The 57671-nt window shown below is 58.3% G+C and carries 41 protein-coding genes, 1 other RNA gene and 1 pseudogene (2 of these 43 running past the window's edge); 20 read left to right on the plus strand and 23 right to left on the minus strand.

What is annotated here, in order from left to right:
• Both AC3IX4_RS08345 and aqpZ read left to right on the plus strand, forming a co-directional pair.
• Positions 1-6: the end of a GntR family transcriptional regulator gene (locus tag AC3IX4_RS08345; protein ID WP_489260088.1), read on the plus strand. Its footprint begins 747 nt before the window's first position; the window shows 6 of its 753 coding nt (coding positions 748-753); the start codon falls outside the window, past its left edge; the stop codon is at positions 4-6.
• 160 nt (positions 7-166) lie between these two features.
• Positions 167-865 (plus strand): aquaporin Z, encoded by a 699-nt coding sequence (gene aqpZ / locus AC3IX4_RS08350; protein ID WP_489260089.1) that lies wholly within the window; start codon positions 167-169, stop codon positions 863-865.
• Between the two features lie 2 nt (positions 866-867).
• On the opposite strand, the gene guaD is transcribed toward aqpZ, so the two are convergent.
• The 4 genes from guaD to xdhA are packed head-to-tail and all read right to left on the minus strand — an operon-like array spanning position 868 to position 6879.
• Positions 868-2172, minus strand: a complete 1305-nt coding sequence (gene guaD / locus AC3IX4_RS08355; RefSeq protein ID WP_489260090.1) for a guanine deaminase — start codon at positions 2170-2172, stop codon at positions 868-870.
• Positions 2173-2179: 7 nt separating this feature from the next.
• Positions 2180-3025 (minus strand): xanthine dehydrogenase accessory protein XdhC, encoded by an 846-nt coding sequence (xdhC, locus tag AC3IX4_RS08360; RefSeq protein WP_489260091.1) that lies wholly within the window; start codon positions 3023-3025, stop codon positions 2180-2182.
• Between the two features lie 10 nt (positions 3026-3035).
• Positions 3036-5432: a xanthine dehydrogenase molybdopterin binding subunit gene (xdhB, locus tag AC3IX4_RS08365; protein ID WP_489260092.1), complete on the minus strand. Its 2397-nt coding sequence runs from the start codon at positions 5430-5432 to the stop codon at positions 3036-3038.
• Positions 5425-6879 carry a xanthine dehydrogenase small subunit gene (gene xdhA / locus AC3IX4_RS08370; protein WP_489260093.1) on the minus strand — a complete coding sequence of 485 codons (1455 nt, stop codon included), beginning with the start codon at positions 6877-6879 and terminating at the stop codon, positions 5425-5427. Before xdhA ends, xdhB begins: the two co-directional genes overlap by 8 nt.
• 288 nt (positions 6880-7167) lie before the next feature.
• Between xdhA and AC3IX4_RS08375 the strand changes: the two genes are divergently transcribed.
• The 7 genes from AC3IX4_RS08375 to ffs all read left to right on the plus strand — a co-directional run bounded on the left by AC3IX4_RS08375 (position 7168) and on the right by ffs (position 21084).
• A complete protein-coding gene (locus AC3IX4_RS08375) occupies positions 7168-7821 on the plus strand; it encodes a GntR family transcriptional regulator (RefSeq protein WP_489260094.1) in 654 nt (217 codons plus the stop codon).
• Positions 7822-7823: 2 nt separating this feature from the next.
• Positions 7824-11312, plus strand: coding sequence for a chromosome segregation protein SMC (smc, locus tag AC3IX4_RS08380; protein ID WP_489260095.1), 3489 nt, complete (start codon positions 7824-7826; stop codon positions 11310-11312).
• 202 nt (positions 11313-11514) lie between these two features.
• Positions 11515-12369: a cell division protein ZipA gene (gene zipA / locus AC3IX4_RS08385; protein ID WP_489260096.1), complete on the plus strand. Its 855-nt coding sequence runs from the start codon at positions 11515-11517 to the stop codon at positions 12367-12369.
• A 263-nt stretch (positions 12370-12632) separates the two neighbouring features.
• Complete coding sequence (gene ligA, locus AC3IX4_RS08390) at positions 12633-14987, plus strand: NAD-dependent DNA ligase LigA (protein ID WP_489260097.1); 2355 nt, start codon at positions 12633-12635, stop codon at positions 14985-14987.
• Between the two features lie 95 nt (positions 14988-15082).
• Positions 15083-16207 (plus strand): zinc-binding metallopeptidase family protein, encoded by a 1125-nt coding sequence (locus tag AC3IX4_RS08395; protein ID WP_489260098.1) that lies wholly within the window; start codon positions 15083-15085, stop codon positions 16205-16207.
• 58 nt (positions 16208-16265) lie between these two features.
• Positions 16266-20873 carry an NEL-type E3 ubiquitin ligase domain-containing protein gene (locus tag AC3IX4_RS08400; RefSeq protein WP_489260099.1) on the plus strand — a complete coding sequence of 1536 codons (4608 nt, stop codon included), beginning with the start codon at positions 16266-16268 and terminating at the stop codon, positions 20871-20873.
• Positions 20874-20987: 114 nt separating this feature from the next.
• Positions 20988-21084, plus strand: an RNA gene (ffs, locus tag AC3IX4_RS08405) — signal recognition particle sRNA small type.
• 164 nt (positions 21085-21248) lie between these two features.
• Here the strand turns inward: ffs and AC3IX4_RS08410 are convergent.
• Entirely contained in the window at positions 21249-21452 is a 204-nt protein-coding gene (locus AC3IX4_RS08410; protein WP_489260100.1) for a hypothetical protein, read from the minus strand.
• 158 nt (positions 21453-21610) lie between these two features.
• The gene (locus AC3IX4_RS08415; protein WP_489260101.1) at positions 21611-22162 is read right to left on the minus strand and encodes a hypothetical protein; all 552 of its coding nucleotides are present in this window, start codon (positions 22160-22162) and stop codon (positions 21611-21613) included.
• 339 nt (positions 22163-22501) lie between these two features.
• Between AC3IX4_RS08415 and AC3IX4_RS08420 the strand changes: the two genes are divergently transcribed.
• Together AC3IX4_RS08420 and AC3IX4_RS08425 are read left to right on the plus strand one after the other, a co-directional pair.
• Positions 22502-23536 carry a hypothetical protein gene (locus tag AC3IX4_RS08420; protein WP_489260102.1) on the plus strand — a complete coding sequence of 345 codons (1035 nt, stop codon included), beginning with the start codon at positions 22502-22504 and terminating at the stop codon, positions 23534-23536.
• 247 nt (positions 23537-23783) lie between these two features.
• The gene (locus AC3IX4_RS08425) at positions 23784-24716 is read left to right on the plus strand and encodes a hypothetical protein (protein ID WP_489260103.1); all 933 of its coding nucleotides are present in this window, start codon (positions 23784-23786) and stop codon (positions 24714-24716) included.
• A gap of 131 nt (positions 24717-24847) precedes the next feature.
• Here AC3IX4_RS08425 and AC3IX4_RS08430 read toward each other — a convergent pair whose 3' ends face one another.
• The 4 genes and pseudogenes from AC3IX4_RS08430 to AC3IX4_RS08445 form a co-directional block, all read right to left on the minus strand.
• A complete protein-coding gene (locus AC3IX4_RS08430; RefSeq protein WP_489260104.1) occupies positions 24848-25063 on the minus strand; it encodes a hypothetical protein in 216 nt (71 codons plus the stop codon).
• A 294-nt stretch (positions 25064-25357) separates the two neighbouring features.
• On the minus strand, positions 25358-25981 hold the full coding sequence (locus tag AC3IX4_RS08435) for a pentapeptide repeat-containing protein (RefSeq protein WP_489260105.1): 624 nt from the start codon (positions 25979-25981) through the stop codon (positions 25358-25360).
• Positions 25962-26714, minus strand: a complete 753-nt coding sequence (locus AC3IX4_RS08440) for a hypothetical protein (RefSeq protein WP_489260106.1) — start codon at positions 26712-26714, stop codon at positions 25962-25964. Before AC3IX4_RS08440 ends, AC3IX4_RS08435 begins: the two co-directional genes overlap by 20 nt.
• Positions 26715-27163: 449 nt before the next feature.
• Positions 27164-28236: pseudogene (locus AC3IX4_RS08445) on the minus strand (IS630 family transposase).
• Positions 28237-28928: 692 nt separating this feature from the next.
• On the opposite strand from AC3IX4_RS08445, the gene AC3IX4_RS08450 reads away from it, so the two are divergent.
• From AC3IX4_RS08450 to recR, 6 genes are all read left to right on the plus strand, one after another.
• Positions 28929-29366 carry a hypothetical protein gene (locus AC3IX4_RS08450; protein WP_489260107.1) on the plus strand — a complete coding sequence of 146 codons (438 nt, stop codon included), beginning with the start codon at positions 28929-28931 and terminating at the stop codon, positions 29364-29366.
• A 35-nt stretch (positions 29367-29401) separates the two neighbouring features.
• Entirely contained in the window at positions 29402-31366 is a 1965-nt protein-coding gene (locus tag AC3IX4_RS08455; RefSeq protein ID WP_489260108.1) for a hypothetical protein, read from the plus strand.
• 99 nt (positions 31367-31465) lie between these two features.
• Positions 31466-33484 carry a DNA polymerase III subunit gamma/tau gene (dnaX, locus tag AC3IX4_RS08460; protein ID WP_489260109.1) on the plus strand — a complete coding sequence of 673 codons (2019 nt, stop codon included), beginning with the start codon at positions 31466-31468 and terminating at the stop codon, positions 33482-33484.
• Positions 33485-33556: 72 nt separating this feature from the next.
• Positions 33557-33883, plus strand: coding sequence for a YbaB/EbfC family nucleoid-associated protein (locus AC3IX4_RS08465; RefSeq protein WP_010226011.1), 327 nt, complete (start codon positions 33557-33559; stop codon positions 33881-33883).
• Between the two features lie 145 nt (positions 33884-34028).
• Positions 34029-35057 (plus strand): NADP-dependent oxidoreductase, encoded by a 1029-nt coding sequence (locus AC3IX4_RS08470; protein WP_489260110.1) that lies wholly within the window; start codon positions 34029-34031, stop codon positions 35055-35057.
• A 76-nt stretch (positions 35058-35133) separates the two neighbouring features.
• Complete coding sequence (recR, locus tag AC3IX4_RS08475) at positions 35134-35739, plus strand: recombination mediator RecR (RefSeq protein ID WP_489260111.1); 606 nt, start codon at positions 35134-35136, stop codon at positions 35737-35739.
• A 234-nt stretch (positions 35740-35973) separates the two neighbouring features.
• On the opposite strand, the gene fnr is transcribed toward recR, so the two are convergent.
• From fnr to ccoN, 10 genes are all read right to left on the minus strand, one after another.
• On the minus strand, positions 35974-36708 hold the full coding sequence (gene fnr / locus AC3IX4_RS08480; protein WP_489260112.1) for a fumarate/nitrate reduction transcriptional regulator Fnr: 735 nt from the start codon (positions 36706-36708) through the stop codon (positions 35974-35976).
• Between the two features lie 77 nt (positions 36709-36785).
• Complete coding sequence (locus tag AC3IX4_RS08485; protein WP_489260113.1) at positions 36786-37469, minus strand: sulfite exporter TauE/SafE family protein; 684 nt, start codon at positions 37467-37469, stop codon at positions 36786-36788.
• Positions 37462-37674 (minus strand): cbb3-type cytochrome oxidase assembly protein CcoS, encoded by a 213-nt coding sequence (gene ccoS, locus AC3IX4_RS08490; protein ID WP_489260114.1) that lies wholly within the window; start codon positions 37672-37674, stop codon positions 37462-37464. Before ccoS ends, AC3IX4_RS08485 begins: the two co-directional genes overlap by 8 nt.
• A gap of 12 nt (positions 37675-37686) precedes the next feature.
• A complete protein-coding gene (locus AC3IX4_RS08495) occupies positions 37687-40140 on the minus strand; it encodes a heavy metal translocating P-type ATPase (protein WP_489261249.1) in 2454 nt (817 codons plus the stop codon).
• 25 nt (positions 40141-40165) lie between these two features.
• Positions 40166-40705, minus strand: coding sequence for a FixH family protein (locus AC3IX4_RS08500; RefSeq protein ID WP_489260115.1), 540 nt, complete (start codon positions 40703-40705; stop codon positions 40166-40168).
• A gap of 11 nt (positions 40706-40716) precedes the next feature.
• Complete coding sequence (ccoG, locus tag AC3IX4_RS08505) at positions 40717-42132, minus strand: cytochrome c oxidase accessory protein CcoG (protein WP_489260116.1); 1416 nt, start codon at positions 42130-42132, stop codon at positions 40717-40719.
• A gap of 169 nt (positions 42133-42301) precedes the next feature.
• The gene (gene ccoP, locus AC3IX4_RS08510) at positions 42302-43273 is read right to left on the minus strand and encodes a cytochrome-c oxidase, cbb3-type subunit III (RefSeq protein WP_489260117.1); all 972 of its coding nucleotides are present in this window, start codon (positions 43271-43273) and stop codon (positions 42302-42304) included.
• The gene (locus tag AC3IX4_RS08515) at positions 43270-43473 is read right to left on the minus strand and encodes a cbb3-type cytochrome oxidase subunit 3 (protein ID WP_489260118.1); all 204 of its coding nucleotides are present in this window, start codon (positions 43471-43473) and stop codon (positions 43270-43272) included. The genes ccoP and AC3IX4_RS08515 overlap by 4 nt, the downstream gene beginning before the upstream one ends.
• A 5-nt stretch (positions 43474-43478) precedes the next feature.
• A complete protein-coding gene (gene ccoO / locus AC3IX4_RS08520; RefSeq protein WP_489260119.1) occupies positions 43479-44087 on the minus strand; it encodes a cytochrome-c oxidase, cbb3-type subunit II in 609 nt (202 codons plus the stop codon).
• Positions 44087-45526: a cytochrome-c oxidase, cbb3-type subunit I gene (gene ccoN / locus AC3IX4_RS08525; protein WP_489260120.1), complete on the minus strand. Its 1440-nt coding sequence runs from the start codon at positions 45524-45526 to the stop codon at positions 44087-44089. Before ccoN ends, ccoO begins: the two co-directional genes overlap by 1 nt.
• Positions 45527-45979: 453 nt before the next feature.
• On the opposite strand from ccoN, the gene AC3IX4_RS08530 reads away from it, so the two are divergent.
• Positions 45980-46675, plus strand: a complete 696-nt coding sequence (locus AC3IX4_RS08530) for an alpha/beta family hydrolase (RefSeq protein WP_489260121.1) — start codon at positions 45980-45982, stop codon at positions 46673-46675.
• A gap of 157 nt (positions 46676-46832) precedes the next feature.
• Here the strand turns inward: AC3IX4_RS08530 and AC3IX4_RS08535 are convergent, their stop codons facing one another.
• The gene (locus AC3IX4_RS08535) at positions 46833-48398 is read right to left on the minus strand and encodes a methyl-accepting chemotaxis protein (RefSeq protein ID WP_489260122.1); all 1566 of its coding nucleotides are present in this window, start codon (positions 48396-48398) and stop codon (positions 46833-46835) included.
• Positions 48399-49792: 1394 nt separating this feature from the next.
• Here AC3IX4_RS08535 and AC3IX4_RS08540 point away from each other — a divergent pair.
• Positions 49793-51345, plus strand: a protein-coding gene (locus AC3IX4_RS08540; protein WP_489256458.1) for an IS3 family transposase whose coding sequence is annotated in 2 segments (ribosomal slippage) — positions 49793-50255 and positions 50255-51345 — 1554 coding nt in all. Because the reading frame shifts where the segments join, the coding sequence is not laid out codon by codon here.
• 614 nt (positions 51346-51959) lie between these two features.
• Positions 51960-53606, plus strand: coding sequence for a group II intron reverse transcriptase/maturase (gene ltrA / locus AC3IX4_RS08545; protein WP_489256427.1), 1647 nt, complete (start codon positions 51960-51962; stop codon positions 53604-53606).
• A gap of 2513 nt (positions 53607-56119) precedes the next feature.
• Here ltrA and AC3IX4_RS08550 read toward each other — a convergent pair.
• Both AC3IX4_RS08550 and gspL read right to left on the minus strand, forming a co-directional pair.
• On the minus strand, positions 56120-56590 hold the full coding sequence (locus AC3IX4_RS08550; RefSeq protein WP_489260123.1) for a type II secretion system protein M: 471 nt from the start codon (positions 56588-56590) through the stop codon (positions 56120-56122).
• Positions 56591-56592: 2 nt separating this feature from the next.
• Positions 56593-57671: the 3' portion of a type II secretion system protein GspL gene (gene gspL, locus AC3IX4_RS08555; protein ID WP_489260124.1), read on the minus strand. 16 nt of this gene lie beyond the right edge of the window; the window shows 1079 of its 1095 coding nt (coding positions 17-1095); its start codon lies beyond the right edge, outside the window; the stop codon is at positions 56593-56595.

Below are 57671 nucleotides of genomic sequence, written 5' to 3' on the forward strand. Positions count from 1 at the left end.
GCCTGATGTTTGATCTGCCCGATTCACCCCACTATGGGCGTGAATATCCCCGTACTGGCGGGAAATCCAGCCTCTGCTAGATTGCACAGTGCAGTACAGCAAACCTTCATCAAGCAGTTGGGCTTGCGCTTCGGTCGTCGGCATCCAACTACTTGAGGACAGGTTCATGTCTATGCCACTGAACAAGCGTATGGCGGCAGAATTGATCGGCACCTTCTGGCTGGTTCTGGGTGGGTGTGGCAGTGCGGTCATCGCGGCTTCGTCCCCCATTGGCATTGGTCTGGTCGGCGTTTCTTTCGCCTTCGGCCTGACAGTGCTGACCATGGCGTTCGCCATTGGGCATATCTCCGGTTGCCATTTGAACCCCGCCATTTCGGTGGGCCTGGTGGCGGGTGGGCGTTTCCCGGCCAAGGAGTTACCGGCGTACATCGTGGCGCAGGTGATTGGCGCCATTCTGGCGGCGGGCGTGATCTATTTCATTGCCAGCGGCAAGGCCGGTTTTGAGTTGTCGGCGGGGCTGGCGTCCAATGGTTATGGCGAGCATTCCCCCGGTCAGTATTCGCTGGCGGCAGGCTTTGCCAGTGAGGTGGTCATGACGGGCATGTTTGTGCTGATCATCATGGGTGCGACCGACAGCCGTGTGCCCGCAGGTTTTGCGCCGATCGCCATCGGCCTGGGATTGACCTTGATTCATCTCGTCTCGATTCCTGTCACCAATACGTCGGTGAACCCGGCCCGCAGCACCGGGCCGGCTCTGTTTGTCGGCGGCTGGGCGTTGCAGCAGTTGTGGCTGTTTTGGGTGGCGCCGATGATCGGTGCAATCATCGGCGGTGGCCTGTACCGCTGGCTGGGCCGGGAAAACTGACCTCAGCGCTGGTGAACCCGGTTGCCGGCTGCGTAGGTTTCTTGCACCGTGCGGTCATCACCCAGGGTCATGAGTACGAACAGGGTTTCTTCAATGCTGCGCGACTGCTCGATGCGATACGACAGCAGTGGCGTGGCGTTGTAGTCCAGGACCACGAAGTCGGCATCGGTATCCGGCTGCAGGGTGCCGATACGATCCTCCAGGCGCAGGGCTCGTGCACCACCCAGGGTCGCCAGGTACAGCGACTTGAAGGGGCTTAGGCGTGCGCCCTGCAGTTGCATGACCTTGTAGGCTTCGTTGAGTGTCTGCAGCAGCGAGAAGCTGGTGCCGCCGCCAACATCCGTGCCAAGACCGACATTGACTTTGTACTTCTCGGCCTGCGGCAGATTGAACAGGCCGCTGCCCAGGAACAGGTTGGAGGTCGGGCAGAAGGCGATCGCCGACCCGGTTTCGGCCAGGCGTTTGCACTCGTCATCGCACAGGTGCACGCCGTGGGCGAACACCGAGCGCTCTCCGAGCAGTTGGAAGTGATCGTAGACGTCCAGATACCCCGATTGCTGCGGGAACAGCTCCTTGACCCATTCGATTTCCTTGAGGTTTTCGCTCAGGTGGGTCTGCATGTACAGGTCTGGGTATTCGCTCAGCAATTGGCCCGCCAGGGTCAATTGTTCCGGTGTGCTGGTGGGGGCAAAGCGCGGCGTGACGGCGTAGTGCAGGCGGCCCTTGCCGTGCCAGCGTTCGATCAGCGCCTTGCTGTCGACATAACTGGATTCGGCGGTGTCGGTCAGGTAGTCCGGGGCGTTGCGGTCCATCATCACCTTGCCGGCGATCATGCGCAGGTCCAGGCGCTCGGCTTCCTCGAAGAAGGCATTGACCGACTCAGGGTGCACACTGCCAAACACCAGTGCAGTGGTCGTGCCATTGCGCAGCAGTTCCTCGACAAAAATCTTCGCCACTTGGCGGGCGTGGGCTTTGTCCTTGAACTGGCGCTCGCACGGGAAGGTGTAGGTATTCAACCAGTCCAGCAGTTGCTCGCCATAGGAGCCGACCATGCCGGTCTGCGGCAGGTGGATATGGGTATCGATGAAGCCTGGGGTGATCAGCGCATCTTGGTAATGCACGATCTCGATGTCGGCAGCCAAGGTCGGCAGCAACTGCGAGGCTTCACCGACCGCTTCGATACGGCCACCATCGACCACCAGCAAGCCGTCGGCGAAATACTCATAGGAAGCCTCCACGCCCACTTCGGCGGGGTCGGCAAGGCTGTGCAGGATGGCAGCGCGATAGGCTTTACGTGTCAGGCTCATAACAGTCTCATTGAGTGGCTTGGCTACGCCGTGAGGACGGCAGCAGTTGGGCAATGGGGCCGGTTCCGGCTTTGACTTGCTGGCCGAAGGTGGCGTTGTAGGTGGCGATGATTTCTGCGGCGATCGATACCGCGATCTCAATGGGCAGCTTGCCTTTGACTTCGGCCAGACCCATCGGGCACCGCATGCGTTGCAGGCTCTGTTCTTCGAAGCCGCGTTCGCGCAGGCGGTTTTCGAACTTGGCCCGCTTGGTTTTAGAGCCGATCAGGCCGAACCAGGTGAAGTCGTTGCGCTTGAGGATCGCGGCGCTCAACTCCAGGTCCAGCGGGTGATTGTGGGTCATGACAATGCAGTAGGTGCCGGGCAGCAATTCATCGACTTCATCCACCGGCTCTTCGTTGACGATTTTGCTGACGCCCGCGGGAATGACTTCTGGAAACTCCTGCTCGCGCGAATCGATCCAGCGAATGCGGCAGGGCAGGGCGGCCAGCAAGGGCACCAGTGCGCGGCCGACATGGCCGGCACCGAACACCGCGATCTGTGCCTGGACCTGCACCATCGGCTCGAACAGCAGCACGGTCGCGCCACCGCAGCACTGGCCCAGGCTCGCGCCCAGGCTGAAGCGCTCAAGATGGGTGTCATGACGCCGGCTGGCGATCATTTCGCGGGCGATGCGCATGGCCTTGAATTCCAGGTGCCCGCCACCGATGGTGTCGTACAGATGGTCGGCGCTGACCACCATCTTCGAGCCGGCATTGCGCGGCGTCGAGCCGCGCTCCTCGATGATGGTGACCAGCACGCAAGGTTCGCCACGTTCCTGCAGTTCGGCCAGGGCGCTGATCCAGTTATTCATGACAGGCTCCTTATGCTTCCACTTCCGCGACCTGTTGCCTGGCCTGCTCGGCCACCGCCTTGCGCATCTGCTCGCAACCCCACAGCACGCGTTCCGGGGTGGCCGGGGCGTCGATGCTGGGCTGCTGGCGATAGTCAGCCAGGCTCGCCACCGCATCCTTGATCGCACACCAAGGCGCTATTCCGAGCATGAACGGCGGTTCGCCGACGGCCTTGGAATGGAACACGGTGTCTTCCGGGTTCTTGCGGTTTTCCACCAGGTGCACGCGCAGATCGATCGGCATGTCGGCCACGGCCGGGATCTTGTAGCTGGCCGGGCCATTGGTCATCAGCTTGCCCTTGGCGTTCCACACCAACTCTTCGGTGGTCAACCAGCCCATGCCCTGGATAAAGCCACCTTCGACCTGCCCGATGTCGATAGCTGGGTTCAGCGAGGCGCCGACGTCGTGGAGAATGTCGGTACGCAGCATCTTGTATTCGCCCGTCAGGGTATCGACGATCACCTCGGCACAGGCGGCGCCAAAGGCGAAGTAGTAGAACGGCCGGCCGCGTGCCTGGGCGCGGTCGTAAAAGATTTTCGGCGTTTTGTAGAAGCCGGTGCTCGACAGCGACACCTGGGCGAAATAGGCCTGTTGGATCAGCGCCTCGAAAGTGATGATCTGGTCACGGATCCGCACATGGCTGTTGCGAAACTCCACGTCTTCTTCGCTGACCTTGTATTGGCGCGCGGCGAACTCCACCAGCCGTTGCTTGAGGATTTCAGCGGCATTTTGTGCCGCCTTGCCGTTCAGGTCGGCGCCGCTGGACGCTGCAGTCGGCGAAGTGTTGGGCACTTTGTCGGTGTTGGTGGCGGTGATCTGGATGCGGCTGAATTCAACCTGGAACACTTCGGCCACCACTTGCGCGACCTTGGTGTTCAGGCCCTGGCCCATCTCAGTGCCGCCGTGGTTCAGGTGAATACTGCCGTCGGTGTAGATGTGCACCAGTGCGCCGGCCTGGTTTAGGAAGGTGGCGGTAAACGAAATCCCGAACTTGACCGGTGTCAGTGCCAAGCCCTTTTTCAGGATCGGGCTGTGGGCGTTGAACAGGCGAATGGATTCGCGCCGCTCTTTGTAGTCGCAGCTGGCTTCCAGTTGCGCGGTGATTTCCTCGAGCATGTTGTGCTCGACGGTCTGGTAGTAGTGGGTGACGTTGCGCTCTGTCTTGCCGTAGTAGTTGGCTTTGCGCACGGCCAGCGGGTCGAGGGCCAGATGGCGGGCGATGCGATCCATCACTTCTTCAATGGCGACCATCCCCTGCGGGCCGCCGAAGCCACGGTAAGCGGTGTTGGAGGCGGTGTTGGTCTTGCAGCGATGGCCATTGACCGTGGCGTCGCCCAAGTAATAGGCGTTGTCGGAGTGGAACATGGCGCGGTCGACAATCGAGGCCGACAGGTCAGGCGAACAACCGCAGTTGCCGGCCAGGTCCAGATTGATGCCATGCAGGCGGCCGGTGTCGTCAAAGCCGACGTCGTATTCCACGTAGAAGGGGTGACGCTTGCCAGTCATCAGCATGTCTTCAACGCGAGGCAGGCGCATTTTGGTCGGCTGCCCGGTCAGGCGCGCCACCACGGCGCACAAGCAGGCAGGGCTGGCGGCCTGGGTTTCCTTGCCACCGAAGCCACCGCCCATGCGGCGCATATCGACGACAATCTTGTTCATCGGCACATCGAGCACTTCGGCGACCAGCTTTTGCACTTCGGTCGGGTTTTGGGTGGAGCAGAACACGATCATGCCGCCATCTTCGGTCGGCATCACCGAGGAGATTTGGGTCTCCAGGTAGAAATGCTCCTGGCCGCCGATGTGCAGGGTGCCCTGGACACGATGGGGGGCGGTGGCAAGCGCAGTGTCCGAGTCGCCGCGCTTGTGGGTGTGGCTGTCGAGGACGAAGTGACGTTTGCGCAGGGCCTCGACCACGTCCAGCACAGGTTCCAGGTCTTCGTATTCGATGATCGCGGCCATGGCGGCCTGGCGGGCGGTCTCCAGGTCGCGTGCAGCCACGGCGATGACGGGCTGGCCAACGAACTCGACGATATCAATGGCCAGCAGCGGGTCGCCCGGCAGTAGCGGGCCGATGTCCTTGAGGCCTGGAATGTCTTCATGGGTAATGGCAATGCGCACCCCTTCGAAGGCATAGCAGGGGCTGGTGTCGATTTTCAGGATGCGGGCATGGGCACGGTCAGACAAGCGTGCGTACACATGCAGCTGATTAGGGAACTCCAGGCGGTCATCGATATACACCGCCTCACCCGACACATGCTTCTCGGCGCTGTCGTGCTTGACGCTGCGGCCGACGCCGGTGGTCAGGTCCTGGGTGAACAAATCGGCCAGTTCTGCCTGGGTCTTGGGCGCGTTGTGATGGTTAGACATAAGCGGTCACCCGAGTTTCGATGTGCGGTGTTTGCAGTTCGATGAAGTATTTACGCAGCAGGTTCTGCGCACTGAGCAGGCGGTATTCCTTGCTTGCCCGGAAATCCGACAGGGGCGTGAAGTCCTCGGCCAGTGCGGCGACCGCGCGATCGATCGTGGCCTGGTTCCAGGCGTTGCCCAGCAGTGCGTTTTCGCATGCCTTGGCACGTTTTGGAATGGCCGCCATGCCGCCGAAGGCGACCCGTGCATCCGTGATGACGCCGGCTTCGAGGCGAACATTGAACGCGGCGCATACCGCGGAAATATCATCGTCCAGGCGTTTGGAGACCTTGTAGGCGCGAAAGCGTGTATTGGTCTCGGGCAATGGCACGATGACCTTTTCGATGAACTCGCTTTCCTGGCGCGCGGTGATGCGGTAATCGATGAAGTAGTCTTCCACCGCCAAAGTGCGTGTGTTGTCGCCTTGGCGCAAAACGATCTGTGCCCCCAATGCAATCAACAAGGGCGGCGAATCGCCAATGGGCGAGGCGTTGCCGATGTTGCCGCCCAGGGTGCCCTGGTTGCGGATTTGCAGGGACGCGAAGCGGTGCAGCAGTTCGCCGAAGTCTGGATAGTGTTCGTTCAGCGCGTCGTAGCAATCGGTCAGCGGGGTGGCAGCGCCGATTTCCAGGCGGTCATCAAAGCGCTCGACGCGTTTCATTTCAGCCACGTTGCCTACGTAGATCATGACCGGCAGGGCGCGATGGAATTGCGTGACTTCCAGCGCCAGATCGGTACCCCCGGCCAGCAGCCGAGCTTCAGGGTGTGAGCTGTAGAGGTCAGCCAGGTCAGCCAGGGTGACCGGTACCAGGCAGCGCTTGTCGCCACTGTTGAGTTCGGCCACTTCTTGCGGGGCAATGGCTTTGAGGCGGGTGATGGTTTCGTTTTCGCGCGCATCGAACTGGTCGCCAGCGCCTTGGCAGCAGGCCTGTTCGGCAGCCGCCAGGATCGGGCGATAGCCGGTGCAGCGGCACAGGTTGCCGGCCAGGGCTTCCTGGGCCTTGTGCAGATCCGGTGCATCGCTGTTCTTTTGCAGGGCAAACAGGGACATCACAAAGCCCGGCGTGCAAAAGCCGCATTGCGAGCCGTGACAGTCGACCATCGCCTGCTGGACGCTATGCAGTTTGCCTTGGTGCTTGAGGTCTTCGACGCTGATCAGTTGCTTGCCATGTAAGGAGGCGACAAAAGTCAGGCAAGAGTTAAGGCTGCGATAGCGTATGCGCTCACGGCCCTTTTCATCCTGGCCGAGCTCGCCGACCACCACGGTGCAGGCACCGCAGTCGCCGCTGGCACAGCCTTCCTTGGTGCCGGGTTTGCCGGCCTGCTGGCGCAGAAACTCGAGTACCGTCAGATTCGGGTCCAGAGCATGTTCGGTGCGCAGCGTCTGGTTAAGTAAGAACTGGATCACGGAAGGCCTCACAGCGAATTATTGTTGTTGAGCGGACATGTGCGAAATGTAGTCATCTCTGACTTTTGGGTCAATTGTTTTCTGACCTATGGGTCAAGAAAATTTCAAAACGCCAGGCACGTGAGATAACCAGGTAGTACGTTAAGCATAGAAGCTCAATGTTCCCTGAGCATTGACGGATGTTTTTGCGTAAATCGTGCCAGTTTCAACACGTTGGCCTCTGCGCTAGTGCGGGCCAATTGCGTTACACTGCGCCGCAGCACAGTTCGAGATTTTTGAAGGAAACCCATGACGTTCAAGGCGCCGGACAGCCTCTGCGAGCAAATCGCCCATTACCTTGCCGAACGCATCATTCGTGGCGAGTTGAAGCCTGCCGAGCGCATTCAGGAGCTAAAGGTCACAGCGGCGCTGAATGTCAGCCGTGGATCGGTGCGCGAAGCGCTGTTGATCCTCGAACGCCGGCACCTGGTGACCATCCTGCCGCGCCGCGGTGCACACGTCACCGAACTCAACGAACACAATGTGCGCAGCTTGTGCAGCCTGATGAGTGAGCTGTATATCCTGCTGGGCACTGCCGTCGCGCAAAACTGGAAGAGCACCGCCGAACTCGCGCCTTTCCTGGATATCCAGCAACGCTTGAGCGACAGCCTGGGGCGCGGCGATATAAAAGCCTTTGTCGAAGACAGCTTTAATGTGATGCGCGCCGCTTATCCGTTTGCGGATAACCCCTACCTGCAGGAAACCGTCGAAAACCTGCAGCCGGCCATGAGTCGCACCTACTATTTGGCGCTCGACCAGCGCAAAGCGGACATGAGTGTGTATCTTGCCCTGTTCGCCCAACTGCTCGAGGCAGTGGTCGCCCGTGATCCGGCTCGCATTCGCAGTGTCTTGGCTGAATACGCCCAGCGCAGCTGCGAGCAAGTGCTGTCGGTGTTGGATTAAGCATGCGTCTGAAGTGCATTAAACTGGCTGGATTCAAATCCTTCGTCGATCCCACCACGGTCAACTTCCCCAGCAACATGGCGGCGGTGGTCGGGCCTAATGGTTGCGGCAAGTCCAATATCATCGATGCGGTGCGCTGGGTCATGGGCGAAAGCTCGGCCAAAAACCTGCGCGGCGAATCGATGACCGACGTCATCTTCAATGGCTCCACCAGCCGCAAGCCGGTCAGCCAGGCCAGTATCGAGCTGATCTTCGATAACGCCGAAACCACGCTGGTGGGCGAATACGCAAGCTATGCCGAGATTTCGATTCGCCGCAAGGTGACTCGCGACGGCCAGAACACCTACTTCCTTAACGGCGCCAAGTGCCGCCGTCGCGACATTACCGATATCTTCCTGGGCACCGGCCTTGGGCCGCGCAGCTACTCAATCATTGAGCAGGGGATGATTTCCAAGCTGATCGAGGCCAAGCCTGAAGAACTGCGCAATTTCATCGAAGAAGCGGCCGGTATCTCCAAGTACAAGGAGCGGCGTCGCGAAACCGAAAACCGCATCCGCCGTACCTTTGAAAACCTCGAGCGCCTGACCGACTTGCGTGAAGAGCTGGAGCGCCAGCTCGAGCGCCTGCACCGCCAGGCCCAGGCTGCCGAGAAGTATCAGCAGTACAAGGCCGAGGAGCGTCAGCTCAAGGCCCAGTTGTCGGCCTTGCGCTGGCAGGCCCTGAATGAGCAGGTGGCCCAGCGCGAAGCGGTCATCGGCGATCAGGAAGTCGGTTTCGAGGCTCTGGTGGCGCAGCAGCGCAATGCCGATGCGAGCATCGAGCGCTTGCGTGACGGCCATCATGACTTGTCCGAGCGCTTCAATTTGGTGCAGGGCCGTTTTTATTCGGTCGGTGGCGACATTGCGCGTGTCGAGCAGAGCATTCAGCACGGCCAGCAACGCCTGCGCCAGTTACAAGATGACCTCAAGGAAGCAGAGCGCTCAAGGCAAGAAACCGAATCCCATCTTGGCCATGACCGCACGTTGCTCGCCACATTGGCCGAAGAGCTGGCGATGCTTGAGCCCGAGCAGGAGTTGACCAGCGCCTCGGCCGAAGAGGCCGCGGCTACCCTGGAGCAGTCGGAAACCACCATGCACGCCTGGCAGGAGGAGTGGGACAGCTTCAACACCCGATCCGCCGAGCCAAGGCGCCAGGCCGAAGTGCAGCAATCGCGCATCAGCCAGCTGGAACTGAGCCTTGAAAAACTCAGTGAACGCCAGCGTCGCTTGGGCGATGAGTTGGCGTTGCTGGCGGCTGACCCCGAGGATGCGGCCATCCTCGAGCTGAGCGAGCAGGTGTTGAGCAGCGAATTGCTGATCGAAGAGTGGCAAGCCGCCGAAGCCGAGCACGTCGAAAAGCTCGAACAGGTGCGCTCGGACTTGCACAGTGCCACCCACGCACAACAACAGGCGCAAGGTGAGCTGCAACGCCTGCATGGCCGCCTTGCCTCGTTGGAAGCGTTGCAACAGGCGGCACTGGACCCAGGCACCGGCGCGACCGAGTGGTTGCGTGAGCAGGGTCTGGAGCAACGACCCCGCCTGGCCGAAGGGCTGCGCGTTGAGCCAGGTTGGGAGCTTGCGGTCGAGACGGTGCTGGGCGCCGATTTGCAGGCCGTTCTGGTCGATGATTTTGCGCCGCTGGACCTCATCGGTTTCAATCAGGGCGATTTGCGCCTGGTGGAGCCGGATCGTGATATCACCCGTGTTCCCGGTAGCTTGTTGGACAAGGTCGAGAGTCAGATGGATCTGGCGCCTTGGTTGGGCGCGGTTATCCCGGTCGAAGATTTGGATGCCGCCTTGTCCCGGCGAGGGCAGCTCAGCGTGGGCCAGAGTCTGATTAGCCGTGATGGCTATTGGGTTGGCCGCCATTTTCTGCGGGTTTGCCGTGCCAGCGACGCCCAGGGCGGCATGCTCGCGCGTGGCCAGGAAATGCAACAGCTACAGCTTGAGCGCGATAGCCGCGAAGCCGCGCTGGCGGGGCTGGAAGAGCAACTGCAGCAATGGCGCGAGCAGCAGTCGTTGCAAGAAGACAACCGTGAACAGCTACGCCGACGCATTCAGGAAGAATCGCGCCAGCAAAGCGACCTCAAGGCCCAGCTTTCAGCGGGCAAGGCAAAGGTCGAGCAGTTGACCCTGCGCCGTCGGCGTCTAGACGAAGAGCTGGCGGAACTGGCCGAGCAGCGCGTCCTGGAGCACGAACAGCTCGGTGAGTCGCGACTGGTATTGCAAGACGCCCTGGATCTCATGGCCCAGGACACTGAGCAACGTGAGGCCCTGCTGGCTCGCCGTGACAGCTTGCGCGAGCGCCTGGACCGGGTTCGGCAGGAGGCCCGCCAGCACAAGGATCACGCCCATCAGTTGGCCGTACGCCTGGGATCCCTGCGTGCGCAGCACGATTCGACTCGTCAGGGCCTGGAGCGCCTGGAGCTGCAATCGGCCCGCCTGATCGAAAGACAGGAGCAGTTGAGCCTGAATCTGGAGGAGGGCGCCGCACCGCTCGAAGAGTTGCGCATCAAGCTTGAAGAGCTGCTGGAGCGGCGCATGGTCGTCGATGAAGAAATGCGTGTGGCGCGCATGACCATGGAGGAGGCTGATCGCGAACTGCGCGAAGCTGAGAAGCGCCGTACCCAGGCGGAGCAGCAAAGCCAACTGATACGCGGCCAACTGGAACAGCACCGAATGGAATGGCAGGCCTTGAGCGTCAGGCGCAAGGCCCTGCAGGAACAGCTGCATGAAGACGGTTATGACCTGCACGGCGTGCTGGCGACGCTAAGCGGTGAAGCCAATGAGCAGGAGGCCGAACAAGAGCTCGAACGCATCGACGGGCGTATCCAGCGCCTGGGCGCCATCAACCTGGCTGCCATCGATGAATATCAGCAGCAGTCGGAGCGCAAACGCTATCTCGATGCCCAGAATGCCGACTTGGTCGAAGCCCTGGAGACCCTGGAAAACGTCATCCGCAAGATCGACAAGGAAACTCGGACGCGCTTCAAAGATACCTTTGATCAGATAAACGGTGGCATTCAGGCCTTGTTTCCAAAAGTTTTTGGCGGAGGCAGCGCTTATTTGGAACTGACGGGCGAAGATTTACTCGATACAGGGGTAACCATCATGGCGCGTCCGCCGGGGAAGAAGAACAGCACCATTCATTTGCTCTCGGGGGGCGAGAAGGCACTGACCGCGCTGGCGTTGGTATTTGCCATCTTCAAATTGAATCCGGCGCCGTTCTGTATGCTCGATGAAGTGGATGCGCCATTGGATGATGCTAACGTTGGACGCTATGCCCGGCTGGTGAAAGAAATGTCACAAACTGTGCAGTTCATCTATATCACCCACAACAAGATCGCCATGGAAATGGCCGATCAATTGATGGGGGTGACCATGCATGAACCCGGCTGCTCGCGGCTTGTAGCGGTGGATGTGGAAGAGGCCTTGGCAATGGTCGAGTCCTGAAATGATAACAAATGCAAGTTATCTGACGGATTGGCCAGGACAGTTGCGACAGACGGTGTAAAGTTGACCAAGGTCGTGCTAGCTTAGTGTCCAATTATCGTACGCGTGGGAAACGCCTGACAGAACATGCAGTTGGCGCCACGTTTTAAAGGGGTTTTTGCCCTTCTTTTTTTAGAATTTTTGAATAGAGGCACAGGATTACATGGATATCGGTCTGCGCGAGTGGCTGATTGTCATCGGCATTATTGTCATTGCCGGGATATTGTTCGACGGCTGGCGTCGCATGCGCGGCGGCAAAGGCAAGCTGAAGTTCCGTCTGGACCGAAGTTTCTCCAATCTCCCGGACGATGAGCCCAGCACCGAAGTGCTGAGCCAGGCGCGAGTGCTGGAAGGTGAAAAAGATCCTGGCCTGGATGAAAATGACCTGCCGTCCATGTCCGCTGCCCGCGAGTCCAACAAGCGCGGCAAGCGCCAGAGCGAATCGGCACAAAAAGAGTCGAGCATGAAGGCCAGCCGTCAGGAGCCAGACTTGTTCTCGGGGCTGGAACACGAAGATTTTCCAGACGACAAGGCGCCAGCTTTCAGTGCCACAGGCGCTGTAACCGAGGCCAAGGACCTGCCGCCGGTAGAAGAGGTGCTGGTGATCAGCGTCATTTCCCGCGACGAAAGTGGGTTCAAGGGCCCAGCATTGCTGCAGAACATCCTGGAAAGCGGCCTGCGCTTTGGCGAAATGGATATTTTCCACCGCCACGAAAGCATGGCCGGTAATGGCGAAGTGCTGTTTTCCATGGCCAACGCAGTCAAGCCTGGCGTGTTCGACTTGGACGATATCGATCATTTCAGCACTCGCGCGGTCAGCTTCTTCCTCGGCTTGCCGGGGCCGCGTCATCCGAAACAGGCCTTCGATATCATGGTCGCTGCGGCACGCAAGCTCTCCAGCGAGCTTGACGGCGAGCTCAAGGACGATCAGCGCAGCGTGTTGACCGCCCAGACCATCGAACACTACCGCCAGCGCATTGTTGAATTCGAACGCCGTGCCCTGACTCAGAAGCGCTGACCAGCGGGGCTGTCAGCCCCATGGTTCGCCAATACAACAGAGAGCAGCCCAGGCTGCTCTCAGGCGGCTGACAAACTGTAGCCGCTGCCGAAGGCTGCGATGCGGCCCGTCAGGGGCGCTAGTGCCGGTCTTAAGATCCAGCGCCCGCTGTGCGGTCGATCGCAGCCTGTCGGCAGCGGCTACAGGCTGTAATCCGCCGCTGGTTTGTCAGCAATCTGAGAGCAGCCCAGGCTGCTCTTTTGCTTTTCGAGAGAATAATCAACATGACCGCCCCACAGACCCGGATCCTCGAGCTGCGTGCCGAACTTGACCTGCACAACTACCGCTATCACGTGCTCGACGAGCCCAGCATCCCGGATGCCGAGTACGACCGCTTGTTTTGCGAGCTCAAGGAACTGGAGGCGCAACACCCCGAACTGATCAGCAACGACTCGCCCACCCAGCGAGTCGGCAGCGCAGCCCTCAGCGCTTTCACTCAGGTGCGTCATGAAGTGCCCATGCTGAGCCTGGGCAACGCCTTCGAAGAAACAGACCTGCGCGAATTCGATCGCCGTGTTGTTGGAGGACTTGATCTGCCTGCGGGCGATCTGTCCGGTGGTGGTGCGGCGGTGAAATACAGTTGTGAGCCCAAGCTCGATGGCCTGGCGGTCAGTCTGTTGTATCGCGATGGGCAACTGGTGCAGGGTGCGACCCGCGGGGATGGCACCACGGGCGAAGACATCAGCGTGAACGTTCGTACAATACGTAATATTGCGCTCAAGCTGCACGGCAGTGGCTGGCCCCAGGTGCTGGAAGTGCGGGGTGAAGTGTATATGTCCAAGGCCGGGTTCGATCGGCTTAACGCGACGCAAATTGAAGTCGGCGGCAAGACCTTCGCCAACCCGCGTAATGCCGCTGCGGGCAGCCTGCGCCAACTGGATTCGAAAATCACCGCCAGTCGTCCGCTGGAATTCTGCTGCTACGGCCTGGGCCAGGTGTCTGCGCAAATCGCTGATACCCATATCGGCACGCTGGAGCAGCTCAAGGCCTGGGGCTTGCCGATCAGTCGCGAGCTCAAGCGCGCCGAGGGTATTGCCGACTGCCTGGAGTATTACCGGGATATCGGCGCCCGTCGTAACGAACTGCCTTATGAGATTGACGGTGTGGTGTTCAAGGTCGACAACCTGGCTTACCAGCGTGAACTGGGTTTTCGGGCTCGCGAGCCGCGTTGGGCGATTGCCCATAAATTCCCGGCCATGGAAGAAGTCACAGAGCTGCTGGATGTGGAGTTTCAGGTAGGGCGCACCGGCGCGGTGACGCCAGTGGCGCGACTCAAGCCGGTCAAGGTCGCCGGGGTTACCGTGGCCAACGCCACGTTGCATAACATGGACGAAGTCGCCCGACTGGGTTTGATGATTGGCGACAGCGTGATTATTCGCCGTGCTGGCGATGTGATCCCGCAGGTGATGCAGGTGGTCCTCGAGCGTCGTCCGGAAAATGCACGCCCCGTGCAAATCCCCGAGCAGTGCCCGGTGTGCGGCTCGCAAGTTGAGCGCACGCTGTTGGTCAAGCGCAGCAAGGGCAAGGAAACCACCAGTGAAGGCGCGGTGTACCGGTGTGTCGGCCGCCTTGCCTGTGCCGCGCAGCTCAAGCAGGCCATCATCCACTTTGTCTCGCGCCGGGCGATGGACATCGAGGGCTTGGGCGAGAAAAGCGTTGAGCAACTGGTGGATGAAGGCCTGGTGCGCTCGCCTGCCGATCTCTACACCCTGACCTTTGATCAGGTCGTGGCGCTGGAAGGCTTTGCCGAGCTCTCCAGCAATAACCTGCTCAAGGCGATTGGAGACAGCAAGCAGCCAACCCTGGCGCGCTTTATCTACGCCTTGGGGATTCCGGATGTGGGCGAGGAAACCGCCAAGGTGCTGGCGCGCTCGCTGGGCTCGCTGGAGCGCATCATGGCAGCCTTGCCGCAGGTTCTGACTTACCTGCCGGATGTGGGGCTTGAAGTGGCCTCTGAGATTCATGCGTTCTTTGAAGATGATCACAACCGCGAGGTCATCAAGTTACTGCTTGACCGAGGGTTGCAGTTGCAGGATCAGGGTGAGCTGGGCGCCGATTTTGCTGCCAGCACGACCTTCGCCGGCATGATCGCCAAACTCGATATTCCTTTCGTCGGCCCAACCGGTGCGCAGAAGCTGGTGGACAAGCTTGATAGCCTCGACAAAATCATTGGCGCCGACGGGATCGACTTGCGTCAGGCGCTGAACACCAAGCAAGCGACTGCTGTGCGGGAGTTTTTCGCCGTGCCTGAAAACGCCGCGCGAGCGAAAGCGGTCGAAGCACAGCTGCGCGAATTCGGCATGCATTGGGGCAGTGAAAAGAAAGTGGTCGAGGGGCTGCCACTGGCGGGTCAAACCTGGGTGCTGACGGGGTCTCTTGAGCGCATGAGTCGAGATATCGCCAAGGAAAAACTTGAAAGCCTGGGCGCCAAGGTCGCAGGTTCTGTCTCGGCCAAGACCCACTGCGTCGTGGCAGGCCCCGGTGCCGGCTCCAAGCTTGTAAAAGCCAATGAGCTAGGGCTCAAAGTACTGGACGAAGACCAGTTCGTGAACTTCCTGGCGGAACACGCCCTGTTGTAGGAGCAGACTTCAGTCGCGATGGCATCACCGCGGTCTACGATAAGCCGCGGTGATGCCATCGCGACCAAGGTCGGCTCCTACCTACGGAGATACCCATGTCCGGCTATTTCAATCAGCTCAGTTCTCGAATCAAAGTCTGGGAGTGCCAGTGTGGGCAGTCGATCTTCTTTCGCAACAGCCAATGCCTGGCGTGTTCCTCGGCGCTGGGCTACTGGCCGCAACTGAACCTGTTGGGCACGCTTAAGCCCGCTCAAGCGCCGGATATATGGGCGTTGACGGCGCAGCTGGATGCCGGCGCTTTTCGTCGGTGTGCCAATCTTGATACCCCGGCAGCCTGCAACTGGCTGGTACCGGCCGACAGCCCAGAAACGTTTTGCCAGGCTTGTCGTTTGAATCGCACCATCCCCGATTTGTCGATCCCACAAAACCACGAACGCTGGCGCAAGGTCGAGACCGCGAAGCGGCGAATGGTCGCGCAACTGATCAGTGCAGGTTTGCCGGTCGTGCCGCGAGAGGAAGGTGCCGAATCGGGGTTGGCATTCGACTTTATCGGCGTCGATCTTGCGGGCAAGTCACCCACCACCGGGCATGCCAACGGCCTGATCACGCTGGACATAAAGGAAGCCGATGATGCCTTTCGCGAGCAGATGCGGGTCAACCTGCATGAGCCTTATCGGACCTTGCTGGGTCATTTTCGTCATGAGGTCGGTCACTATTACTGGGATCTGCTGGTGGCTCAAAGCCAATCGCTGGATGCGTTCCGACAGGTGTTTGGCGATGAGCGGCAAAGCTATGCCGACGCCTTGCAGCGGCATTATGAGCAAGGGCCGCCAGGCGATTGGGCCGACAGCCATATCAGCGCTTACGCGACCATGCACCCTTGGGAAGATTGGGCCGAAACCTGGGCGCACTATCTACACATGATGGATGCGCTAGACACTGCGCAGGGGTTTGGCATGAACGCCCAATCGCTGGAGCTGGATTATCCGCCCTATAGTCTGCAAAGCCTCTATGACCCCCGGGCTGGCGGTGCGCTTGAGTTCCTGGGGTTTATCAATGCATGGATCGAGCTGTCGGGCATGCTCAATGAGCTTTCTCGCAGCATGGGGCAGGTGGACTTCTATCCATTCGTGCTTTCGGCACCCGTGGTCGTCAAGTTGCAGTTCGTGCATCTGATCGTTCAGGGCGCTCAATCTACCAGCCATGGCATATCTATGTAGTCGCTTGAAGAGGGCAGATTTTTTTAGCCTCTGGTTTTCTTGAACAGAGGCTTCTCCAATGTCCCTACCCCCCACAACCGAATACACCCGCCACAGGAAGAACCTGGAGGTCATTGCTCGTTCCCTGCCTGAATGGCTGAGCGTTACAGGTGAGCCCCAGATTTCTGCCCGCCAGGGCTATGCCAGTAGCATGCGTGCCCAGCATCAGGCCAACGCTGAGGTTGCAGCCATTATGGCGCCCCTCCAAGGCTTGGAAGATTTCGCCAGTAAGTTGTTATCGGCGAAACTGGCAAGTGTTGGCCAGCGGGACGTTGATATTCGTGCATGTGAGTACGTGAAGACGGTGGCAACTAAAAGGTCTGCTTGGCCGTCCATTCATGCTGGGTTTGGTTTCGTCGAGAAAGTCCGATGCAGCCTGTTGCAAGGTGCCTTGCAGAACTTTGAAATCAGTGAGACCGACGCCGAGTCCTATAGCATCGGTTCGGGACTTTACTGTAATGGCCGGTTGCTTGATTTTGCGCCCGAGCGGTTCGCGTCGCTGTGCCGCGATTTGGATATCGGGAGGCGCTATAGAGAACACGTGCTGTCAATTTTTTCCCCCTCCAACAATGCAGTCGCTGCGCAGGTGTTCAGAAGCCTGGTGGAGGCGCGAGGATGTGCCCTGCGAGTTGCAACCCATGAAGCATTTTTGAAGAAGACCATCGGTTGGCCGGCCTATCAGATGCTTCTGTCGTTCTGTCGCGATGAGCCGGCGAATATCGAAGGCGATCAGTTAGCCGCCTGTTGTCAGGTGTCGTTGCACGGTCATTCATTGCCTGGGGTGCTGGTATTTCAGAGCGCTCAGGCAGAAAGCATTGGGCAGGCTTCTTGTCAAAAACGGGTGCTTTATGTTCCCGGTGACTCGATTGCGCAACTGCACGAGTACGATGATGAAGCCGCCTTGGTCTCTGCCCTGAATCTTCGGCTGCGCATTGAAAAATTTCGTGACCTGTTGGTGCGTCATGCGCCTTTGACCGAGCAGGCGGTATTGCGCGCCAAATTGCGCGACACGTTTTTAATTTGCGATTTGCAGATAACCCCGCTCACCGACAACCTCTTCGAGACGATGGTCACCCAGCGGTGGGGGCAGCTGAACTTGGATTGCCAAGCGCTGGCCGTTTCCACCGAAGACGTAGACCGGGCCGAACGCGAGCGCTTTTGGGAGTCGTTGGAGACAGTTGGAGAAGTGCTATTGAATTTGGTGGGCTTGTTTGTGCCGCTGATCAATCAAATACTGCTATTCACAACCCTGGGGCAGTTGGCGGGCGATGTGTATGAAGGGATAGAAGACTGGGCAGAAGGGCGAAAGCAAGAAGCCAAGGAGCAGTTGTTAGGCGTTGTGGAAAATCTGGGGATCACCATCGGCACGGGTTTGATCGCCCATCAGATCATCAGTCGAGTCAAGACGTCGACGTTTCTTGAGGGGCTTCGTCCAGTCAAACTTTTTTCTGGGCAGGAGCGCCTGTGGAATCCCGACTTGATGCCATACCGCTGCAGTCTCGATCTGTCGGATGCCGGCCCGGCCGTGCAGGGGCGGCTGAGAGTTGCAGGGCAGGACTACGTCTTGATCGACCGGCACCCTTATCGAGTCTTCAAGGATCCGGGCCTGGGCAAATGGCGGATTGAGCACCCGAGCCGCACGGGGGCTTGCGCACCCATTCTGGAGGGCAATGAACAGGGCGCCTGGCGAATTCAACAGGAAAGACCCTGGGAGTGGGCCGACTCCCGTTATGCGTTCCGGCGATTGGGACTCTCCGGCAGCAGCTTTGACGACCGGCAGCTGGATAATATTCTGGCAGCGACAGGCCTCAGTGAGGAGGACCTATGTCGAGTGCATGTGGACTCGTTGGCGGCACCGGCCTGCCTGCGGGTTGCCATGTCGGACTTCCAGCAGGATGCAGCCATCGAGCAGTTCATAGTCGGTTTGCGTACCCAAGGCCGCGTGAGCGATGAACAGATGGCAATGTTCTTGCTGCCGCGCATGGGCGGCTGGCCCCAGACACCGAATCTACTGGCAACGATTGGGCAGCGCTCGAGTGATGTGTCATTGCTGGCCTTCCTGGAGCAAGTGCTCGATGCGCGGCAGCTCAGTCTGTTCAAGGAGGGGCAAGCCACACTGGCAGATGCGTTGGCCCGCTGTGCTGAACGCGAGCGAGTCGAATTGTTCGATCATTGCCTTGGTATGAACTCACCCACTCTATCGTCGGCAGGGCGTAAGGTTCAACGCGACTTCCCCGGTATACCCGCATTGCTTATCGAAGAGCTCCTGGCACAGTGCAGCGACGCGACCGCAGCCCAGTTGGCACGTGGCTCAAGGGTGCCTCTGGCGTTGGCTGAACAGGCACGCTGGACATTGCGTGAGGCACGCCTGCTGTCGGCCCTGGAGGGGTTCTACCTGCGTGGTCGGCGAACGGCGCGCTTTGACAGGTTGGCAGTCAGGTTGCTCGATCATCTACCGCCACGGCGTACTGCCTTTGCCGTGCAATTGCGGGAGGGAACCGTCAGCGGCAACCTGATCGCGGCTGCAGGGCAACCCGATACGGCGGCGGGTATTTTGGTACACACAGCCGCGGGCTATGAGGCGCTTGCGGCCACAGGCCAGGCAGTTACCGTTCACGATGATATTTTCGATGCGCTCACGCATCTGTTGCCTGCCGGCGGTTTGGAACAACAGGCCAGTGCGCTTCAGCGCGATCTGGCGGCGCTTGCCTTCGCGGATCGTCCGCGTGCTGCGCGCCTGGCAGATCTCGCACCCGAGCAGCCGTGGTTTCGGATGCCCGAGCGCTTGAGTGATGGCCGTCTGGGCTATCCCTTGAGCGGGCGCGGTGCAGTAGGCCGTCACACGCCTTTTCTGGTAGAGCAGTGCAAGTCATTGTTTCCGGGAATGAGTCATCGGGAAATCGATGTCTACCTGGAGGGTCTCAGCAATGATGGCGTCACTCTCCCTTTATTTCTCGAACAGAAGCAAGCCGAGTTGCAGTCGCTGCGAGAATGTCTTGATGAGTGGTTGGAACGAGAGGTTCAGCGTTCAGGTGAGGTGCGGGCGCGCAGGCTGGACGTATCAAGGCGTATTGTCGCCGGCTGGCAGCGACAAAGTGGTCGTTACTTGAATCGAGCAAGAGAGTTCCAGGGCTATCGACTGGATTTGCAAGGCGCAGACTTGAGTCGCCCGCCGGTATTTCCGGTGGAGGTGGATTTCTCTCATATCCGTCACCTGACATTGGCCGAGTCAGGGTTGACCAGTATTCCCAACGGATTTCTCGACAGCTTCAGCAAATTGCAGGTACTCGATCTGCGAGACAATCACCTGACTCAATTGCCTGAGGCAGTGGGCAACATGGTCTGCCTTGAAGCGCTCGAACTACAGGGCAATGCCATTGCTTTTGATCAGACGGCGCTACAGGCATTGAGCGGTCTGAGGCGCCTGGAAGAGTTATCGTTGGTCGGAAACCGAATCGGCCGACTCCCTGATCTGACAATGCTCACTGGGCTACGCATGATCAGCTTGCGCGAAACCGGCATCCGCGAACTCCCGACAGGCCTGATGGGTCTGGAGCATATCGAGTTGGCTGACTTGCGGGGCAACCGGATCGTAACGCTTCCATCTGAGCTCTATGGCGGCAACCGGCAACTGGCTCGCGGGCTGATGCTAGAAGACAACCCATTGAATGATGAGACGTTGGAGCGCCTGCAGGGGTATCGCGAGCGCACCGGAATCAACCTGGGGCAATTGGACGTGCAGGAGGCCATGATAGGCAATCCAGCGGTCTTGTGGGTAATGGGGGACGATGTAGGGCTGGCTACAGGGCGCAGGCAGCGCTGGGTTGACTTGCGTGCAGAGCCAGGGGGGGAGACCTTTTTTCGGTTGCTGGATGAGCTGGGTAGTACTGCGGACTATGACAAAGACCGCGCGGGATTGACGACCCGTGTGTGGCAGGTGGTCGATGCCGCTCACGACAATCTTAAACTACGCAGGGAACTGTTTGATCTGGCAGCCAATCCCCGCAGCTGCGCTGACAGCGTGTCCTTGAATTTCAGTTACCTCGAACTTCAGGTCCGAGTCTTCAGGGCTAACGAACTGGGTAGCAGCAGCGAAGTTCGTAACGAGCTATTGCGTCTGGGGCGCGGATTATTCCGCCTGGAGCAAGTGGACCTGATTGCACGTGAGGATATGTACTCGCGTCCGTTGGAGGCCGCACATCCTGTCGATGAAATAGAAGTGGTGCTGGCCTATCGGGTAGGCCTCGGGCCGAGCCTTGAGTTACCTGGGCAGCCGCGCAGCATGTTATTTCAGGCGATCTCCGGCGTCAGTCAAAACCAATTGCAAGCGGCGCAAGCCCGGGTGCTGGCGGCCGAGCAGCCCGCAGCCCTTGCCCGGTTCATTGCCACCCAACGGTATTGGAGCCGATGGCTGCAGGCCAATCACGCCGAAGAGTTTACACGGCTACGTGAGTCGTTCGAAGTCGATGAGGAGCTGCTTGAAGCACGCAAGTCGCAGCTTGAAGAACAAACGTATGTGCAGCGATACAACGATCTGCAGAAGGCCTATCAGAGCCAGAAACAGTCGCTCAAGGAGCGTCTGACGCTAGGCGAGTTGGCGGATTTCAGGGCTGCCGAGCAGGGCTAGACTCACAAGTCCTTGAGAAACGTTGATTTTTTCAACTGGCAGAGGTTGTATCTTCGAAAAGTCTCGGTACAATGGCGCGGCTTGTCGCCAGATAAGCATGCGTTATGGTGACCCCATCGGTCCCCCCGCAACGATTACCCGTGAACCTGGTCAGATCCGGAAGGAAGCAGCCACAGCGGGAACATTGTGTGCCGGGGTGTGGCTGGTGGGGTTACCACCTATCTAAAAAACCGTTGTAAATCAACGCGTTATCAGTCAAAAAAACTCGAAGTGTGACAGCGTTTAGGTACACCAAAGTGGTGCACCATAAGCGGCATGCTAGCGCGTCTTTTTCAGCTATTCCACTCGATCATGCCTAGATTTTTACACGCATGCTCAGCCTTCTTGTGAAAGAGCTGCCATGCCTTCGCCAATCGTTTGTTGCGCATGGTGAGGTGGTCTAGGCTGCCGCTGACGTGCCTGCTCGCCTTCACAGAACACGATCCTCAACCCATTTGGCCAGTCCTTCGATGGCAGCAGCAATTGCGATCTGGTTGGCATGAGTGCACACAGATCGCTGGGCAACACGTTGTCTTTCATGAGGGTGCTTCCAAATGAAATGTGTCGTTGGATCATGCATCAGGTGCCGAGCCCACAGGAGTACTGCGGTAAACCAGTTAATGCGGTATGTGCGGATATCTGGTGGTGTGGTGCTGGGGCGTGTATCCAAGCACGTCAAGAAAGTGTCGGGCGGGAGACTACGCTTTCAGTTCTTGAAAGTATTTCCGTCCAGCTCGCGTGAGATCAATAAAATCCTCTCCCAAAGTACCTCTAACGCTCTCAACAAGTTTGTAACTACGAAGATCGTCAAGGGCGATGTGGGCTGAAATTCTAGTCAAGCAGCCATCAGAGATTAAATCATCAATGTCAGAATACTCTCCCTGCTCAAATGCACATCCAATTATGTGGAATGCATGTAGCTGGTCGTCATTGAGCACCAGGGGATGTGATTCCTTCAGCTTGGAGAAATGACTTCGCAGAGTTAAAGCACAGAGAGCCAACAAAGCGATGAGCAAGATGTTCAAGATGCCAAGAGATGTAACTAGCCAGAATGGAAGCGTTATCTCGCGAGAAAACCAAGCTGCCACATCTAACATCCAGCACCACGAAGCAGTGATGGCCGGGGAGAAAAGCGACAGGTTGAAGTAGCTCTCTACCACCTTAGTCAATGGCACTGCGGCTACTGTGGCAGCGATCCATCCTACTACCTTCATCACGATAGATTTTTGCTTCGGGCTTGCCTGCTGCATCTCTTCACCTGTAACTCCCTGATTGCAGGATGTTACCAGACTTCCAAGCCCGTCACGGCACGGTGCCCAGTTCACCTCCTGTCACGCGGCAGCTTGAGTAAATCCGGCTCGCACGAAGCTGTTCATCCATACAGTTCTTTGATTTGCCGTGGTGCCTCCATGAATGTCGATCTATGAAGCTACAAGGGGCCCTGAGCGATCCGTACCGAAGGGATAGCGAACAAGCCAACCGCAGAATGGTGTATGCCTACGGGGACCACACGCCAAGGCGGTAGGTTGGGCGTCCGCTCCCTCAGCTACAATCCACAAAGAGGAATTGAGGAACATTGGAGTGAGACTGTGGCAAATTTAGGGAAGCTTTGGGCAGGAAAGGCATTCGGAACGAATATCGGAAATCTGTCTATCACGTTTGAAAAAGACGGTGAAGAGCTAGAGGGTATTGTTCGGTTTCATGACGACGAATACGGACTCGTCACCTATAAAATACATGGCACATATAATAAAGATGAAGTGTTGTTGACTGGCGCTGCCACAAAAAAAACAGAGGGCGTTGAATATGGTGAGCTAACTGTTAAAGCGGCACTCACACCCGAAGGCAGTTTGAAAGGTGAGTGGTCTACTTCAATAGGCTCAGGAGGGCCGTTCACTGCTCATCCGCATGGTGCGGGAGCTGTCAACACCGGAAAGACAGACCTCGATATTGAACAGTTCTACACGCAGGCTTACACTCTTGGGGCGTTGAGGCTTGCAAAAGACGATGTAATATCTCTCATGGAAGCAGTGAGGAAAGACTTTAATGCGGAAGCAAAACTGATTGTAACTTATCGAAGCGGCGGGGCTGAAGTGACGCAGCACGGCAAAGACTTTATTGCACAGATGGGTGGGCATAAGAGTCTGACATATCTGAAAGTGTTCATGCAAGAGCCTGATGAGTTCGGTGTCAATAAGTTTGCGTATGCAGAATTGGCAGAGCATGGTTTCAATAGAGTGGTTGTGCAGGGAGTGCGTGAAATTTGGGTTGAGGGCAAGGCTCAAACATTACGCAGTGAATTGGCGAAGAATGAAAAGAGCATAATTACCAACTTCAAGCGATTCGGACTCAATCTAAATCAACTTGCACTGTTCATCATGATCGTTGTCATGGTTGACTTCCAATCTTTCTGGAGAAGAGTTGGTATTGGCGTGTTCGTCTTGATGTTGATCAAATTTGTGGGGTGGCTGCATGTGACATTCATCCCTAACGCATCCATTCGCCTAACCGACGTCAAAGATACTTGGATTACCCGCTGGGGTGCTTCCATCTTCTCTTGGGTGTCGGCGCTCACCACTACTGTCATTGGTGGGTATATAATATATGCCTTGACGAAGCCGTGATGATAACTGAGGTGCGTATGATCAGTGAATCAACTTGCGGTAAATGTGGCTCAATCTACAAGCTCACAGGAATAAAATTCCCTGTACGGGATCAAGGCTCTGTAGATTGCAGCGTCTGTGGTGAAGAGTTGAAACGCTGGAACGGGTCGGCAGACTGGCGTGCAGAACTCATAGAGAAACATGAGAAACACTTGCAGAAGGATTGAGCTGCACGAGTGCCTCTACCAGTATCAGCATGGAGCGTCATATGAAAGAAACAATCTACAACTTTTTCCTGTTTGCGGACGCACAAGAGCGGGTTAGCTTCCTTGGCCATGTACTCTATGAGGTGGATGGTACAGACGAAGAGAAGATTGCCTTCTTGAAAGTTGCGGCAGAACAAGACTTCGAAAAAGCTATATTCACGAAAGCTCCAGCGGGTTTGACAATTGGTGCATATACAGCACGTTGTCGTTTGGGTGCAGCACTTGAACTATTCAGCTATGCGCTTGAGCAGCACGGTACACGAGCGCCACTCTCTGGGATTACTATCATCATAGATGGCAAGCCCGCGATAAACTATATCTCGGATCAATCTCCGCTAGATATGGGTGATGTGAATCAAACCATGGGGGAGAAAAGTGTCATGGATGATTGGTTGGCGAAGTACATGCGAGGCAATGAGTTTCTCTTTGCAGAACTCATCAACGATGATTTTCTTTTGGCTTACAAGCTTCTCTGCAACAACAAGCACTATGCCTCTGCAATAAAGCTTTTCATGTCCTGTATCGACAGTATTGCACACGTCGAGTATGGATATGAGAAAACAAGGTCAGAACGAGCAGTGTTCAGTCGGTGGCTTGATGCATATGTTGATTTAGCACCGATAGGCGTCACCGCTGATGAACTTTGGGAATTGAGAAACGGACTATTGCACATGTCAAATCTCGATTCACAAAAGGTGGTAAAGAAAAATGCCCGAAGGATATCAATCTCGATTGGAGATGTCCCAAAAGAATCACAGGGTGTAGGTGATACTCATTATTTCAATCTCCATTCGTTCTATCTTGCTGTGTGCGAGGGGATAGGGAAGTGGCTTCAAACGTATGCTGATAACTACGAAAAATTTCTGATATTCATAGAGCGGTGGGATAGAACAATATCGGATTCAAGGATGGCGCTATACACCTCTGGCAATTGATGCGGGAACAACTTGGAACAGGTCAGGATCAGCAGCACGTTTGTTCTCTAGTCCGTGTCTGATGCATTCGACGCGTTTCTCCTGGTCCGGTCGTGCCATGTTTGCCATCAGGTCTAGGTCTTTGATAGCGCCTATTGCCTCAGCTTCATAATTCCAGCGGCGATGGCGGATGAATTCGTATCGAGGGTTTCAAACACTGCGATGGCGTTTTCATAGGTCCCATTTGAGCCATTGGCTTTGACCCACAAGGCCAGTTCTTCGAGTCCAACGGCCAATGCGTACTGGTTGTGCAACAACAGGGTCAGCACGTCCGCTGTGGCGATGTTGGTTTCTGGGTTATCTGACATGGCAATCGTCCCTGAGTGATGGTTCGGGAATCCTAGCCCATTTCGCCGCTGGCTGGGGCTGGGAGGTAATTGCACAGGCCGGCCACATTGTTTGCATTCGACTTGACCAGTCCTTTGGATCGGATTCGACCAGCACACTTCTTGACTATGATCGGCAGAAGACGACCCAGGTGACCCATAGTGGTGGACCTTGCAGTGCTCGAATGGTGGTAGTATGTTTCGAGAAATCAAAGAGTAGATTGAGGTCTAACGACGCGATTGGCTAATATTGGAGTATTACCTCATTAGATACGATTATGCAGAATTTCTCGCAGTAACTTCATCTCCGTCCTCTATTATCATTTCGGTAGTATCTGCACCCGCGAATGTCGCGAGCTCCAGAATCGCCCCGGTCAGTTCTGCGCGCTTTAAATTCGCGTTGGAAAAGTCGGCATAGCTCAAGTTGGCATGAGAAAGGATTGTGGACTCTAAGATGGCGAAAGAAAGATTGGCGTGGCTCAAGTTGGCGTTATGTAGGACTGCATGTGATAAGTCCGCTCCGAAAAGATTGGCATGGCTCAAGTTGGCATTAGCAAGGAATGCATATTTTAAGTTTGCTCCGGAAAGATCGGCGTGGCTTAAGTTGGCGTAGTCAAGGCATGAGATTTCTATATTTGCTCCTGAAAGATCGGCATAACTCAAGTTGGCATTGTGGAGGTTTGTGCCGTTTAGTTCCGACATAGCCAATCGGCAACCCTCTAGGTTGGCTTCAGAAAAATCCTGAGAACTCAAATTCGCTCCCGATGCATCTACGAAGGCCAGATCCTGCTTGGGGTCCAGACCGACCGCAAGCATCAACTCTGATAACCCTTCTACCTTCGTTTCGTCCAAATACTTAAAAGCTGCAAGAAATTCTTTTTCATCTATTTTTTTTGACATCACGCACCTCATAGCATTTGCTGCTTAAACATGGATTTATTTTGTCATTAAATAAGGCGCAAATTAGCATATGTCTAACAATTTTGTTATTCCTGTTCGCTTCGCTTGGCATAACCCCACTCTCTCCCTTAAATACAAAATCTCGTGGGGATGCTGTTATTCGAGCGTGAACGTGACATGGCAGTCCGTTTTTTGTCTGCAAAACACCGAGGAACTCTTTTTTTAGAGCACCAAGTAGCTCACCTTGTCCTGCTTTGTCTTCAAAACTCCAAAAAGGATTAGATGAATTTCCGCCTGGAAGAAATTGCCAGTCCTCTGCGACGAATAGGTCCTCGGTCGACTGACAGTTTTCTGTTGTGTTACCGTCGCTGGCTGTTTCTGCGATAGATGCCTTGGGGCCGCTTTTGCCGATGCTGGCAGTCATATTACGCTTGTCGCTCAATGTAAGAGTTCTTTTATTGCCAGTATTCGCCTTCCGAGTTTTTTGGATGTTTTTTTTCATAAGCGAATTCAATGCTCTTTGATTAAGTGGCATTTCGCCGTTATGAATTACTAGCTCGAGTCGGCACTTGCGTAGCGTGATATTTACTTTGCCAAAAGGAGTTGTTTTTGGTTCTCCGGCTACATTAACTGTTAGATAGATTTTGTGGCTTGAAGAACTTTCTAGATCAAAGTTAACGCAAAAAGGCCCACGCTCTTTGTTTTCCTTACAAGGACATTGAACCAAAGACATATCAGACTCCTTTGCTATCCAGCGCTCGGGCCTCAATGGTTCAGAGTCGAGTAGTCGCAAAGGTGTTTATGTACATTTTTCCAGCTACCCAAGGCACTTGGGTTGTCAGAAATAATGTTGCGATTTAACTAAACCTGACCACGCATAAGATTCATACTGACTCAAAATTGACCATGATACAGAACTGCCATTCTTAGATCATAGCAGGTTATATAAATGATCCGAGTGGATGGGACAGACGGTCAACTGTGCGGAGACGATTAAGGCTGAGGCGCTGAAGTGCAAGTTCTGCGGGGGAGATGCTGGATAATCAGGGTGGTGGAAAGCAACAGCGTAAAGAGGCGGCGAAGTCGGGCAGTAAGGCGGGGAAGGTCATTCTGTGGATGATCCTCACTCCCGTATTGGGTCTACTGGGGATGATGGCCCTAGTGTGCTGTTTTCGAAATAGCTTACCCATTCATCTGCGCTTCCATCACATCGCGTGCTCGCCGGATCTTGTTCAAAATCTCCTCTCCCGTTGCGTTCCAAACGTACCGGGTCGGTTGCGCGTTACGTAATGCCAGGAAGGTGGTAATCGAACTTTCCAACTCGCGTACAGAGCCGAAACTACCGTCGCGCAAGAACACGGTAATGTCCCTGAAAAACCGCTCGACCATGTTCATCCAGGAGCTTGAGGTCGGCGTGAAGTGCACATGGAAACGCGGATGTTTCGCCAGCCAAGCCTTCACTTTTGCATGCTTGTGCGTCGCGTAGTTATCCACGATCAGATGCAGCTGGAGGTGTTTGGGAGTTTCCTTGTTGATTTTTTTGAGGAACGCCAACCACTCCTGATGGCGGTGCTGGCGCTCGATGCTACTGATCAGTTTGCCCTGGAGATAATCCAGCGCCGCGAACAGCGTGACCGTGCCGTGGCGAGTGTAATCATGGGATTTTGTTTGGATATGACCGATCCCCAAAGGCAGCCCGGGCTGGGTGCGCTCCAAGGCTTGAACCTGACTTTTTTCGTCGCAGCAGAGCACCAACGCCTTGTCTGGCGGGGCTAGATACAGCCCGATGACATCCCAGAATTTTTCCTCGAACTGCGGGTCGTTCGACACCTTGAAGGTACGTGTCAGATGAGGCTTCAAGTCATTGGCGCCCATAGCTTGTGGACGGTGGTCGCCGAGATGCCAGCGGCACGGGCCATGCTTCGGCAGCTCCAGCGGGGCTCGCCAATACGGGGCTTGGTGACCTGTTCGAGTACGCGACGGACCGTGTCGGTAGGAAGGGAGGATTTGCGTCCGCGGCCGGGCTTGTCGAGCAGGCCTTCTAGACGCAGCGTCTGAAAACGTTGGCACCAACAGGTGATCGTGGGGAGTGAGAAACCGGTCAAACGAGCGATTTCCACCCTTGAACAACCTTGGGCTGCCAGCAGGATCACTCGGGCGCGACGGCCGTCGCGCTGACTGATGGTGGCTGAGCGTACACGGCGGTTCAGTTCGGCCTGCTCTTCTGGGCTGAGAACAATCTCTTGGGCGTTCACTTGCGTTCCCCCGAGCGCTGGATGATAGGGAGAGTGTAGCCAAGACCGCAGAAAAATTATTTCGAAAACAGCACACTAGAGAATTACCATCAGGTCCAAGGCATCACGAATCATCCCAAAGCCATTAGCAGTTTGCGATGTGCGGCGATCTCTGGCGGCGTTTATTTCTATGTAGGTGGCGGGCTTACTCACTGGCATGAGATAAGGGCAAATGGTGGCGTCTATCTATCTGACTTGGCCGAAAGCTTGTCAGAGGCGGTGCACGTTGCAGATCTCATCACAATTCTCGCTCCAGAAAAGTCTGGATATCCGGCCGTTGTCTTTGATCCGCGTTACTCTGCGCCATGGAAAGGTCAACTGGCAATCATCTGACTCAAGGCGAAACCTATGAAATCCGTTTTTCCTGTTGAATGCCAAGCTTCGCGACCCCTCCGCGGAAGATATCCAGGTTGTGCGGTTGCATCGCGAAACACTGATCCAGGGCAAATAAATGAGCGTTTAGGGAATTCGCATAGCGCCTGCGTTTGACTATGTTATTGCGTGCTCATCCTTTATCCAAATCGAACTGGCCCTGCGCTCAACGTTTGTCATTTTCTATGGTGATAATTTTCCTACCCAGTTCCGCTTGCCAATTCGGCCACCGGAGTTGAAGAGTGGCATACTCCAATGCCTGGCATCGAGAGGTTGCGGGAGTGGAAGAAATTGACGACTTGACCCGAGAAAAACTTCGGGGTTCGAGCTTGGCGTCAACGGCGAGGTCAGCTATGTGTGACTCAAGCGAGGCAAAGGTTGCGCAGTGGATGGTGGCTGAAACGCTGGCGGAGCATTTGGCACCCTTGCTTGAGCGTTATGATGTCAAATGGCGTGGGCATGGATTCATCTATGTCAATCATGAGTACTACAACATCCTCGCCGCCCATAGAATCCTTGCGGATATGAGTGTCGACCTCGGCGTGTCCATTCCACTGATCCGCTCTAGGTTGATCGATTTGGGTTGGCTCAAAGATGTCCGCAGTGCTTTGCCCGTTCGGGATGATATCGTGCGGGGCATTGACAAGCGGACGTCCTGGGCGGCGGATGCATCAGAGGAGGATACCCCCGAAATGAACGAAGAGTATGGCCAGGATTGACCTTGTGATGTCTCCTGCCCTGGCTGCGAGGTTGTATGCACCCGGAACATTTTGATTTATCCAGCCCAGTGTTCTTGCCCATCACGGAGGAAGCCTGCACAGGCTTGTTGGAGGCTGATGGCGCAAAAGCGCTCGACGTCCTGACAGATCCAGAGCTGGCGGCGGTGCTGGTCATCCAGAACCTGGCGCAAGCGGCAGAAAAAGACCTGACCGCCGATGCGGCAGAGAAGGTGCTGGTCAAGCTTATTGCGTGGGCCGTCGATGCCCGGCATTCAGCGACTGTCGGGTTGTTGTCAGAGGCACAACGGCTGTTCGACCCACGCAAACTGTACTTCGGCCTCAATGTCATCAAAAGCTTGAACCTGCGCTTTTTGGTGGCCGATGAAGTGGCGGCGCGGGATTACCTGTTGCCCAGTGGTAAATGGGATGTCGAGTACAAGGTCCGCCACCATGCGGGCAATAACCCGTTCAGCCAGCAGATGGTGACGCCCAGGCACCGCGAGCGTTGGTTGAGCCCTGCACAAGACAAGCTGGTCAGAACCTTTCGCGCCAATCTGGATGAAGACCTGCATGTTCAAGGGTACGCGGGTATCGGCAAGAGCTACCTGTTGGCTGCCTTGATGGAGCACCTGCGACCTGAAAGGACGTTGCTGCTGGCGCGCACGCCTGAAAAACTGGAAGCCCTTCGCGGGCGCATGCTGGGGGCGAGCGACAAGAAAGCAGGCCAGACCTTCCAGGCCTTTGCACGGTTCCTGTTACACGGCCCCAGGCCTCTACCTGCGCGCACGCAGGCGAAAGGCCCGAGCAAGCGGGTACTGTCGCAAGAGCTGAATATCCTCGGTTTTCTTCACCACGATGCGCAGGCGACCCTGGATATCTGCCTCAAGGTGCTTGAGCTCTATTGCCGCTCCAGGGATCACAGCCTGTCGGCGAAACATCTGCCTCATTTCAAACAAGCCTTGTCCAGCCTGGATGCCAGGGTGCTTCTGGAGTATTCGAGCCGGCTATGGGGCTACCTTGAGGCGAATCCGGCATGGGGCGGCCAGACCGGGTTTGAAGTGTTGTGGATGATAAAGCGGGCAAGCCTGGCAGGCTGTGCGGTGCCGGCCCGTTATACGCATGTGCTCATCGATGAGAGCCAGGACATTCCCGCGTCGCTGCTGCAGATTATCGAGCGGGGCCGCCAAGTGCTGGTCACCCTGGGGGATGAGTATCAGCACGCCAGTGGTGCGATGGTTAACAGAAAGCGTGAGGTCCGGCAAAGTGACATCTGCTACTCCGTGCGCTCAGGCCGCAATGTCGAGCGTCTGGTCAATCCATTGATCAGCCGGCATTCGCAAAAGAGCAAGGTTCCCTTCGAGGGCGCTCGTGATGCGGACGTCGGTATTGAGCATTATCCGCAAGGCTTTGTGCCGCCCGAGGGTTGCGTGGTGCTGACTGCGTCCCGCTGGGACACGATGAAGTGGGCCATCCAGTTGCACGATGCCAACTGCGCGTTCAGTTTCCCGGACAAAATGGCACAGCTGGATCTCATGCATTTCATGACCACCGCCATCGCGCTGTTCAAGCCGGACTACTACAGTGCCGGGCACAGCGATAAGGGGCCGCATCCATACTTCAGCGACCTGCCAGACTGGCAGCAAGTGCGTGACGCCAACCAGTTCGATGAGTCGTTTCTCATGGTTGAGGCCGAGCTTGAAAAAGGCTTCAAGGTTGCCGATTTGACCCGGTTGAACAGGATGATCGGCGCCCCCGACAAGAGCTGCATGCTGATGATGGCAGAAGAGGCGGGGGGGATGGAGTTCGACCGCGTCCTGCTCACGCCCGAACTGCTCACCAACGTGAAGTTCAAGGATGCCTATGAGTTCGATCAACGCATCTGTGCTGTGTACATCGCGATTTCTCGCGCCAGGCAGCAGCTTTACGTTCCTTACGATGTGGTCGAGTGGATCGAGTACCACAACTACCAGAAATTTCGTGATGAGTTGCACGGTTACTAATTGATTTCACCCATCAGGGTTTGAAACCACAGCAGATGCAATTTCGCGGCCGCTCCGCTACGATTAGCGGTCTTTGGTTTATCTATCCGACGGTTTTCGATGAGTTATCAGGTTCTTGCACGTAAATGGCGTCCGCGCTCGTTCCGCGAAATGGTCGGCCAGACCCATGTGCTCAAGGCCTTGATCAACGCGCTGGACAACCAGCGCCTGCACCACGCCTACCTGTTCACCGGTACCCGCGGCGTGGGCAAGACCACGATCGCGCGGATTATCGCCAAGTGCGTGAACTGCGAAACCGGTATTACGTCCACGCCTTGTGGTACCTGCTCGGTGTGCCGGGAAATTGATGAAGGCCGTTTTGTCGACCTGATCGAGATCGACGCCGCGAGCCGGACCAAGGTCGAAGATACTCGCGAACTGCTCGATAACGTGCAGTACGCCCCGAGCCGTGGGCGCTTCAAGGTCTACCTGATCGACGAAGTACACATGCTCTCCACTCACTCGTTCAACGCCTTGCTCAAGACGCTGGAAGAGCCGCCGCCTTACGTCAAGTTCATCCTCGCCACCACAGACCCGCAAAAGCTTCCAGCGACCATCCTGTCGCGTTGCCTGCAGTTTTCCCTGAAAAACATGACCCCCGAACGCGTCGTCGAGCACTTGAGCCATGTACTCGGGGCCGAGAACGTGCCGTTCGAAGATGACGCCCTCTGGCTGTTAGGTCGTGCTGCCGATGGCTCTATGCGTGACGCCATGAGCCTGACCGACCAGGCCATTGCCTTTGGTGAAGGCAAGGTACTGGCCGCAGATGTGCGAGCCATGCTCGGCAGCCTTGATCATGGCCAGGTGTATGGCGTGCTACAGGCGTTGTTGGACGGTGATGCCCGGGCATTGCTTGAGGCGGTCCGCCAGTTGGCCGAGCAAGGGCCTGACTGGAACGGTGTGCTGGCAGAAATGCTCAATGTGCTGCACCGCGTCGCCATTGCCCAGGCGTTGCCTGAAGCGGTCGATAACGGTCAGGGGGATCGTGATCGGGTGCTGGCCCTGGCTCAATCGCTACCGGCCGAAGATGTACAGTTTTATTACCAGATGGGCCTGATTGGCCGACGCGACTTGCCCTTGGCGCCCGAGCTGCGCGGCGGTTTTGAAATGGTTCTGCTGCGGATGCTGGCCTTCCGCCCCGCCGACAGCGCCGATGCGCCAAGGCAAGTGTTAAAGACAACGGGGATCAACCAGGCCACAGTTGATTCCACAAGCCCAGTGGCAGCGGCGGCTCCGGTTGCTGCGCCCATACCGGCACCTACTCCGGCGGTCGAACCTGCGCCTGTCGTTGCCCCGGTGGTTGCTAAGCCGGTGACACCTGAGGTGGATCTACCCTGGAATGAGCCGGCTGCCGCCGAACCTGTTGCCCAGCCGCAGCCAGAGCCTGTACTGGAAGTCGTTGCCGAGCAACCGGAGCTGCCGCCTTTGCCGATGCCAACGCCGGCCAGCCCCGTGCCGGAAGCACCGCAGCAGCCGGTCAACGTAGCGCCCGTCGAAGAGGTCAGCTACAGCCCGGCCGGCATGGAGCGCGACGACGAACCGCCACCGGACGACGATTACTACGACGTCGATATCGATTCGGCGAACTATGGTTACCTGGACGAGTTGGCCAGCGAGACCGTTGCCCAGCCTGTGCTTGAGCAGGCGCCGGAACCGGCTGCCCAGCCGGCGACGGGATTGGCGCTGGAGTGGCTTGGGCTGTTCCCCAAACTGCCTATCTCGGGCATGACCGGCAGCATCGCCGCCAACTGCACCTTGATCAGCGTCGAGGGTGATCACTGGCTGCTGCATCTGGACCCTGCACACAGCGCACTGTTCAACACCACCCAGCAACGTCGATTGAACGAGGCGCTCAACCAGTACCATGGCCGTGCGCTGACCCTGAGCATTGAGCTGATAAAGCCTGAACAGGAAACCCCGGCCCAGGCTGCATCACGCAAGCGTGCCGATCGCCAGCGCGAAGCCGAAGAATCGATTCACGCCGATCCGTTCATCCAGCAGATGATGAAGCAGTTCGGCGCCGTCATTCGTAACGATAGTATTGAACCTGTCGACGCTTTGGTCAGCCAAAGCGAATAACCTGATAACCGCGTCCATGGGTGCTGTCAGCACATCATGGAAAACTGGCAAATTGATAGAAAGGTGATTCCCATGATGAAAGGTGGCATGGCCGGCCTGATGAAGCAGGCTCAGCAAATGCAGGAAAAAATGGCCAAGATGCAGGAAGAGCTGGCCAATGCCGAAGTGACCGGCCAATCGGGCGCAGGCCTGGTCAGCGTGGTCATGACCGGCCGTCATGACGTCAAGCGCATCAGCCTGGATGACAGCCTGATGCAGGAAGACAAAGAAGTGCTCGAAGACCTGATCGCTGCAGCCGTCAATGACGCAGTACGCAAGGTCGAAGCCAACAGCCAGGAAAAAATGGGCGGCATGACCGCAGGCATGCAACTGCCACCGGGCTTCAAGATGCCGTTCTGACGGCACCCCGCGCGTTACCCGAATGCCAGGCCTATGCCTGGCATTTTTTTATTGGGTGCGCAACGGGCTTTGCAATGAACGGCGCTGACGGTTGAGGGTCAGGAGAGTAGAGTTTGTTTTCCAACTGTGTTCAAGGAGTGCCTCGATGGCCCAGGAACTGACCCTCAACCAACGCATTGTGTTGGCCTCGCGCCCCCAGGGTGCGCCCGCCCCGGAGAACTTCCGCCTGGAGCGTGAAGCCTTGCCGGACCTGGAGGATGGGCAGGTATTGCTGCGTACCATGTACCTGTCGCTGGACCCGTACATGCGCGGCCGCATGAGCGATGCGCCGTCCTACGCCGCACCGGTCCAGATCGATGAGGTCATGACCGGTGGTGCGGTCAGCGTTGTCCAGGCGACCCGTCATCCCAAATTTGCCGTAGGCGACATGGTGGTCGGTGCCACCGGCTGGCAGACCCACAGCATCAGCAATGGCAGCGGGCTGATGCCGTTGCCGCCCGGCTTGCCAAGCCCCTCCATGGCCTTGGGTGTGCTCGGCATGCCCGGCATGACCGCCTATATGGGGCTGACCGACATCGGCCAGCCAAAGGCGGGTGAAACCCTGGTGGTGGCGGCGGCCTCTGGCGCTGTAGGCTCCGTGGTCGGGCAAGTGGCGCGGCTGATGGGGTTGCGCGTGGTAGGGATTGCCGGTGGGAGCGAAAAGTGCCGGTATGTAGAAGATGAGTTGGGTTTTGATGCCTGCATCGATCACACCAGCCCGACCTTGGCTGAAGACCTGGCCAGTGCCTGTGACAAGGGTATCGATATTTACTTCGAGAACGTGGGCGGCAAGGTCTTCGATGCCGTGCTGCCGTTGCTTAATCCCAAGGCGCGGATTCCTGTCTGTGGCTTGATCGCCCAGTACAATGCCACGCAATTGCCGGACGGCCCGGATCGTCTTTCGTTGCTGCAACGCACCATCCTGACCAAGCGCATGCGTATGCAGGGTTTTATCGTTTTCGACGACTATGGGGACCGACTGCATGAGTTCGTGGCCGCCATGGTGCCGTGGGTCCGCGACGGCAAGGTGAAGTTTCGCGAAGATCTGGTCGAAGGCCTGGAGCATGCGCCAGATGCGTTTATCGGGCTGCTGGAAGGGCGCAACTTCGGCAAATTGGTGGTCAAGGTGTCATGACTCAGGCCCGGTTAATTGACGGGGCTTTCTGGCGCCGGTATAAACCGCGTCTCGTTGTTATGTCAGGCCTTTTCTCATGAGCTTCAGCCCACTGATTCGCCAACTGATCGACGCCCTGCGCACATTGCCGGGTGTAGGGCAGAAAACTGCGCAGCGCATGGCCCTGCAACTGCTCGAACGCGATCGCAGCGGTGGGCTGCGCCTGGCCCAGGCGCTGAGCCAGGCGATGGAAGGCGTGGGCCACTGCCGCCAGTGTCGCACGCTGACCGAGCAAGAACTCTGCCCGCAATGCGCCGACACCCGCCGTGACGACACAGTGCTGTGTGTGGTGGAGGGGCCGATGGATGTCTATGCGGTCGAGCAGACTGGTTTTCGTGGGCGCTATTTTGTGCTCAAGGGGCATCTCTCGCCGCTTGATGGCCTGGGGCCGGAAGCGATTGGCATCCCGCAATTGCTGGCGCGAATCGAAGAAGGCAAGGGCAGTTTCGCTGAAGTGATCCTGGCGACCAACCCGACTGTGGAAGGCGAGGCGACCGCGCATTACATCGCCCAGTTGCTGGCCGAGAAGGGCTTGGTAGTGTCCCGCATCGCCCACGGGGTGCCGTTGGGCGGTGAGCTTGAGCTGGTGGACGGTGGCACCTTGGCCCACTCATTCGCAGGCCGCAAACCGATCTCCCTGTGACCTGACCTTGGTCGGGGCACCGAACCGTCGCGATGGCATCACTGCTGTCTGCGATGAACCGCGGTGATGCCATCGCGAGTAAACTCTGCTCCTACATTCCTGCGCACACATGCGCCACAGGCCGCAAACCGATCCCTGTAGGAGCAGACCTTGGTCGCGATGGCATCACCGCGGTCTGCGATGAACCGCGGTGATGCCATCGCGAGCAAGCTCTGCTCCTACAGCAGGCAGACGCTAGCCTTCCAGTGAGCCGCCGGCCAGGGCGCACAGCTGGACAGGGTCGAGGATATGGATTTCCTTGCCTTGGGCCGCAATCAACTGGTTTTGCTGAAAGCGTGTGAAAACTCGCGACACAGTTTCAACGGCCAGGCCCAGGTAATTCCCGATTTCATTGCGCGACATGCTCAGCCGGAACTGGTTGGCCGAATAGCCACGTGCGCGGAATCGTGTGGACAGGTTAACCAGAAAAGTGGCAATGCGCTCGTCGGCGGTTTTTTTCGACAACAGCAGCATCATCTGCTGATCATCGCGAATTTCACGGCTCATCACGCGCATCAACTGACGGCGCAATTGTGGCAACTGCACGCAAAGCTCATCGAGCCGGTCGAACGGGATTTCGCACACCGAAGTGGTTTCCTGGGCCTGGGCCGACACCGGGTAACTTTCGGTGTCCATGCCCGACAGCCCGAGCAGTTCGCTGGGCAAGTGAAAGCCTACGATCTGCTCTTCGCCCGAATCGCTCAGGCTGAAGGTTTTCAGGGCGCCGGAGCGCACCGCGTAGACCGAGCTGAAAGCGTCACCCTGGCGGAACAAAAATTCACCCTTTTCCAAGGGGCGACCGCGTTTGACGATTTCGTCCAGTGCCTCCATGTCCTCCATTTCCAGTGAAAGCGGAAGGCACAGAGGCGCCAGGCTGCAATCCTTGCAGTGGGCCTGGTTGTGGGCACGTAGTTTTACGGGCTCGGACATTTCTTCATTCCTTGTGGAAAACACACATAGGAAGTAAGGGTACCTCACGTGCTAGCTACGAACCAGCGCACGTCCTGTCAGTGGCCCATCAGCCAATGCTGGTGCGGGCCGGGCAACGTCCAGAGCCCGAACAGGATCACCAGCAGGCCGCCAGCGACGCGCACGCCTTTACGGCGCAGCAACGCCTGGGTGCGTTCGGCGGCAATGCCTGTGGCCAGCAACACCGGCCAGGTACCCAGGCCAAAGGCGAGCATCAGTGCCGCGCTGTCTAAGGCATTGCCCTGGCTTGCCGCCCAGAGCAGGGTGCTGTAGACCAGCCCGCAGGGTAACCAGCCCCATAACGCGCCCAGCAACAAAGCCCTTGGCAGGCTCGACACCGGTAGCAGGCGCGTGGCAATCGGCTGGATATGCCGCCAGAGGCCGCGGCCCAGGCTTTCGATCCGAGTCAGGCCACTCCACCACCCCGCCAGATACAAGCCCATGGCGATCAACAGCAAGGCGGCGGCAACCCGCATCAGCATGGCACCCGGACTGTTGGCCAGCGCCCAGCCACCGAGGCCGACTAATAACCCTGCACAGGTGTAGCTCAGGATTCTGCCCAGGTTATAGGCCAGTAGCAGGCGAAAGCGTCGGCTGCGTTGTTCCGGCGGGATGGCCAGGGTCAGGGCGCCCATCAGCCCACCGCACATGCCCAGGCAGTGGCCGCCACCGAGCAGTCCCAGAATGACTGCCGACACCAGCAGCGGCAGCAGATCAGGCACGCGGCGGCGCCTTGTCGTCAGGTGTTGGTTTTTTGGCTGAATCCACCGCTGCCGTGTGGTCAGGGTCCTGGTCGTCAAACAGGATGCTGTGAGCGGGGCCGTCGAGGTCGTCGTACTGGCCGCTGTCCACCGCCCAGAAGAAGATGTAGACGGCGATGCCGACGAGCACGAGCGCCGCCGGAATCATTACATAAAGCGCGGGCATGGTAACTCCTGGTCAGGCGGCGGCCGGCCGCGTGGCGATGGCTGAAAGGGCGGGCCCGGGCAATGGCTTGATACGCGTCAGGCGCAAGGCGTTGAGCACCACGGTCAGCGAGCTCAGAGACATACCGACCGCTGCCCAGACAGGTGTGATCCAGCCCAGCGCTGCGAACGGCAGCATGAGGCCATTGTACAGCCCGGCCCAGAGCAGGTTCTCGATAATGACCCGACGGGTACGGCGAGCCAGATGCATGGCTTGCACCAGCGCCTCAAGGCGGTTGGACAGCAATACCGCGTCGGCGCTGGTCTTGGCAAGGTCGGTGGCCGAGCCCATGGCGACGCTGATATCGGCTGCGGCCAGCACAGGAACGTCGTTGACGCCGTCCCCCAGCATCAACACTTTGCGGCCCTGTGCGTGCAGGTCCTGCAGAACCTTGAGTTTGTCATCGGGGCGCAGGCCGCCTTGGGCTTGGTCGATGCCCAGTTCCGCAGCGACGCTGGCAACCATGGGCGAACTGTCGCCCGACAATAGCAGGGTTCTCCAGCCTCGTTCCCTGCAGGCAGCCAACAGCGCCGGGGCATCGTCGCGAAGACGGTCGTCCAGTGAGAACCAGGCAAGCGCCCCTTGTGGGTCGCCGAGCAGCAACCATTGCCCGTTCGCATCCGGTGTGGGCGGAACCGGGCAGCCACTCAATGCGCAGGCAAACCGGGGCTCGCCGATGCGCAATCGATGGTCGCCGACCAGGCCTTCAAGCCCTAGCCCCGGGGTGCTGTTCACCTGTTGAGCGGCGTGGGGTGCGCGGCCGAAGGCGCGTGCAATCGGGTGCTCGGAGCGGTTTTCCAGAGCCGCGGCCAGTGCCAGGCACTGATCGGCATTCAGGCGGCCCAGTGGGCGAATGCTGCGTAGCACCAGCCTGCCTTCGGTGAGGGTACCGGTCTTGTCGAAAATCACGGTGTCGATCTGGTTCAACCCTTCAAGCACATGCCCACGGGTCAGCAGCAGCCCGAGCCGGTGCAAGCTGCCAGTGGCGGCCGTCAGTGCCGTGGGCGTTGCCAGTGACAGGGCGCAGGGGCAGGTAGCAACCAGCATCGCCAGCACGATCCAGAAGGCACGGGAGGCATCCAGTTGCCACCAGAGCAGGCCGATGGCCGCTGCTGCCACCAATGAAAACAGCAAGAACCACTGGGCGGCGCGGTCGGCAATCTCGGCCAGGCGCGGTTTTTCTGCCTGGGCGCGTTCCAGCAGGCGGACGATGGCCGACAATCGGGTGTCCTGGCCCAGCGCCATAACTTGCACCGTCAGTGCGCCTTCAACATTCAAGGTGCCTGCCGTGACGGCATCGCCCACGGTCCGTGGGTGCGGCAAGTATTCGCCGGTCAGCAAGGACTCATCAATGCTCGACTGCCCTTCGAGTATGCGTCCATCGGCCGGCATCACGGCGCCTGGATGGATCAGCACGCGATCACCGACCGACAGCTCATTGAGCAGGATGCGCTCGCTTTGCCCATCGCTGGTTAGGCGCAGACACGAGGCGGGCAGCAGATTGACCAGTTGTGCAGTGGCTGCCGCGGTCCGTTCCCGCGCCCGGCGCTCCAGATAACGGCCGCTGAGCAAGAACAGTGCAAACATCCCGACCGCGTCGAAATACAGCTCGCCACTGCCGCTGATGGCCGTCCAGATGCCGGCGACATAGGCCCCGCCAATGGCCAGCGACACCGAGACGTCCATGGTCAGATGGCGGGTGCGCAGGTCACGCATGGCGCCCTTGAAAAAGGGCTTGCAGCTGTAAAACACAATGGGCGTGGTCAAGAACAGCGCGACCCAGCGCAAGATGGTATGCATCTGCGGGCTGAGGTCGATATTGAATTCTGGCCAGGTCGCCATGGTCGCCATCATGGCCTGGAACCACAGCAAGCCCGCGACGCCGAGTTGGCGCAGGGCCGTGCGGTTTTCGCTGGCCAGTTGTTCGGCGGCGCGGTCGGCCTGGTAGGGGTGGGCGACATAGCCGATCTGGCGCAATTCGTGGAGCAAGGCGCTCAGCGGGAGTTGGCTATCGGCCCATTGCACCAGCAAACGATGGTTGGACAGGTTCAGTCGCGCTTCAGCCACCGCCGGCAAGTGTCGCAAGTGCTTTTCGATCAACCAGCCGCAGGCTGCGCAACTGATGCCTTCGATCAGCAACGTGGTCTCGGCCAGTTCGCCTTCGTGACGCACGAACGGCTGCTGTACATCGGCCCGATCATAAAGGGCGAGCTCATCGACCAACTGTATCGGCAGCGCATCAGGGTTGGCAGAGGCTTCGCTGCGGTGCTGGTAGTAGCTTTCCAGTTGGCTGGCGACGATGGCTTCGGCCACCGCCTGGCAGCCGGGGCAGCAAAATTGCCGCGGCTCACCCAGCACCATGGCGCTGAAGCGTTCGCCTGCCGGAACGGGCAGGGCGCAGTGATAACAGGGCGTTGGGTGGCTCATGGTTTTGAAGGCTGCAAGGCTGGCATCATTTGTCCAGGTGTTCGGCGCCTTGCAGCGGCTCATCGCCCAGCTTCAAGGTAACGTCATGCCCGACCTGTTCTTCTTCGAACATGCGCCAGGTCTGGCCATTCTGGGTGCCCAGCAACTCGACAAAGCGCCGGCCCTCGACCTTGTCGCCCAGTTGGCCGATATAGCGACCCGGTTCGCTGCTGCTGTGGGCCAGCACCACATTGCGATCCTTTTGCGGTTGGGTGGGCGAGATCAGGTTCAGTTGCAGGCTTTCTGGCTGGCTGTTGCCGTTGAGGTGCAGCTCGACTTCGCCGGTCAGTTCATCCAGATGAATAGTGGCCTGCAGCTTGAGGGTTTGTGCCAGCAGCTCACGGTCCAACGAGCGGTTGATGCCTTTGCCCGCCTCGTAGTAGTTGTCGTTGACCAGGTTGTCCTGATTGCGTACGGCAATGGTCACGGTGGTCAGCGTCAGCGCCACCGAGCAGCCCAGGGCGGCGATGATGAACCAGGGCCAGCGGTGTTTGTACCAGGGGCTGGAATCGTTTACGACAGGCATGGCAACTTCTCTCAACGTACTTGTGGGCCGATGAATCGGCTCTTGGCTTTGACTTCGACGTCGCTGTTGTCGACATCCTTGAGGATAAAGAACACCTCGTTGGTGCTCGACGGCAGCTTCTCGGGGGCGATCGACAGTTCGACCGGCATACTGACGATATCGCCGGCACCGACGCGAATCTCGCGCGCGCCTTGCAGTTTCAGGTCTGGCAGGCCGGTCGCTTCCACCACATAGACATGGTCGCGCTGGTCCTTGTTCATGATTTTCAGGCTGTAGACGTTCTCGATTCGGCCTTGGGCGTTTTCGCGGTAGAGCACCCGGTCCTTGCTGACGTCAAAGCCAACCAGTGAGCGCATCGCAAAGGCGGTGGCCAGCAGGCTGATCATCAGCAGCAGCACCACGGCATAGCCGATCAGGCGAGGGCGCAGTGTATGGGTTTTCTGCCCGGACAGGTTGTGTTCGGTGGTGTAGCTGATGAGCCCGCGAGGGTAGTTCATCTTGTCCATGATGCTGTCGCAGGCATCGATGCAGGCCGCGCAGCCAATGCACTCGATCTGCAGGCCGTCGCGGATGTCGATGCCGGTCGGGCAGACCTGGACGCACATGGTGCAGTCGATGCAGTCGCCCAGGCCCTGGGCCTTGTAGTCGAGGTCTTTTTTGCGTGGGCCACGGGATTCGCCACGGCGCGGATCGTAGGAAACGATCAAGGTGTCCTTGTCGAACATCACGCTCTGGAAACGCGCGTAAGGGCACATGTAGATGCACACCTGTTCACGCAGCCAGCCAGCATTGCCATAGGTGGCCAGGGTGAAGAAACCGACCCAGAAGTAGGCCCAGCCATCAGCCTGGCCTGTGAAGAAGTCCAGGGTCAGTTCGCGGATAGGGGAGAAGTAGCCGACAAAGGTCATGCCCGTCACAAAGCCGATCAACAGCCAGAGGCTGTGTTTGGCGACCTTGCGTAGCAGCTTGTTACCACTCATGGGGGCTTTGTCGAGCTTGATACGCTGGTTGCGGTCACCCTCGGTGACCTTCTCGCACCACATGAAAATCCAGGTCCAGACGCTTTGCGGGCAGGTATAGCCGCACCATACCCGTCCGGCATAGACCGTAATGAAGAACAGGCCGAAGGCGGAAATGATCAGCATCCCCGACAAGAGGATGAAATCCTGGGGCCAGAAGGTGGCGCCAAAGATGTAGAACTTGCGCTCGGGCAGGTTCCACCAGACAGCCTGATGACCGCCCCAATTCAGCCACACGGTGCCGAAATAAATCAGGAAAAGAACGGCACCCCCGGACATGCGCAGGTTGCGGAACAGGCCGGTGAAAGCGCGGGTGTAGATTTTTTCCCGAGAGGCATAGAGGTCTACGGTGTTGCTGTCTTTCTTTGCAGGCGGGGTAACGTCATGTACCGGAATCTGCTTGCTCATCAGTAAGTCCCACGGCAGTGGAAAGTATCGCTCCGGATCCATGATACGCCTGTGATCCGAGAGCGTTGACTTCAAAAGCATCGCGGGCAAGCCCAGCTCCTACAGGGGTTATGAGGCGCCTGTGGGAGCGGGCTTGCCCGCGAATAAGTGTCGCCTGATAACTTCTGCCTTACTCGGCAGCCTTCGCGCCCTGCGAGAGGCTGTAGACGTAAGCCGCCAGCAAGTGAACCTTGTCGTTACCCTGCATCGCTTCCTGGGCAGGCATCTGGCCCTGGCGGCCATAACGGATGGTCTGCTGCAGTTGAGCGAAGCTCGAACCGTAGATGAAGCCCTGCGGGTGGGTCAGGTCAGGTGCGCCCATGGCCGGGGTGCCTTTGCCTGCCGGACCGTGGCAAGCCACGCAGTTGGTGGCGAATAGCTTCTGGCCATTGGCGACATCAACCTTGGCGTTCTCCGGCAGCGTGCGGCCATCCAGGTTGCTCAGCACGTAGGCCGCGACATCGGAAACCCCTTGCTCGCCGATGACCTCGGCCCAAGCCGGCATCACCGCGTGGCGACCGCCCATAATGGAGGTCTTGATGGTTTGCGGTTCGCCGCCCCAGCGCCAATCGGCGTCGGTCAGGTTCGGGAAGCCATAGGCACCCTTGGCGTCGGAACCGTGGCACACCGAGCAGTTGGAGGCGAACAGGCGCCCCCCCATTTTCAGCGCTTTCGGATCCTTGGCGACTTCCTCGATGGGCATGGCGGCGAACTTGGCGAAGATCGGGCCAAAGCGTGCATCGGAGCGCGCCATTTCCTTTTCCCACTCATGCACGCCCGTCCAGCCGGTCTGGCCGTTGGCGAAAGCGGTCTGCTTTTCGTTGTCCAGATAGCTGTAGCCCGGGAGCAGGCCTTTCCAGTTGCCAAGGCCTGGGTACAGCACCAGGTAACCCAAGGCAAAAACGATGGTGCCTATGAACAGCATGAACCACCATTTGGGCAGGGGGTTGTCGTACTCCTCGATGCCGTCGTAGGAGTGGCCTACGGTTTCATCGGTGGCTTCAGCGCGCTGGCCCTTGCGGGTCGACAGCAGCAGCCAAGTCAGGCAGAAGATGGTCCCCAGACTCAGCACGGTGACATACAGACTCCAGAAGGTAGTCATTCGTTGTTACTCCTAGCAGCTCTCGCGTCCGATTTCGCTTGCTCGACATGCTTGATGGCCTCGGGGTCATCGGCAAACGGCAGCAAGGTTGCTTCGTCGAACTCGGACTTGCGCCGAGAGCTGAATACCCACAGTGCCAAGCCTATAAAGGCCACCATCACCACGACGGTGCCCAGGCCACGAATCATCCCGATATCCATCAAGGTCACCGTTTGCTTTTAATGATGGTGCCAAGGCCCTGGAGGTAGGCCACCACGGCGTCCATTTCTGTCTTGCCCTTGACCGCGTCTTGCGCACCGGCGATGTCTTCGTCGGTGTAAGGCACGCCCAGGGTCCGCAGGACTTCCATCTTTTTGGCGGTTTCCTTGCCGTCGAGCTTGTTCTCGACCAAAAACGGATACGCCGGCATTTTCGACTCGGGGACTACGTTGCGCGGGTTATACAGGTGCGCGCGGTGCCAGTCGTCGGAGTAACGACCACCGACTCGGGCCAGGTCCGGGCCGGTGCGCTTGGAGCCCCACAGGAACGGGTGGTCCCAGACGCTTTCGCCAGCCACCGAGTAGTGCCCGTAGCGCTCGGTTTCGGCGCGGAACGGGCGGATCATCTGCGAGTGGCAACCGACACAGCCGTTGGCGATGTACACGTCACGGCCTTCGAGCTCCAGGGCCGGACGCGGCTTCATGCCTTCGACCGGCTTGTTGGTCACGTCCTGGAAAAACAGCGGGACGATCTGGGTCAGGCCACCGACACTAACGGCAATGACCATGAAGAAGGCCATCAGGCCGATGTTCTTCTCAACTGCTTCATGCTTCATCAATGAGCTCCCACAACGATCTTGGACGCAGCTTCGGCTTCAGCAGGATCCGAGGCGCGGACAGTGCGGAACACGTTCCAGGCCATCAGCAGCATGCCGCTGGCGAAGAAGGCGCCGCCCAAGGCACGAACGATGTAGCCTGGGTGACTGGCCTGCAGGGCTTCGACGAAGGAGTAGGTCAAGGTGCCGTCGTCGTTGATGGCGCGCCACATCAGGCCCTGGGTGATGCCGTTGACCCACATCGAGGCGATGTAGAGCACGGTACCGATGGTCGCCAGCCAGAAGTGGGCGTTGATCAGGCCGATGCTGTGCATCTGCGGACGGCCGAACAGTTTGGGGATCATGTGGTAAATCGCGCCGATCGAAATCATCGCCACCCAGCCCAGGGCGCCGGCGTGTACGTGGCCGATGGTCCAGTCGGTGTAGTGCGACAGCGAGTTGACGGTCTTGATCGCCATCATCGGGCCTTCGAAGGTCGACATGCCGTAGAACGCCAGCGATACCACCAGAAAGCGCAGGATCGGGTCGGTGCGCAGCTTATGCCAGGCGCCCGAGAGGGTCATCATGCCGTTGATCATGCCGCCCCAGCTTGGCGCCAGCAGAATGATCGACATGGCCATGCCCAGCGACTGCGCCCAGTCCGGCAGGGCGGTGTAGTGCAGGTGGTGCGGGCCAGCCCAGATGTACAGGGTGATCAGTGCCCAGAAGTGCACGATCGACAGGCGATAGGAGTAGATCGGACGCTCGGCCTGCTTGGGTACGAAGTAGTACATCATCCCCAAAAAGCCCGTGGTCAGGAAGAAACCTACGGCGTTGTGGCCGTACCACCACTGGATCATGGCGTCGGTGGCCCCGGAATAGGCCGAGTACGACTTGAAGAAGCTCACCGGCAGCGACATGTGGTTGACGATGTGCAGCATCGCGGTCACGACGATGAATGCACCGTAGAACCAGTTACCGACATAAATGTGCTTGGTCTTGCGCTTGACGATGGTGCCGAAGAACACCACGCCGTAGGTCACCCAGACAATGGCCAGCAAAATGGCAATCGGCCATTCCAGCTCAGCGTATTCCTTGGTGGTGGTGTAGCCCAGCGGCAGGGTGATGATGGCGCAGACGATAACGGCCTGCCAACCCCAGAAAGTAAAGGCCGCGAGGCTGTCGGAAATCAGGCGCGTCTGGCAGGTTCGCTGCACCACGTAATAGGAGGTGGCAAACAGAGCACAACCCCCGAAGGCGAATATCACCAAGTTAGTGTGCAGCGGGCGAAGGCGTCCAAACGTCGTCCATGGCAGGTCCAAGTTAAGCTCTGGCCAAACCAGTTGGGAGGCGATGAAGACTCCGAGCCCCATTCCAAGGATCCCCCAGACCACCGTCATGATGGCGAACTGGCGGACTACCTTATAGTTGTAAGCAGTCGGATTGATTGCTGTGCTCATTCTAAGGTTCCACGGTTTAGGTGTTTTTATAAGTAAAAAATCGGTCGCAAGTATGTATAAACCGTGTGGTTATTGCAACGCGATGGAGCCGCTGCCAACCCTTGCCAAAGCCGATTCCACGGGCCTTTCAGCCGTCATGCGGCGGCGATTGTACACAATCATCGGTACAAATAGTTGACCTTTTGGTTCACAATTTTGGATCGATAGCATGTCGTATTGATCCCCCGAGGAAGCGACAACAAGAACGGTAAGGTGGTATCAACCAGCCATTACCGCCCTTACGGCGACTTGACCCTGTTGGCCCGACCCGTAATCGTGTTGATCGCACATTCGCATGAGCGCGTAGGCAAGTAGCTTAGTCGGGCATTTGCAGGGCTGCAAAACTACCTGGGAGGGGTGCGACACTAAGTCGCAACAGGGTTATAGACAGGCTATTTTGAAAGCGAGGCAAGCATGAGTAATGGTCAGGGTGGCGGTATTGACGGGGATCAATGGGCGCAGCAAGTGCGCGAGCAGGGTTGGCTGTGGAATGCGCCGCGCTGCAAAGGGGATGAGCGCCAGGCACCGTGCCTGATCCTGGCCCATGGTGCGGGGGCGCCGATGGACAGCGGGTTCATGGAGCAGATGGCGCAAAAGCTGGCGGCACGCGGGGTCGGGGTATTGCGCTTCGAGTTTCCCTACATGGCTCAGCGGCGGCTTGATGGCGGCAAGCGCCCCCCCAACCCGAAGGCCCGGTTGCTTGAAAGCTGGCGCGAGGTCTATATGGCCGTGCGGCTTCAGGTCTCAGGGCGGTTGGCCATCGGTGGCAAGTCCATGGGCGGGCGCATGGCCAGCCTGTTGGCTGATGAGTTGAAGGCCGATGCACTGGTGTGCCTGGGTTATCCGTTTTATGCCGCAGGCAAGCCGGAGAAACCACGGGTGGAACACTTGGCGGATTTGCAAACACCGACCTTGATCGTGCAGGGCGAGCGCGATGCGCTGGGTAATCGGCAGACGGTAGAAGGCTATGATTTATCGCCGGCGATCGAGCTGTGCTGGCTGGTCGCGGGGGATCATGACCTCAAGCCCTTGAAGGCTTCGGGTTTTACCCATGAGCAGCATCTGGACGCCGCGGCGGATCGCGTCGCGGCGTTCTTGACCTACGGCTAAACCCCACACCACGGTATATCAGGCAAACCGCGGTGCCTTCATCGCGGCTAAAGGCTAGGCGCCCCCGCCGCTCCTACAGAAGCCTGGGCCGCCGCCGTCAGGGTAGGAGCCAGCCTTGGCTGCGATGAACGCGCCGCGGTGTATCAGGCAAACCGCATCAGCGGTTGAAACGCTCCACCAGCGAGTACTGCCCATTGGCCGTGCGCGTCAGTTCTTCGCTCAACAATGCAGAGCGCTGGGCTTGCTCGGAGGTCTGGTCGGCCAGGTCAGCGATGGTGCTGATGTTACGGCTGATTTCTTCTGCCACTGCGGTCTGTTCTTCCGTGGCGGCTGCGATCTGGGTGGTCATGTCGGTGATGTTGGCCACCGCTTCGCTGATGCCCACCAACGCCTGGTCCGCCTCCAGCACCCGCGCCACGCCTTCCTGGGCCTGGCGATGGCCGGCATCCATGGTCTGTACCGCCGCATTGGCGGTGTGTTGCAGCTTGGCGATCAGGGTGTGGATCTGGCCCGTAGACTCGGCCGTACGCTGTGCCAACTGGCGGACTTCATCGGCGACCACCGCAAAACCGCGGCCCATTTCCCCGGCCCGTGCTGCCTCGATGGCGGCATTCAAGGCCAGCAGGTTGGTCTGGTCGGCAATGCCCTTGATGACATCGACCACGCCGCCAATTTCATCACTGTCGCGCGCCAGCTGAGTGACGGTCAGGCCGGTTTCACCCACTGAACGAGACAGGCGCTCGATGGCTTCGCGTGTTTCACCGGCAATGTCACGGCCGCGCCCGGTCAGCAGGTTGGCCTGCTGGGTGGCGTCGGCCGTGCGCTGCACATGGCTGGCCACTTCCTGGGTGGTGGCGGCCATCTGATTGACTGCCGTGGCCACTTGTTCAGTTTCGACCCGCTGGCGTTCCAGGCCCTTGGAGCTGTTATGCGCCAGGGTGTCGGACTCGCGAGCTTGCCCGTTGAGGTGCTCGGCACTGTCCTGAAGACGTGTCAGGCAGGTTTTCAGTCGCGCATCCTGGCTGAGCATGGCCAATTCCAGGCGGCCCTGGACGCCGCGGCTGTCGGTATACATCTGGGCGATCAGGGGGTCGGAGGTGGTTTGCTCGGCCAGGCGCAGCAGGCGCTTGAGGCCGCGTTGTTGCCAGCTCAAACCCAGCAGCCCCAGTGGCACCGAAAGCCCGGCGGCCAAGGCAAAGCCCCAGGAAGAGTCCAGCCAGGCGCCGATCAGGAAGCTGATCTGGCTGATCAGAATGAACGGCACCCAGTCCTGCAGCAGCGGCAGCCACTGATCACGCTTGGGGATCGCAGGCTTGCCCTGATTCAAGCGTCGGTACAGCGCCTGGGCGCGGTGGATCTGTTCGGCTGTGGGCTTGACCCGCACCGATTCGTAGCCCACCACTTGGTTGTTCTCGAACACCGGCGTCACATAAGCGTTGACCCAGTAGTGGTCACCGTTTTTGCAGCGGTTCTTGATGATGCCCATCCAGGGCTGACCTTGGCGCAGCGTGGCCCACATATGAGCGAACACAGCCGGTGGCACATCCGGGTGGCGAACCAGATTGTGGGGCGCGCGCACCATCTCATCGCGGGTAAACCCACTGATCTCGACAAAGGCATCGTTACAGTAGGTGATCATGCCCTTGGCATCGGTGGTCGAAATCAACCGCTGCTGGGCAGGGAAAGTCCGTTCTCTCTGGGTAATCGGCTGGTTGTTACGCATGGGGGCACTTCAATATCCTTGGGCTTTGAGAGGGTATCGGCCGCGATGCGGATTGATTGAGTGAAATTTTGCACGTAAAGGGGCAAGCGCTTGCCTTGGGTTTTATGCTGTTGTCGAGATCGAGCGCCGCCCACGCGGCGCATCGCCGGCTAAAGCCGGCTCCCACATTGGTTGCAACGTGCCATGGCCTGTGAGTTGGGGTTGTTAGCCTTGGTGGTTCGGCTTTAGATTTTTGTGATTTCGGGGGGGGGCGCGTGGCTGACAACTCCACTCTCACAGGCCATGGCACGTTGCAACAAATGTGGGAGCCGGCTTTAGCCGGCGATGCGCCGCGCGGGCGGCGCTCGATCTCAAGAACAAAGGAAAAACCAAGGCAGGCACCTCGTGGGGCTCATGCGATTTGTTGACAGGCACTCTGCGGTTCTCCCTGGGAATGAAGGGAGGAAGGCCGTATCAAGGCCTCCAGGCGCTTGCCTTGGGTTTTGCGCTGTTGCCCAAATCGAGCGCCGCCCGCGCGGCGCATCGCCGGCTAAAGCCGGCTCCCACATTTTTTGCAACGTGCCATGGCCTGTGGGGTTGGGGTTGTTAGCCTTGGTGGTTCGGCTTTAGATTTTTGTGATTTCGGGGGGGCGCGTGGCTGACAACTCCACTCTCACAGGCCATGGCACGTTGCAACCAATGTGGGAGCCGGCTTTAGCCGGCGATGCGCCGCGCGGGCGGCGCTCGATCTCAAGAGCAAAGGAAAAACCAAGGCGGGCACCTCGTGGGGTTCATGCGATTTGTTGACAGGCACTCTGCGGTTCACCCTGGGAATGAAGGGAGGAAGGCCGTATCAAGGCCTCCAGGCGCTTGCCTTGGGTTTTGCGCTGTTGCTTAAATCGAGCGCCGCCCGCGCGGCGCATCGCCGGCTAAAGTCGGCTCCCACATTTTTTGCAACGTGCCATGGCCTGTGGGGTAGGGGTTGTTAGCCTTGGTGGTTCGGCTTTGGATTTTTGTGGTTTCGGGTGGGGGGCGCGTGGCTGACAACTCCACTCTCACAGGCCATGGCACGTTGCAACCAATGTGGGAGCCGGCTTTAGCCGGCGATGCGCCGCGCGGGCGGCGCTCGATCTCAAGAACAAAGGAAAAGCCAAGGCGGACACCTCGCGGGGCTCATGCGATTTGTTGGCAGGCACCCTGCGGTTCTCCCTGGGAATGAAGGGAGGAAGGCCGTATCAAGGCCTCCAGGCGCTTGCCTTGGGTTTTGTGCTGTTGCCCAAATCGAGCGCCGCCCGCGCGGCGCATCGCCGGCTAAAGCCGGCTCCCACATTGGTTGCAACCCCCCGGTGTCAGGATAGTTGTCGCCTCTCCGATTTTTCCTAAAAAAGCATATCGGGGGCGGAAAGAGACTGGTCGTGCCGTATTATTCACCTGAACGCAGAGCCGCATTGCTCAAGATGCTGCTTCCCCCACTGAGCCTGTCGATGGCCGAGGTTTCTCGGCGCGAAGGGGTCAGCGAAATGTCTTTGTCCAACTGGCGCAAGCAGCTCAGTTCTGAAGGAAATGCAGTGTCCGAAAACAAGCCGTTGACCGAGAACTGGTCAGCCGAAACCAAGTTTGCTGTCGTCCTTGAAACCGCCAGCTTGTCCGAGATCGACCTGGGCGAGTATTGCCGGCGCAAAGGCCTTTACCCCGAGCAAATCAGCGCGTGGCGACAAGCCTTCATTACCGGCCAGAAGTCGGATAAAGCCCTGCAAAAAGAGGATCGAGAGCAGTCGCGCAAGGATAAGAAGCGTATCCAGGAGCTTGAGCGAGAACTGCGCCGCAAAGATAAGGCGCTCGCTGAAACAGCCGCGTTGTTGGTGCTGCGAAAAAAGCTCAACGACTACTGGGGGACCGACAACGAGGACAACTGACGTCTTTGCCGCAACGGCAGTTGTTCGTTGACTGGCTGAGTGAAGCGGTCATGGCGGGAGCCAGAAAAATCCGGGCCTGCCAGGAGGTCGGTTTATCGCCGCGAACCCTGCAACGCTGGACCGAAACTGAAGTCGTTCAGGCCGATGCTCGAACGACGGTCGTGCGGCCAACGCCCTGTAACGCACTGAGCGAGGGCGAGCGACAGGTGATTGTGACGCTGTGCAACAGCCCTGAGTACGCCCATCTACCGCCGAGTCAGATCGTGCCGCGCCTGGCCGATCAAGGGCGTTATCTGGCGTCGGAGGCGACGTTTTATCGCGTCTTGCGGGCGGCGGGTCAACAGCAACACCGAGGTCGTAGCCAACGCCCCAGGCGGCATGCCGCACCGACGACGCATGCGGCCAAAGGGCCCAATCAGGTGTGGTCGTGGGACATCACCTATTTACCGTCGCCGATACGTGGAAAGTATTACTACCTCTATTTGATCGAAGATATTTACAGCCGCAAAGCCGTGGGCTGGGAGGTCTACGACGCGGAAAGCGGCGAGAAAGCCGCTGCGCTGCTGCAACGCAGCGTGAGCGGCGAGCAGTGTTTGCGCGAGCCTCTGGTGCTGCACTCGGACAACGGAGCGCCGATGAAATCGGTGACGCTGTTGAGCAAGATGTATGACCTGGGCATCACGCCCTCGCGGGGCCGACCGCGGGTCAGCAACGACAATCCCTACTCGGAGTCGTTGTTTAGAACGCTGAAATACTGCCCGCAATGGCCGCCGGATGGCTTTGCCAGCTTGGACGCTGCACGCGCTTGGGTGAGGGATTTCATGCGCTGGTATAACCACGAGCACCGGCATAGCCGTATCCGGTTCGTCACGCCAGCCGAGCGGCATCGAGGAATGGACCATCAGGTCCTGGCCCGACGGCATGAGTTGTATGAGCGAGCCAAGGAGAAAAAGCCGGAGCGGTGGTCAGGCCGGACGCGTAACTGGCAGCCGATCGGTACCGTGTTGTTGAACCCGGATCGAGAGCAACAGGTCGAGAAAAGAGCGGCATAGTTAGACGGTTGAAGCGACAAGTACCTTGAAGTGCGACACGAAGTCGTTTGTAGAAGTTGTTCCCGCTTCAACTGAGGGAACCACCAATGTCACTTGGTGAATCTAGGAGTCTGAATAAAGAGCGACTCTGACAATGTAACGAAGCACTGCGAGGTGCGGGGTATCAATCGCGAGAGGCGTACTCTTCTGGCAGCCATACGCCGGTGTAGTGCTAGATAGTTGGTATGGTGAACACATGTGAATCTGCGCTAAAGGTCGTTAAGTTGAACAAGCGGAAATGGCTATTGCGCTTGAACCAAAACGGTAACGGAGGTGGGAAGAGCGCTTTTCAAGTGCGCCTTCGTGACCCGCACGCCTCCCGGCTCATAGCAGGCACCTAACCCGACATACTTCTGCAAGTGGAACGTGGGAACCCCGTATCGCGCCCTGCGGGGACAGTAGGCCGCAAGGTCTGCCAATGGCGGTGCGGGAACAGGATCGAGGACAAAGCGAACGCCGCCCTGTAATGGGACGGATAGGGATTGCAACATCACCCCACGCGAAAGCGGGCAGACTTCCTCTTGGTCTCTCTTCACAAGAGAATTTTTAGAACCATCTAAACGGGAGGAGAGCAAATGAATGCTGCAACACTGGCGTGTGCACCTTCCGGCGTGGCATGGGACGGCATTAATTGGATCGATGTCCAGCGCCATGTAAGACGGCTGCAAACGCGTATTGTGAAGGCCACCCAGGCCGGCAGGCACAACAAGGCGAAAGCCTTGCAATGGCTGCTGACCCACTCGTTTTGTGGCAAGGCATTAGCCGTCAAGCGAGTGACTGAAAACAAAGGCAAGAATACCCCCGGCGTGGACAAGGTGACGTGGAAAACGCCGAGGGCAAAGACCAACGCGATTGCGTCGTTGAAGCGGCGAGGTTACTCGCCTCTTCCGCTTCGGAGAGTGATGATTCCGAAAAAAAATGGCAAGACGAGGCCGCTCGGCATACCCGTGATGAAGTGTAGGGCTATGCAAGCGTTGCACTTGCTGGCCCTGGAACCGATCGCGGAAACCACCGCCGACCTGAATTCTTATGGGTTCAGGCCGGAACGCTCAACTGCCGATGCCGGTGAACAATGCTTCACTTGTTTGGCGCAAAAGGCGAGCGCGCAGTGGGTGCTGGAGGCTGATATTCAAGGCTGTTTCGACAAAATCAGTCACGACTGGATGATCACCAATATCTCAACGGACAAGGTGGTTTTAAATAAGTGGCTCAAGGCGGGATTCGTGTATCAAAACAAACTCTTTCCCACCGACTCCGGCGCCCCGCAAGGGGGCATAATATCGCCAGTGTTGGCAAACATGACATTGGATGGCCTCGAACTGATGCTCTCGGAAAAATTCCCGAAAGCGAAGAGAACAGGCCGGAAAATGAACATGGTGCGTTACGCGGATGACTTCATTATTACTGGTAATTCGAAAGAGTGGCTGGAACAAGAGGTCAAGCCCGCAGTGGTTGAATTTCTGGCAGAGCGTGGGCTAGTCCTGTCACCTGAAAAAACCAAAGTAACGCACATCAAGGATGGGTTTGACTTCCTCGGATGGAACATCCGCAAGTACAGCGGCAAGCTGTTGATGAAGCCGTCGAAAGCGAACGTCAAAGCGCATCTTGACAAAATCCGCGAAGTCATAAAGGCCAACAGGCCGGCTAAACAGACTGACCTGATAAAACAGCTCAATCCTGTGTTACGAGGATGGGCGAATTACCACAGCCATGTAGTCGCCAAGAAAACCTTTAATCGAATCGACTCCAACGTATGGTCAATGCTATGGCGATGGGCGGTAAGAAGGCACCCGAACAAAGGAGCCCGGTGGGTTAAGGAGCACTACTTCAAGACCAGAGGCACCCGAACTTGGGTATTTGCCGCAACAGAAGAAAGAAAAGATGGAGCGAAAAGGGAGCGCATCCTGCTCGCAGAGTCGGATACGCCAATACAGCGGCACATCAAGATCAAAGCGGACGCGAACCCGCACGACCCACAGTGGGAGCAGTATTTCGAGTCCCGATGGAGCAAGAAAATGCTGTACTCGTCGAAAGGTCGCGGGAAGCTTTACCGTGTCTGGCGGAGGCAAGATGGCATGTGCTCTACCTGTCAGAAACCAATCACAAAGAACACCCCTTGGGATGTTCGCTGTATTGTAAAACGGACTGACGGCGGATCAGATGCAGCAAGCAACCTGCAAATGCACCATCTCAATTGCCGTAGAAATCAGCAACACGCCTAAAACGAAGTTGGGTAACCGGGTGTCGAAAGATGCCTTAGTAGAGGCTTGAGCCGTGTGCGTTGAAAGGCGCATGCACGGTTCTTAGGGGGCTGGACGCGGGCAACCGCGTCTGGCTACCCGACAAACGCCGCAACGTGCCATGGCCTGTGGGGTTGGGGTTGTTAGCCTTGGTGGTTCGGCTTTAGATTTTTGTGATTTCGGGGGGGCGCGTGGCTGACAACTCCACTCTCACAGGCCATGGCACGTTGCAACCAATGTGGGAGCCGGCTTTAGCCGGCGATGCGCCGCGCGGGCGGCGCTCGATCTCAAGAGCAAAGGAAAAACCAAGGCGGGCACCTCGTGGGGTTCATGCGATTTGTTGACAGGCACTCTGCGGTTCACCCTGGGAATGAAGGGAGGAAGGCCGTATCAAGGCCTCCAGGCGCTTGCCTTGGGTTTTGCGCTGTTGCTTAAATCGAGCGCCGCCCGCGCGGCGCATCGCCGGCTAAAGCCGGCTCCCACATTTTTTGCAACGTGCCATGGCCTGTGGGGTAGGGGTTGTTAGCCTTGGTGGTTCGGCTTTGGATTTTTGTGGTTTCGGGTGGGGGGCGCGTGGCTGACAACTCCACTCTCACAGGCCATGGCACGTTGCAACCAATGTGGGAGCCGGCTTTAGCCGGCGATGCGCCGCGCGGGCGGCGCTCGATCTCAAGAACAAAGGAAAAGCCAAGGCGGACACCTCGCGGGGCTCATGCGATTTGTTGGCAGGCACCCTGCGGTTCTCCCTGGGAATGAAGGGAGGAAGGCCGTATCAAGGCCTCCAGGCGCTTGCCTTGGGTTTTGTGCTGTTGCCCAAATCGAGCGCCGCCCGCGCGGCGCATCGCCGGCTAAAGCCGGCTCCCACATTGGTTGCAACGTGCCATGGCCTGTGGGGTTGGGGTTGTTAGCCTTGGTGGTTCGGCTTTAGATTTTTGTGATTTCGGGGGGGCGCGTGGCTGACAACTCCACTCTCACAGGCCATGGCACGTTGCAACCAATGTGGGAGCCGGCTTTAGCCGGCGATGCGCCGCGCGGGCGGCGCTCGATCTCAAGAGCAAAGGAGAAACCAAGGCGGACACCATGTGGCTCATGCGATCTGCTGACAGGCACTCTGCGGGTTCATCACCCTGGGAATGAAGAGAGGAAGGCCGTATCAAGGCTTCCAGGCGCTTGCCTTGGGTTTTGTGCTGTTGCCGAGATCGAGCGCCGCCCGCGCGGCGCATCGCCGGCTAAAGCCGACTCCCACATTTTTTGCAACGTGCCATGGCCTGTGGGGTGGGGGTTGTTAGCCTTGGTGGTTCGGCTTTAGATTTTTGTGATTTCGGGGGGGGGGCGCGTGGCTGACAACTCCACTCTCACAGGCCATGGCACGTTGCAACCAATGTGGGAGCCGGCTTTAGCCGGCGATGCGCCGCGCGGGCGGCGCTCGATCTCAAGAACAAAGGAAAAACCAAGGCAGGCACCTCGTGGGGCTCATGCGATTTGTTGACAGGCACTCTGCGGTTCTCCCTGGGAATGAAGGGAGGAAGGCCGTATCAAGGCCTCCAGGCGCTTGCCTTGGGTTTTGTGCTGTTGCCCAAATCGAGCGCCGCCCGCGCGGCGCATCGCCGGCTAAAGCCGGCTCCCACATTTGTTGCAACGTGCCATGGCCTGTGGGGTTGGGGTTGTTAGCCTTGGTGGTTCGGCTTTAGATTTTTGTGATTTCGGGGGGGCGCGTGGCTGACAACTCCACTCTCACAGGCCATGGCGCGTTGCAACAAATGTAGGAGCAGACCTTGGTCGCGATGCGCCGCGCGGGCGGCGCTCGATCTCAAGAACAAAGGAAAAACCAAGGCGGACACCATGTGGCTCATGCGATCTGCTGACAGGCACTCTGCGGGTTCATCACCCTGGGAATGAAGAGAGGAAGGCCGTATCAAGGCTTCCAGGCGCTTGCCTTGGGTTTTGCGCTGTTGCTTAAATCGAGCGCCGCCCGCGCGGCGCATCGCCGGCTAAAGCCGGCTCCCACATTTTTTGCAACGTGCCATGGCCTGTGGGGTAGGGGTTGTTAGCCTTGGTGGTTCGGCTTTGGATTTTTGTGGTTTCGGGTGGGGGGCGCGTGGCTGACAACTCCACTCTCACAGGCCATGGCACGTTGCAACAAATGTAGGAGCAGACCTTGGTCGCGATGCGCCGCGCGGGCGGCGCTCGATCTCAAGAGCAAAGGAAAAACCAAGGCGGGCACCTCGTGGGGTTCATGCGATTTGTTGACAGGCACTCTGCGGTTCACCCTGAGAATGAAGGGAGGAAGACCGTATCAAGGCCTCCAGGCGCTTGCCTTGGGTTTTGCGCTGTTGCCCAAATCGAGCGCCGCCCGCGCGGCGCATCGCGACCAAGGGCTAGGCGCCCCCGTCTCTCCTACATTGGTTGCAACGTGCCATTTTCTGTGGGATCGGGGTTGTTAGCCTTGGTGGTTCGGCTTTGGATTTTTGTGGTTTCGGGGGGGAGGCCAAGCGCTATCGAGCCTCCAGCACCAGGCGTGAGTGCACTTGGGCTGTGTCACTGACCGTGAGCGACAGCGTGGTGACTTTCACGCCTTCCTGGCCCAGCGCTTCAAGCCAGGTCAGCAGGCTCGCCAAATTGCCGGCCAACTCCAGGCTGACCTGCTGCTGGGTGTCGGTGTCCATGCGTTGCAGGTCGAGGTTGGCCTGGGCACTGCTACGGGCCAGCAGCCCAGGCAAATCACCGGCCGGCCATCCAGGTTGGATCCCAGGCAGGCTCGCTGGCAAGCGGCTGATGATGTCGAACACTTCACGCTCATCCTGATAACGCGCCTGGGCAAGCGCCAGCGCGTGCTGTTGAGGTTGCCAAAGCAGCAGATAAAAAGCACTCAGCGTCAGGAAACCGGCCAGGGCGAGCAGGGCTTTTTGCTCGCGTGCCTGGCGTTGCTGCCACGCTGACAAAAGACGTTGCATAAGACTGTGCATGTTCACTCCCGGATTCGTACTCGAGCGCTGACACCCTCGGCCAGGCGCACCGCTTCTTCGGTTTGAACCTTTATGCCCTGAGCCTCCAGGCGCTGGCGAAGGCGTTCGATATCGGCGAAGGCAGGCGCCTGCACGGCGAATGTCCAGCCGCTGTTGGCTTGATAGTCCAATTGTTTAATCACCACCAGGTTGCCGCCGTCACGGCTCCAGTGTTCAGCCAGTTGCTCCAGCCGCCGAGCCAGGCTTGCCTGAGGGGGCTGAGACTGGGCAAGGCGAGATTGCAACTGACGGCGCAGGTCGACAATGCGGGTTTCATCGGGAAAGCGCTGGATGAAGGCCGCTTGATTTTCAGCGGCCAGGCGCTCGCTGTAGTGCTCAAGCAGCAGGCGTTGTCCCGTGTTGTGCAGCAAAAGTGCAACGGCAGCGAGCACCATGACTCCAGCTAATAGACGCCAAGGCGCACGAACCGGTTTGCGCAAGCTGAAACTGCCTTGGCGCAGGTCAATGGCCTGAGTCGACCCTTCTGTCAAGCATTGCCAGGGGGAATCATCCACGCCGTGCCAATGAAAGTCTGCGGGGAGTGTCGGCGCAAGTTCTGCGATGTCTTGCGGGGCCAGTGATAGCCGTAACGGGCTGCTACCGCCAATCAGCCATCGACCGGCACAGTGCAAGGCTGTTGGCTGCCGTTCGCCCAGGCAATCGCTGTCCATATGGATGCGCAGGGGCTGCAAGCCGTGGTTGGCCAGTTGCGCCAGGCACTGTTCGAGCCACTGTGCAGGCAGCGCAAACAGCCGGCAGCTGCGCTTGCCCTGCCAGGGCCCGAACGCAAGATGCAAGGAGTCTGGGTCGTCCAGCAGCGTTTCCTCAAGCGCCGAATGAACCGCCTGCAAACGCCAGCGCCCGCTGCGAGCGGGGACCTCGACCTGGTGATGGCTGGCGATTTCGCTGGGTAGCAGCAGTACCAGCGACCCCTGGCACAGGTCTGCGGCCGCGTCAGCCAGGGAGCCCTGTGACACAGCCTCTGGCAGCCGCCACCAGGTGCAGGCCAGCGGTTGCTCAAGGTCAACGGGGTCGTGCAAAT

The sequence above is a fragment of the Pseudomonas sp. KH_021 genome, from assembly GCF_057838865.1.

Coding starts and splice junctions, on each gene's coding strand:
- xdhC (WP_489260091.1), bottom strand. CDS start 3,025: ATGAATAACTGGATCAGCGCCCTGGCCGAACTGCAGGAACGTGGCGAA.
- recR (WP_489260111.1), top strand. CDS start 35,134: ATGAGCTTCAGCCCACTGATTCGCCAACTGATCGACGCCCTGCGCACA.
- aqpZ (WP_489260089.1), top strand. CDS start 167: ATGTCTATGCCACTGAACAAGCGTATGGCGGCAGAATTGATCGGCACC.
- AC3IX4_RS08395 (WP_489260098.1), top strand. CDS start 15,083: ATGTCCGGCTATTTCAATCAGCTCAGTTCTCGAATCAAAGTCTGGGAG.
- AC3IX4_RS08530 (WP_489260121.1), top strand. CDS start 45,980: ATGAGTAATGGTCAGGGTGGCGGTATTGACGGGGATCAATGGGCGCAG.
- xdhB (WP_489260092.1), bottom strand. CDS start 5,432: ATGTCTAACCATCACAACGCGCCCAAGACCCAGGCAGAACTGGCCGAT.
- AC3IX4_RS08440 (WP_489260106.1), bottom strand. CDS start 26,714: ATGTCTTTGGTTCAATGTCCTTGTAAGGAAAACAAAGAGCGTGGGCCT.
- AC3IX4_RS08465 (WP_010226011.1), top strand. CDS start 33,557: ATGATGAAAGGTGGCATGGCCGGCCTGATGAAGCAGGCTCAGCAAATG.
- AC3IX4_RS08550 (WP_489260123.1), bottom strand. CDS start 56,590: ATGCACAGTCTTATGCAACGTCTTTTGTCAGCGTGGCAGCAACGCCAG.
- AC3IX4_RS08495 (WP_489261249.1), bottom strand. CDS start 40,140: ATGAGCCACCCAACGCCCTGTTATCACTGCGCCCTGCCCGTTCCGGCA.
- ligA (WP_489260097.1), top strand. CDS start 12,633: ATGACCGCCCCACAGACCCGGATCCTCGAGCTGCGTGCCGAACTTGAC.
- ccoO (WP_489260119.1), bottom strand. CDS start 44,087: ATGAAGCATGAAGCAGTTGAGAAGAACATCGGCCTGATGGCCTTCTTC.
- AC3IX4_RS08515 (WP_489260118.1), bottom strand. CDS start 43,473: ATGGATATCGGGATGATTCGTGGCCTGGGCACCGTCGTGGTGATGGTG.
- AC3IX4_RS08455 (WP_489260108.1), top strand. CDS start 29,402: ATGCACCCGGAACATTTTGATTTATCCAGCCCAGTGTTCTTGCCCATC.
- ccoG (WP_489260116.1), bottom strand. CDS start 42,132: ATGAGCAAGCAGATTCCGGTACATGACGTTACCCCGCCTGCAAAGAAA.
- AC3IX4_RS08415 (WP_489260101.1), bottom strand. CDS start 22,162: ATGCAGCAGGCAAGCCCGAAGCAAAAATCTATCGTGATGAAGGTAGTA.
- AC3IX4_RS08430 (WP_489260104.1), bottom strand. CDS start 25,063: ATGTCAGATAACCCAGAAACCAACATCGCCACAGCGGACGTGCTGACC.
- ccoP (WP_489260117.1), bottom strand. CDS start 43,273: ATGACTACCTTCTGGAGTCTGTATGTCACCGTGCTGAGTCTGGGGACC.
- AC3IX4_RS08400 (WP_489260099.1), top strand. CDS start 16,266: ATGTCCCTACCCCCCACAACCGAATACACCCGCCACAGGAAGAACCTG.
- AC3IX4_RS08435 (WP_489260105.1), bottom strand. CDS start 25,981: ATGTCAAAAAAAATAGATGAAAAAGAATTTCTTGCAGCTTTTAAGTAT.
- AC3IX4_RS08535 (WP_489260122.1), bottom strand. CDS start 48,398: ATGCGTAACAACCAGCCGATTACCCAGAGAGAACGGACTTTCCCTGCC.
- zipA (WP_489260096.1), top strand. CDS start 11,515: ATGGATATCGGTCTGCGCGAGTGGCTGATTGTCATCGGCATTATTGTC.
- fnr (WP_489260112.1), bottom strand. CDS start 36,708: ATGTCCGAGCCCGTAAAACTACGTGCCCACAACCAGGCCCACTGCAAG.
- ccoS (WP_489260114.1), bottom strand. CDS start 37,674: ATGCCCGCGCTTTATGTAATGATTCCGGCGGCGCTCGTGCTCGTCGGC.
- AC3IX4_RS08375 (WP_489260094.1), top strand. CDS start 7,168: ATGACGTTCAAGGCGCCGGACAGCCTCTGCGAGCAAATCGCCCATTAC.
- ltrA (WP_489256427.1), top strand. CDS start 51,960: ATGAATGCTGCAACACTGGCGTGTGCACCTTCCGGCGTGGCATGGGAC.
- ccoN (WP_489260120.1), bottom strand. CDS start 45,526: ATGAGCACAGCAATCAATCCGACTGCTTACAACTATAAGGTAGTCCGC.
- AC3IX4_RS08425 (WP_489260103.1), top strand. CDS start 23,784: ATGAAAGAAACAATCTACAACTTTTTCCTGTTTGCGGACGCACAAGAG.
- guaD (WP_489260090.1), bottom strand. CDS start 2,172: ATGAGCCTGACACGTAAAGCCTATCGCGCTGCCATCCTGCACAGCCTT.
- dnaX (WP_489260109.1), top strand. CDS start 31,466: ATGAGTTATCAGGTTCTTGCACGTAAATGGCGTCCGCGCTCGTTCCGC.
- AC3IX4_RS08410 (WP_489260100.1), bottom strand. CDS start 21,452: ATGAAAGACAACGTGTTGCCCAGCGATCTGTGTGCACTCATGCCAACC.
- smc (WP_489260095.1), top strand. CDS start 7,824: ATGCGTCTGAAGTGCATTAAACTGGCTGGATTCAAATCCTTCGTCGAT.
- AC3IX4_RS08500 (WP_489260115.1), bottom strand. CDS start 40,705: ATGCCTGTCGTAAACGATTCCAGCCCCTGGTACAAACACCGCTGGCCC.
- AC3IX4_RS08470 (WP_489260110.1), top strand. CDS start 34,029: ATGGCCCAGGAACTGACCCTCAACCAACGCATTGTGTTGGCCTCGCGC.